The sequence below is a fragment of the Methylobacterium sp. J-030 genome (assembly GCF_022829545.1).
Taxonomy (GTDB): domain Bacteria; phylum Pseudomonadota; class Alphaproteobacteria; order Rhizobiales; family Beijerinckiaceae; genus Methylobacterium.
Genome location: NZ_JAKSYM010000163.1, coordinates 1 through 54,035 on the forward strand (window position 1 = coordinate 1; position 54,035 = coordinate 54,035).

The 54,035-nt window shown below is 71.2% G+C and carries 44 protein-coding genes; 24 read left to right on the forward strand and 20 right to left on the reverse strand.

Annotated features, from left to right (window positions below; translation table 11 throughout):
- Positions 1-673: 673 nt before the first annotated feature.
- From purQ to MKK75_RS09925, 5 genes are all read right to left on the reverse strand, one after another.
- Complete coding sequence (gene purQ, locus MKK75_RS09905; protein ID WP_244042417.1) at positions 674-1,354, reverse strand: phosphoribosylformylglycinamidine synthase subunit PurQ; 681 nt, start codon at positions 1,352-1,354, stop codon at positions 674-676.
- Positions 1,354-1,593 carry a phosphoribosylformylglycinamidine synthase subunit PurS gene (gene purS / locus MKK75_RS09910; RefSeq protein ID WP_244042418.1) on the reverse strand — a complete coding sequence of 80 codons (240 nt, stop codon included), beginning with the start codon at positions 1,591-1,593 and terminating at the stop codon, positions 1,354-1,356. Before purS ends, purQ begins: the two co-directional genes overlap by 1 nt.
- Before the next feature lie 114 nt (positions 1,594-1,707).
- Positions 1,708-1,947: a hypothetical protein gene (locus MKK75_RS09915; protein ID WP_244042419.1), complete on the reverse strand. Its 240-nt coding sequence runs from the start codon at positions 1,945-1,947 to the stop codon at positions 1,708-1,710.
- Positions 1,948-2,050: 103 nt separating this feature from the next.
- Complete coding sequence (locus MKK75_RS09920; protein WP_244042420.1) at positions 2,051-2,650, reverse strand: ActR/PrrA/RegA family redox response regulator transcription factor; 600 nt, start codon at positions 2,648-2,650, stop codon at positions 2,051-2,053.
- 46 nt (positions 2,651-2,696) lie between these two features.
- Positions 2,697-4,082 carry an ActS/PrrB/RegB family redox-sensitive histidine kinase gene (locus MKK75_RS09925; RefSeq protein WP_244042421.1) on the reverse strand — a complete coding sequence of 462 codons (1,386 nt, stop codon included), beginning with the start codon at positions 4,080-4,082 and terminating at the stop codon, positions 2,697-2,699.
- Positions 4,083-4,359: 277 nt separating this feature from the next.
- Between MKK75_RS09925 and MKK75_RS09930 the strand changes: the two genes are divergently transcribed.
- The 7 genes from MKK75_RS09930 (at position 4,360) to MKK75_RS09960 (ending at position 13,103) form a co-directional block, all read left to right on the forward strand.
- On the forward strand, positions 4,360-5,637 hold the full coding sequence (locus MKK75_RS09930) for a polyhydroxyalkanoate depolymerase (RefSeq protein ID WP_244042422.1): 1,278 nt from the start codon (positions 4,360-4,362) through the stop codon (positions 5,635-5,637).
- Between the two features lie 472 nt (positions 5,638-6,109).
- Positions 6,110-7,696, forward strand: a complete 1,587-nt coding sequence (locus MKK75_RS09935) for an ABC transporter substrate-binding protein (RefSeq protein ID WP_244042423.1) — start codon at positions 6,110-6,112, stop codon at positions 7,694-7,696.
- A 15-nt stretch (positions 7,697-7,711) separates the two neighbouring features.
- Positions 7,712-8,653: an ABC transporter permease gene (locus MKK75_RS09940; RefSeq protein ID WP_244042424.1), complete on the forward strand. Its 942-nt coding sequence runs from the start codon at positions 7,712-7,714 to the stop codon at positions 8,651-8,653.
- On the forward strand, positions 8,650-9,624 hold the full coding sequence (locus MKK75_RS09945; RefSeq protein ID WP_244042425.1) for an ABC transporter permease: 975 nt from the start codon (positions 8,650-8,652) through the stop codon (positions 9,622-9,624). Before MKK75_RS09940 ends, MKK75_RS09945 begins: the two co-directional genes overlap by 4 nt.
- Before the next feature lie 189 nt (positions 9,625-9,813).
- Positions 9,814-10,824 carry an ABC transporter ATP-binding protein gene (locus MKK75_RS09950; RefSeq protein ID WP_244042426.1) on the forward strand — a complete coding sequence of 337 codons (1,011 nt, stop codon included), beginning with the start codon at positions 9,814-9,816 and terminating at the stop codon, positions 10,822-10,824.
- Positions 10,821-11,831 carry an ABC transporter ATP-binding protein gene (locus tag MKK75_RS09955; protein WP_244042427.1) on the forward strand — a complete coding sequence of 337 codons (1,011 nt, stop codon included), beginning with the start codon at positions 10,821-10,823 and terminating at the stop codon, positions 11,829-11,831. Before MKK75_RS09950 ends, MKK75_RS09955 begins: the two co-directional genes overlap by 4 nt.
- 132 nt (positions 11,832-11,963) lie before the next feature.
- Positions 11,964-13,103, forward strand: a complete 1,140-nt coding sequence (locus tag MKK75_RS09960; protein WP_244042428.1) for an amidohydrolase/deacetylase family metallohydrolase — start codon at positions 11,964-11,966, stop codon at positions 13,101-13,103.
- A gap of 136 nt (positions 13,104-13,239) precedes the next feature.
- On the opposite strand, the gene MKK75_RS09965 is transcribed toward MKK75_RS09960, so the two are convergent.
- Positions 13,240-14,931, reverse strand: coding sequence for a methyl-accepting chemotaxis protein (locus tag MKK75_RS09965; RefSeq protein WP_244042429.1), 1,692 nt, complete (start codon positions 14,929-14,931; stop codon positions 13,240-13,242).
- A 410-nt stretch (positions 14,932-15,341) separates the two neighbouring features.
- Between MKK75_RS09965 and MKK75_RS09970 the strand changes: the two genes are divergently transcribed.
- The 3 genes from MKK75_RS09970 (at position 15,342) to MKK75_RS09980 (ending at position 17,977) form a co-directional block, all read left to right on the forward strand.
- Positions 15,342-16,112: an ABC transporter ATP-binding protein gene (locus MKK75_RS09970; RefSeq protein ID WP_244042430.1), complete on the forward strand. Its 771-nt coding sequence runs from the start codon at positions 15,342-15,344 to the stop codon at positions 16,110-16,112.
- Positions 16,105-17,043, forward strand: a complete 939-nt coding sequence (locus MKK75_RS09975) for an ABC transporter permease (RefSeq protein ID WP_244042431.1) — start codon at positions 16,105-16,107, stop codon at positions 17,041-17,043. Before MKK75_RS09970 ends, MKK75_RS09975 begins: the two co-directional genes overlap by 8 nt.
- 484 nt (positions 17,044-17,527) lie before the next feature.
- Positions 17,528-17,977 (forward strand): MucR family transcriptional regulator, encoded by a 450-nt coding sequence (locus MKK75_RS09980; protein ID WP_244042432.1) that lies wholly within the window; start codon positions 17,528-17,530, stop codon positions 17,975-17,977.
- Here the strand turns inward: MKK75_RS09980 and MKK75_RS09985 are convergent.
- From MKK75_RS09985 to MKK75_RS10010, 6 genes are all read right to left on the reverse strand, one after another.
- Positions 17,950-18,306 (reverse strand): hypothetical protein, encoded by a 357-nt coding sequence (locus tag MKK75_RS09985; RefSeq protein ID WP_244042433.1) that lies wholly within the window; start codon positions 18,304-18,306, stop codon positions 17,950-17,952. The two genes, MKK75_RS09980 and MKK75_RS09985, sit on opposite strands and share 28 nt — an antisense overlap.
- A gap of 191 nt (positions 18,307-18,497) precedes the next feature.
- Positions 18,498-20,114 (reverse strand): dipeptide ABC transporter ATP-binding protein, encoded by a 1,617-nt coding sequence (locus MKK75_RS09990; protein ID WP_244042434.1) that lies wholly within the window; start codon positions 20,112-20,114, stop codon positions 18,498-18,500.
- Positions 20,115-20,118: 4 nt separating this feature from the next.
- A complete protein-coding gene (locus tag MKK75_RS09995) occupies positions 20,119-21,540 on the reverse strand; it encodes a M20 family metallopeptidase (protein WP_244042435.1) in 1,422 nt (473 codons plus the stop codon).
- Between the two features lie 46 nt (positions 21,541-21,586).
- Entirely contained in the window at positions 21,587-22,522 is a 936-nt protein-coding gene (locus MKK75_RS10000; protein WP_244042436.1) for an ABC transporter permease, read from the reverse strand.
- A gap of 10 nt (positions 22,523-22,532) precedes the next feature.
- Positions 22,533-23,450: an ABC transporter permease gene (locus MKK75_RS10005; RefSeq protein ID WP_244042437.1), complete on the reverse strand. Its 918-nt coding sequence runs from the start codon at positions 23,448-23,450 to the stop codon at positions 22,533-22,535.
- A gap of 10 nt (positions 23,451-23,460) precedes the next feature.
- On the reverse strand, positions 23,461-24,993 hold the full coding sequence (locus MKK75_RS10010) for an ABC transporter substrate-binding protein (protein WP_244042438.1): 1,533 nt from the start codon (positions 24,991-24,993) through the stop codon (positions 23,461-23,463).
- A 170-nt stretch (positions 24,994-25,163) separates the two neighbouring features.
- Between MKK75_RS10010 and MKK75_RS10015 the strand changes: the two genes are divergently transcribed.
- Positions 25,164-26,069, forward strand: coding sequence for a LysR family transcriptional regulator (locus MKK75_RS10015; RefSeq protein ID WP_244042439.1), 906 nt, complete (start codon positions 25,164-25,166; stop codon positions 26,067-26,069).
- A 15-nt stretch (positions 26,070-26,084) separates the two neighbouring features.
- Here the strand turns inward: MKK75_RS10015 and MKK75_RS10020 are convergent, their stop codons facing one another.
- Entirely contained in the window at positions 26,085-26,849 is a 765-nt protein-coding gene (locus MKK75_RS10020; protein ID WP_244042440.1) for a CDP-diacylglycerol diphosphatase, read from the reverse strand.
- Positions 26,850-26,986: 137 nt separating this feature from the next.
- Here MKK75_RS10020 and MKK75_RS10025 point away from each other — a divergent pair, with 137 nt between their 5' ends.
- On the forward strand, positions 26,987-27,991 hold the full coding sequence (locus MKK75_RS10025) for a DUF2891 domain-containing protein (protein WP_244042441.1): 1,005 nt from the start codon (positions 26,987-26,989) through the stop codon (positions 27,989-27,991).
- Between the two features lie 453 nt (positions 27,992-28,444).
- Here the strand turns inward: MKK75_RS10025 and MKK75_RS10030 are convergent, their stop codons facing one another.
- Complete coding sequence (locus tag MKK75_RS10030; protein ID WP_244042442.1) at positions 28,445-31,270, reverse strand: PAS domain-containing protein; 2,826 nt, start codon at positions 31,268-31,270, stop codon at positions 28,445-28,447.
- Positions 31,271-31,711: 441 nt separating this feature from the next.
- Between MKK75_RS10030 and MKK75_RS10035 the strand changes: the two genes are divergently transcribed.
- Both MKK75_RS10035 and MKK75_RS10040 read left to right on the forward strand, forming a co-directional pair.
- Entirely contained in the window at positions 31,712-34,996 is a 3,285-nt protein-coding gene (locus tag MKK75_RS10035; RefSeq protein WP_244042443.1) for a DEAD/DEAH box helicase, read from the forward strand.
- Positions 34,997-35,060: 64 nt separating this feature from the next.
- Positions 35,061-35,495: a GlcG/HbpS family heme-binding protein gene (locus MKK75_RS10040; RefSeq protein ID WP_244042444.1), complete on the forward strand. Its 435-nt coding sequence runs from the start codon at positions 35,061-35,063 to the stop codon at positions 35,493-35,495.
- Between the two features lie 9 nt (positions 35,496-35,504).
- Here the strand turns inward: MKK75_RS10040 and MKK75_RS10045 are convergent, their stop codons facing one another.
- Positions 35,505-36,056, reverse strand: a complete 552-nt coding sequence (locus tag MKK75_RS10045) for a PAS domain-containing protein (protein WP_244042445.1) — start codon at positions 36,054-36,056, stop codon at positions 35,505-35,507.
- A gap of 596 nt (positions 36,057-36,652) precedes the next feature.
- Here MKK75_RS10045 and MKK75_RS10050 point away from each other — a divergent pair.
- Genes MKK75_RS10050 through MKK75_RS10060 form a run of 3 tightly spaced genes read left to right on the forward strand, consistent with a single transcriptional unit; the run spans position 36,653 to position 38,794 of the window.
- A complete protein-coding gene (locus MKK75_RS10050) occupies positions 36,653-37,927 on the forward strand; it encodes a Zn-dependent hydrolase (RefSeq protein ID WP_244042446.1) in 1,275 nt (424 codons plus the stop codon).
- A gap of 14 nt (positions 37,928-37,941) precedes the next feature.
- Positions 37,942-38,250 (forward strand): hypothetical protein, encoded by a 309-nt coding sequence (locus tag MKK75_RS10055; RefSeq protein ID WP_244042447.1) that lies wholly within the window; start codon positions 37,942-37,944, stop codon positions 38,248-38,250.
- A gap of 55 nt (positions 38,251-38,305) precedes the next feature.
- On the forward strand, positions 38,306-38,794 hold the full coding sequence (locus MKK75_RS10060; protein ID WP_244042448.1) for an SRPBCC domain-containing protein: 489 nt from the start codon (positions 38,306-38,308) through the stop codon (positions 38,792-38,794).
- 13 nt (positions 38,795-38,807) lie between these two features.
- Here MKK75_RS10060 and MKK75_RS10065 read toward each other — a convergent pair whose 3' ends face one another.
- Positions 38,808-39,059: a hypothetical protein gene (locus MKK75_RS10065; protein ID WP_244042449.1), complete on the reverse strand. Its 252-nt coding sequence runs from the start codon at positions 39,057-39,059 to the stop codon at positions 38,808-38,810.
- 120 nt (positions 39,060-39,179) lie between these two features.
- On the opposite strand from MKK75_RS10065, the gene MKK75_RS10070 reads away from it, so the two are divergent.
- From MKK75_RS10070 to MKK75_RS10090, 5 genes are all read left to right on the forward strand, one after another.
- Positions 39,180-39,923, forward strand: a complete 744-nt coding sequence (locus MKK75_RS10070; protein WP_244042450.1) for a spermidine synthase — start codon at positions 39,180-39,182, stop codon at positions 39,921-39,923.
- Between the two features lie 67 nt (positions 39,924-39,990).
- A complete protein-coding gene (locus tag MKK75_RS10075; protein ID WP_244042451.1) occupies positions 39,991-40,197 on the forward strand; it encodes a hypothetical protein in 207 nt (68 codons plus the stop codon).
- A 92-nt stretch (positions 40,198-40,289) separates the two neighbouring features.
- The gene (locus tag MKK75_RS10080) at positions 40,290-42,635 is read left to right on the forward strand and encodes an Orn/Lys/Arg decarboxylase N-terminal domain-containing protein (protein ID WP_244042452.1); all 2,346 of its coding nucleotides are present in this window, start codon (positions 40,290-40,292) and stop codon (positions 42,633-42,635) included.
- Complete coding sequence (locus MKK75_RS10085; protein WP_244042453.1) at positions 42,635-43,216, forward strand: GNAT family N-acetyltransferase; 582 nt, start codon at positions 42,635-42,637, stop codon at positions 43,214-43,216. The genes MKK75_RS10080 and MKK75_RS10085 overlap by 1 nt, the downstream gene beginning before the upstream one ends.
- 557 nt (positions 43,217-43,773) lie before the next feature.
- Complete coding sequence (locus MKK75_RS10090; RefSeq protein ID WP_244042454.1) at positions 43,774-49,002, forward strand: autotransporter serine protease; 5,229 nt, start codon at positions 43,774-43,776, stop codon at positions 49,000-49,002.
- An 80-nt stretch (positions 49,003-49,082) separates the two neighbouring features.
- Here MKK75_RS10090 and MKK75_RS10095 read toward each other — a convergent pair whose 3' ends face one another.
- Positions 49,083-49,691, reverse strand: coding sequence for a YceI family protein (locus MKK75_RS10095; RefSeq protein WP_244042455.1), 609 nt, complete (start codon positions 49,689-49,691; stop codon positions 49,083-49,085).
- A 101-nt stretch (positions 49,692-49,792) separates the two neighbouring features.
- Between MKK75_RS10095 and MKK75_RS10100 the strand changes: the two genes are divergently transcribed.
- Positions 49,793-50,749 (forward strand): LysR family transcriptional regulator, encoded by a 957-nt coding sequence (locus tag MKK75_RS10100; RefSeq protein WP_244042456.1) that lies wholly within the window; start codon positions 49,793-49,795, stop codon positions 50,747-50,749.
- 171 nt (positions 50,750-50,920) lie between these two features.
- Complete coding sequence (locus tag MKK75_RS10105) at positions 50,921-51,283, forward strand: hypothetical protein (protein WP_244042457.1); 363 nt, start codon at positions 50,921-50,923, stop codon at positions 51,281-51,283.
- A gap of 56 nt (positions 51,284-51,339) precedes the next feature.
- Here the strand turns inward: MKK75_RS10105 and MKK75_RS10110 are convergent, their stop codons facing one another.
- The 3 genes from MKK75_RS10110 to MKK75_RS10120 form a co-directional block, all read right to left on the reverse strand.
- Entirely contained in the window at positions 51,340-51,825 is a 486-nt protein-coding gene (locus MKK75_RS10110; protein WP_244042458.1) for a hypothetical protein, read from the reverse strand.
- Between the two features lie 300 nt (positions 51,826-52,125).
- On the reverse strand, positions 52,126-53,106 hold the full coding sequence (locus MKK75_RS10115) for a hydroxyacid dehydrogenase (protein WP_244042459.1): 981 nt from the start codon (positions 53,104-53,106) through the stop codon (positions 52,126-52,128).
- A gap of 428 nt (positions 53,107-53,534) precedes the next feature.
- A partial coding sequence (locus MKK75_RS10120; protein ID WP_244042460.1) for a phytanoyl-CoA dioxygenase family protein occupies positions 53,535-54,035 on the reverse strand: 501 nt, incomplete at its 5' end.

Sequence of the window (54,035 nt, forward strand, 5' to 3'; positions counted from 1 at the left end):
GAAGCCCTATGCGCCCTCCCTCCCCCCTCTGCGGGGGAGGGTGGCCCCGGCGTCAACAGGCTTCGGGCGAGGGAAACCCGAGCGCAGAAAGGGAGCCGACCTGCCTGAGGGACAGAGCTGGGATCTGCACCGTCGGTCGCCGCTCCGGACGCCCTTGCGGGGCCACCGTCGCCCGCGAAGAGGTGGGGAACGGGGCGCATGCTGCGCGGGTCCAACGCCAGACGCACCACCGCCCCAGTACAGCTCGCCCGCCGGCGCGCGCCGCTCGGGTGGGTGCTGCGCGTCAGCGCTCGGGCGCGCATGCGGGCGGGCTCCACTGCTGCGGTTGGGTGTCTCCCGCAGGAAGCGCGTAGGAGCCGCGCCCTCCCTCCCCCGCAGAGGGGGGAGGGAGGGCGCATAGGGCTTCTGGACCGCCTCATCGAGCGACCGGACCACAATCCCGAACCCGATGTGTGAATCCGCTAGCCCGCAGAGGGGGGAGGGTGCGCGCAGATCCCTGTCCCACCACCACTCCCACAGAAAAAAGCCGCCCCGGAGGGAGCGGCTTCGAGGAGTCTTCAGGGAGGCATCAAACAGAGCGGACGAGAAGATCCAACTCCACATCCAGATCTCTGGATGCCTCTTTATGCCTCAGGATCCTTAACAGTCGGTAAATACCAATCTTCGCGGAGGATCACGCCGCCAGGCTGTCGAACAGCCCGCGCCCGTCGGTCCCGCCGATCAGGTCCTCGACGAAGTTTTCCGGGTGCGGCATCATCCCGAGCACGGCACGGTTCTCCGAGAGAACGCCCGCGATGGCGTTGAGCGAGCCGTTGCGGTTGGCCTCTACGGTGATGGTGCCGTCCGCGTCGCAGTATCGGAAGGCCACCCGGCCCTCGCCCTCGATCCGCGCCAGGGTCTCGGAATCCGTGAAATAGTTGCCCTCGCCGTGGGCCACGCAGACGTCGATCACCTGACCCGGCCGGTAGGCGCTGGTGAAGCGGGTGTCGGTGCGCTCGACCCGGAGGGTCTGCCGGTGGCAGAGGAAGCGCCGGTTCACGTTGCGCATCAGAACGCCCGGCAGGAGCCCCGATTCGCACAGGATCTGGAAGCCGTTGCAGATGCCGAGCACGAGGCCGCCCCGGGCCGCGTGGGCGCGCACCGCGTCCATGGCGGCGGCGCGGCCCGCGATCGCGCCGCAGCGCAGGTAGTCGCCGTACGAGAAGCCGCCCGGCAGGACGGCGAGGTCGGTGCCGGCCGGCAGGTCGTGGTCCGCGTGCCAGACGAGGCTGACCTGCGCGCCCGACCGGCGCAGGGCCCGGACGACATCGCTCTCGCGGTTCGAACCCGGGAAGACGATGACGGCGGCGTGCATCAGAGGATCTCGATCGCGTAGTTCTCGACCACCGTGTTGGCCAGCAGCTTCTGGCACGCCGTGCGGAGCGTCGCCTCCGCGGCGGCGGCATCCGTGGCCGACACCTCGATGTCAAACACCTTGCCCTGCCGCACGCCCTCGACACCCTCGATGGCGAGCGACTTGAGCGCGGCCTCGATCGCCTTGCCCTGCGGGTCCAGCACGCCGGTTTTCAGCGTGACGATGATACGGGCTTTCATGGGTCTTCGGGTCTCGCGCGTCGCCGGGACGAGGGCATTGCCTGCGGCAACGTTTCACGGGCTGCCGCGATTCTCTGTAACAGGAAGGCTGCCAGCCTGTCGAACGTCGGCTGCCTACCGACGGGGCGCGGCGGGGCCCGCGTGCAGGGGCTCGATGCTGGTCGCCCGGCGCCAGAGCTGGAGCATGATCCAAGCGGCGAACAGGCTGAACACGCCCATCAGGACGTGGCCGACCCGGTCCCCCAGATCGAACAGGCCGGCCAGCGCCCAGCCGGCCGCGATGGCCACGGCGAACACCTCGGTGCCGACGAGGACCATCATGCTTACGATGGTGATGGCGTTGCGCCCGTTCACGCGATCGACCCCTGAAAACAACGACGGGTCCCGGACGAACACCGTCCGAGACCCGCGCAGCTAGCCCGGCAGGGCCGCCGATGCAACCGAGAGCCGACCGCGTTCAGCGCGGCGCGCGCTTGGCCAGGATCCGCTGCAGCGTCCGCCGGTGCATGTTCAGGCGCCGCGCCGTCTCACTGACGTTGCGGCCGCACAGCTCGTAGACGCGCTGGATGTGCTCCCAGCGGACCCGGTCCGCCGACATCGGGTTCTCCGGCGGGTCGGCCCGCTCGCCGGGCTGCGCCATCAGCGTGCCGTGGATCTCGTCGGCATCGGCGGGCTTGGCGAGGTAGTCGAAGGCGCCGAGCTTCACCGCGGTAACCGCGGTCGCGATGTTGCCGTAGCCGGTCAGGATCACGCCCCGGGCTTCGGGCCGGCGCTCCTTGAGGCGGGCGATCACGTCGAGGCCGTTGCCGTCGCCGAGGCGCATGTCGATCACCGCGAAGGCGGGGGCCCGCGCCTCGACGGCCGAGACGCCGTCCGCGACGCTGTCGGCCACCTGCACGTGGTAGCCGCGGCTCTCCATCGCGCGGGCGAGGCGCGTCGAGAACGGCTTGTCGTCATCGACGATCAGCAGGCTGCGGTCGGAGAAGGCCGCCAGCGGATCGGACTCATTGATCACGGCAGCATCGGTCGCCGCCACGGTCCCGGGCTGCGTCAGCATCCGGCACTCCTTTCGTGTTTTCGTCGTCTGGTTCTTGGTCTGTCCCTTATATAGGGACGACATCGCGCGGGGGCAGGGGGTGCCGGATATTGAGTTCCGGCGAATGACGCGGGACCGCCCCGCGCTCGAAGATGTGGCGCGCCCAGGAGACGCGCACCACCGCCCCGTGGGCTTCCGGGGTGGGCGCGTTCATCAGCACGAGCTGGGCGCCGGAGCGCTCGATCAGCGTCTTGGCGATGAACAGGCCGAGCCCCAGCCCGGCCCCCACGGTCCCGCCCGATTGCGGCCGGTCCTGGCTGCGGGTGGTTACGTAGGGCTCCCCCGCCCGCAGCAGGACCTCGCTGGAGAAGCCCGGGCCGTCGTCGCGGATCTCGATCCAGACCCGCTCCTGGGTCCAGCGCCCCTCCACGGACACCCGCGCCTCGGCGAAGTCCGCGGCGTTGTCGAGGATGTTGGCGAGCCCGAACATCACCCCGGCGTTGCGGCGGCAGGCCGGCTCCGGCCCGTCCCCCGTGCTGGTGATGTCGAGGGCGGTGCCGAGCGCCCGATGCGGTGCCACCAGCTCCTCGACGAGGTGGCTGAACGTGACCGTCTCGAGGAAGCCGGCGCCGTCGCCGTCGAGGGAGGTGAGCTTGCCCAGGATGCCGCGGCAGCGGTCGACCTGCTCGCGCAGCAGGTTCAGATCCTCCGCCACGGCGGGGGAGGCGGTGGGGCCGAGCTGTCGGATCAGCTCCTTGGTGACCACCATGATGGTGCCGAGCGGTGTGCCCAATTCGTGGGCGGCCGCCGCCGCCAGCCCGTCGAGCTGGGAGAGGTGCTGCTCCCGGGCGAGCACCAGCTCGGTCGCCGCCAGCGCCTGGGCGAGGAGCCGCGTCTCCTCCGCCACCCGCCACGCGTAGACGCCCGTGAAGGCGGTGCCGAGCAAGATCGCGGTCCAGACGCCGGAGACGTAGAGGAACGGCAATTCGATCCGCCCGTCGGCGAACCAGGGCAGCGGCCGGTGGACCAGGGCCAGCAGGGTCGCGAGCCCCACCGCGAGCAGGCCGAGCGCCAGCGTCCGCTCCGGCGGCAGGGCGGTGGCGGAGATCAGCACGGGGGCGAGGAACAGCAGGGAGAACGGGTTCTGCAGCCCGCCCGTGAGGAACAGCAGGGCGGCGAGCTGCACGATGTCGAAGGCCAGGAGCAGGGCGGCGGAATCGTCGCTGAGTCGGTAGCTCGCCGGGAAGCGGATCCGCAGCGCGAGGTTCAGCCACGACGAGGTGGCGATCACCAGGAAGCACCAGCCGAAGGGCAGCGGCAGGCCGAGGCCGAACTGCGCCCCGACCACGGCGGCGCTCTGCCCCGTGATGGCGAGCCAGCGCAGGCGGACGAAGGTGTCGAGCCGCAGGTGCCGCGCGTCGCGGACGAGGCCGTTGAGTTCGGTATCGGGCATACGCTGCTTCAGTCGTGCGTCGGACGAATTGGGCCGGGATGAGATCTTCGCTGAACCCGGCGCCGTTCAACTCCGCCGATGTCGCGGATGCGGGGAGCCGGCAAGCCGTCCGGGCCGAATCGTCACAGGCGTCGTCGTCACAGGCCAATCGCCCCCATATGGGTATGTTCCATTATCGTTCAGGGTGGAACATTATCCTGCCGATTCGGGTTACAGGAGGTTCCATCGCCGGCAGGCGCGGGGCGTCGCTGGCCGGATGATGATCCGCGAGGTTACGATGCTCCTGGCCTATTCGATGTACGAGGGCGCCCGCGCCCTGATGACGCCGGCCCGGGTCGCCGCGGATCTCACGCGCTACGGCCTTCAGATCCCCGGCAATCCCCTCGCGTACGGGCCCTACGCGCGGGCGGTCAGCGCCGGCTGCGAGATGTTCGAGCGGGTCACCCGCCAGTACGGCAAGCCGGCCTTCGGCTTCACCGAGACGGTCGTGGACGGTCAGGCGGTGCCGGTCAGCGAGCGGGTGGTGTGGGAGCGGCCGTTCTGCCGCCTGATCGCCTTCGACCGCGCCTTCGCGACGCCCCCCGCCGAGGCGCAGCCGAAACTCCTGGTCGTGGCGCCCATGTCCGGCCACTACGCGACGCTGCTGCGCGGCACCGTGGAGGCGATGCTGCCGAACCACCGGGTGTTCATCACCGACTGGACCGACGCCCGGATGGTGCCGCTGCTCGCCGGCCGCTTCGACCTCGACGACTACATCGACACGCTCCAGGAGATCTTCGCGTTCCTCGGGCCGGACCTGCACGTCATGGCGGTGTGCCAGCCGGCGGTGCCGGTGATCGCCGCGGTGGCGCTGATGGAGGCCGCCGACGAGCCGGCCGTGCCGAGCTCCATGACCCTGATGGGTGGCCCGATCGACACGCGCCGCTCGCCGACCGCGGTGAACTGCCTCGCGCAGGAGCGCGGCCAGCAATGGTTCGAGCAGAACACGATCAGCCTCGTGCCGCCGATCTATCCGGGGGCGTGGCGCCGGGTCTATCCGGGCTTCCTGCAGCTCTCGGGCTTCATGGCGATGAACCTCGACCGGCACGTCACCGCCCATTCGGACATGTTCGACCATCTGGTGCGGGGCGACGGCGAGCCAGCCGAGAAGCACCGGGAGTTCTACGACGAGTACCTCGCGGTGATGGACCTCACCGCCGAGTACTACCTCCAGACGGTGCAGACCGTATTCGTGAACCACAGCTTGCCGAAAGGTGAGATGCACCACCGGGGCGTTCCGGTCGATCTCGGAGCGATCCGCCGCTGCGCGATCCTGGCGGTCGAGGGCGAGAACGACGACATCTCCGGCGTCGGCCAGACCAAGGCGGCGCTCGACCTGACGCCGAACCTGCCGGAGTCGCGCAAGGCCTATCACCTCCAGGCGGGGGTGGGGCATTACGGCGTGTTCAACGGCTCGCGCTACCGCACGGTGATCGCGCCGCGCATCGCGGCCTTCATCCGCGCCATGCAGGCGGCGCCGGCCGCCCGCGGCGGGCATCTGCGCCAGGTGGGCTGAAGGCGGGCGAACCAGGGATCACCGTTGGATCGGTCCGACGGGTGGCCCCCGAGACTTCCTCCCCCGCAGAGGGGGGAGGAGATGCGCGTTCGCCGTCCGGGATCTTTTTGACCCGCTGCGCGCGAAAGCGATTCGGCATCTTTCTTCGATGCCGTCGTCGAACGACCGAACCGCAAATCGCGCCGTCCAGAGCCGCGCCCACGCTGACGACCCCTCGGTTATCCTGAATACATAACGCAGTTCCGGCGTGGCTGGCGCGGGCCTTGCGAGACGCCGCCCGTGACCGCGATGACCGCAACGCCTGCCTGCGCCCACACCCGGCTCGCCCCTGATCCGGCGGTTGCGCAAGCGCGCGTCCCGTCCGGGTTGTCACGCCGGGCCATTGCGCCCCTGCCTAAGAATTGTTCAAACTCGCCCACAAGGTGTGGGCCGGCGACGCGTGCCTGAGATCAGCACCGCCAGGGAGATCACGATGGACCGCAGGACCTTCCTCAAGGGCTCGGCCGCGCTCGGGCTCGCCGCGCCGCAGGTCGCGCGGCCCGCGCTGGCGCAGGGCGCCAAGGTCCTCCGCTTCGTCCCCCAGGCGAATCTCGCCAATTTCGATCCGATCTGGGGTACCCAGTACGTGGTGCGCAACGCCGGCACCCTCGTGTGGGACATGCTGTACGGCGTCGACGACCAGTTGAAGCCGCAGCGCCAGATGGTCGAGTCCGAGGAGGTCTCGGGCGACAAGCTGACCTGGACCTTCCGGCTGCGCCCCGGCCTGATGTGGCACGACGGCGAGCCGGTCCAGGCCAAGGACGTGGTGGCGAGCCTCACCCGCTGGATGGCCCGCGACCCGATCGGCATCATGATCCGCGGCGTCCAAGACGAGCTGGCGGCGACCGACGACCGGACCTTCCGCTGGCGCCTGAAGAAACCGTTCCCGAAGCTGCTCTACGCGCTGGGCAAGACCAACGCCCCGATGGCCCTGATCATGCCGGAGCGGATCGCCAAGACCGACCCGTTCACGCAGATCACCGAGTATGTCGGCTCCGGGCCGATGAAGTTCGTGCGCAACGAATGGGTGCCGGGCGCCCGGGCGGTGTTCGAGAAATTCGCCGGCTACAAGCCCCGTGAGGAGCCGAATTCCTGGCTGGCGGGGGGCAAGCGCATCCTAGTCGACCGGGTCGAGTGGGTCATCATGCCGGATGCCGCCACCGCCTCGGCGGCGCTGCAGAACGGCGAGGTCGACTGGTGGGAGAACCCGATCTCCGACCTCGTGCCGCTCCTGCGGCAGAACAGCAGCATCGCCGTCGACATCGCCGATCCGCTGGGCAACATCGGGTCGTTCCGGATGAACCACCTGTATCCGCCCTTCGACAACCCGAAGATCCGCCAGGCCGTGCTCACCGCGATGAGCCAGGAGGATTACATGCGCTCGATCGTCGGCGACGACGACAGCCTCTGGAAGAAGCTGCCGGGCTTCTTCACCCCGGGTACGGCGCTCTACAGCGAGGCGGGCGGGGGCAATGTCGGCAAGGGCGACATCAAGCTCGGCCAGAAGCTGCTGAAGGAAGCCGGCTACAAGGGCGAGCCCGTCACCTGCATCGTGGCGCAGGACCAGCCGATCACCAAGGCGCAGGGCGACATCACCGCCGACCTGTTGAAGCAGATGGGCTTCAACGTCGATTTCGTCGCCACCGACTGGGGCACCACCGGCACCCGCCGGGCCTCCAAGGCGCCGCCCGCCCAAGGCGGCTGGAACATGTTCCACACGTGGCATGCGGGGGCCGATTGCATCAATCCGGCGGGCTATCCGGCGGTGCGCGCCAACGGCGACAAGGCGTGGTTCGGCTGGCCGGACATCCCGCCCGTGGAGGCGGCGATCACCGAATGGTTCGACGCCGCCGACCCGGCCGCCGAGAAGGCCGCCATCGACAAGGTCAACGCCGGCGCCTGCGAGGGGGTGGTCTACGTACCGACCGGGTTCTTCCTCGGCTACCAAGCGTGGCGGAAGACCGTCTCGGGCATCGTGAAGGGGCCGATCCCGTTCACCTGGGGCGTGTCGAAGGCTTAGGACCGGAGACGCCCCATGCTCGGCTATATCGGCAGGCGCATCCTCGCCACCATCCCGGTCATGGCGGTGGTCGGGCTGTTCGTCTTCAGCCTCCTGTACTTCGCCCCCGGCGATCCGGCCGCGATCATCGCGGGCGATCAGGCGAGCCCCGAGGATATCATCCGCATCCGCGCCACGCTCGGCCTCGACCGGCCGTTCCTGGTGCGGTTCGGCGAATGGTCCTGGCAGATCATCCATGGGGACCTCGGCACCTCGATCTTCACCAACCTGCCGGTCACCACCATGATCGGCCAGCGGATCCAGCCCACCCTCTCGCTGATGCTCGTCACCCTGGTCTTCGCCATCGTGGTGGCGGTGCCGCTCGGCGTCGTCGCCGCCTGGAAGGCCGGGACCCTGATCGACCGCCTCGTCATGGGCATCGCCGTGACGGGCTTCTCGGTGCCGGTCTTCGTGGTTGGCTACGTTCTGGCCTACGTCTTCGCCCTGCAGCTCGGCTGGCTGCCCGTGCAGGGCTACACGCCGATCGAGCAGGGGCTCTGGCCCTGGCTGTCCAACCTGATCCTGCCGGCGGTGACGCTCGGCCTCGTCTACATCGCGCTGATCGCCCGGGTGACCCGGGCCACCATGCTCGACGTGCTGAGCCAGGATTACGTGCGCACCGCCCGGGCCAAGGGCCTGTCGCAGGGGCCGGTCCTGTTCGTCCACGCCCTCAAGAACGCCGCGGTGCCGATCGTCACCGTGATCGGTATCGGTATCGCCCTGCTGATCGGCGGCGCGGTGGTGACCGAGACGGTGTTCGCGATCCCCGGCCTCGGGCGCCTCACGGTCGATGCGATCCTGCGGCGCGATTATCCGGTCATCCAGGGCGTCGTGCTGCTGTTCAGCTTCGTCTACGTGCTCGTGAACCTCGCCATCGACCTCTTCTACACCGTGCTCGACCCGAGGATCCGCTATTGACCGCGACCGTCGCGCCCTTCCCCGATCATGCCCCGCCGGCCGGCCTCCCGCCCGAGGGCCCAACCCCCAAGGCGCCGCCGCCGCCCGGCCTCGCCGTCGCGGCGCCGCTGCCGGACGTGATCCCGGTGCGCAAGCGCCGGGGCCGGGTCTGGACCTATATCCGCCGCAACCCGACCATCGTGGTCGGCGGCGTGCTGCTCCTGATCGTGTTCCTGATGGCGGTGCTGGCGCCCTGGCTCGGCACCGTCGATCCCACCGCCCTGGCGCCGGCCAAGCGCACCCGGGTGCCCTCCGCCCTCCACTGGTTCGGCACCGACATGCTCGGCCGCGACGTCTACTCGCGGGTGGTCTACGGCGCCCGGGTCTCGCTGCTGGTCGGCTTCGCGGTGGCGTTCCTCGCCTCGATCGCCGGCCTCGCGGTCGGGCTCGTCTCCGGCATGGTGCGCTGGCTCGACGGGATCGTGATGCGGGTCGTCGACGGCATGATGTCGATCCCGCCGATCCTGCTCGCCATCGCGCTGATGGCGCTGACCCGCGGCTCGATCCAGAACGTGATCATCGCCATCACCATCGCGGAGATCCCGCGGGTCGCCCGCCTCGTGCGCGGCGTGGTGCTGTCCCTGCGCGAGCAGCCCTATGTCGAGGCCGCCGTGACCACGGGCACGCGGATGCCGGCGATCATCTGGCGCCACATCCTGCCCAACACGCTGGCGCCCATGACCGTGCAGGCGACCTACATCTGCGCCTCCGCGATGATCACCGAGGCGATCCTGTCGTTCATCGGCGCGGGCGTGCCGCCGGCCACCCCCTCCTGGGGCAACATCATGGCCGAGGGAAGGGCACTCTGGCAGGTGAAGTTCTACATCATCCTGTTCCCGGCGATCTTCCTCTCGATGACGGTGCTCGCGGTGAACCTCGTCGGCGACGGCCTGCGCGACGCCCTCGACCCCCGCATGGCCAAAGATGTCTGAGCGCCCGCCCGAGCCGCGGCCCCGGGTTTCCAAAGGGCGAGCCCTTTGGCGGGGTTCGGGGGCGGAGCCCCTGAGATCGCGACCAGGGCTCTGCCCTGGACCCGCGAAAGGTCTCGACCTTTCGAAACCAGGACTCCGGCCGTCCACGCGACGTGCAGCACCTGACGGCCCGGTCAAACGGACTCTGGGATGGGATATCGGATGAGCGGCACCCCCCTCCTGTCGATCGAGAACCTGCAGGTCCATTTCCGTACCCCCGACGGGGTGAACCGGGCGGTGGACGGGGTCTCGTTCGCGATCCGGTCGGGCGAGACCCTGGCGATCGTGGGCGAATCCGGCTGCGGCAAGTCGGTGACCTCGATGTCGATCCTGCGGCTCCTGCCCGAGCCGCCGGCCCGCATCGCCGGCGCGATCAGGTTCGAGGGCAGGAACCTGCTCGACCTGCCGAACAGCGCCATGCGCAAGATCCGCGGCAACGACATCAGCGTGATCTTCCAGGAGCCGATGACCTCGCTGAACCCGGTGCTGACGGTCGGCCGCCAGATCGGCGAGACCCTGCGCCTGCACCAGGGTCTCGGCCGGCGCGCCGCCGAGGAGCGGGCCGTGGAGATGCTGACGCTGGTCGGCATCCCCGAGCCCCGGCGCCGGGTGCGGGAATATCCGCACCAGCTCTCGGGCGGCATGCGCCAGCGGGTGATGATCGCCATCGCGCTGGCCTGCTCGCCCAAGCTCCTGATCGCCGACGAGCCGACCACGGCGCTCGACGTGACCATCCAGGCCCAGATCCTCGACCTGATGCGCGACCTGAAGGCCCGGGTCGGCGCCGCCATCATGCTGATCACCCACGATCTCGGCGTGGTGGCCGAGGTCGCCGACCGGGTGGTGGTTATGTATGCCGGCCGCAAGGTCGAGGAGGCGTCGGTCCGCGACCTGTTCCGGGCGCCGCGCCATCCCTACACCCGCGGCCTGATGGGAGCGGTACCCAAACTCGGCGCGGTGGAGCACGGCGGCGACGCGCGGCTCGCCGAGATCCCCGGCATGGTGCCGAGCCTGAAGGGCCGGATCGAGGGCTGCGTCTTCGCCGGGCGCTGCCCGGACGTCACCGACCTGTGCCGCGCCTACGCCCCGGCCCTGGAGCCGAAGGCCCCGGGCCACCTCGCGGCCTGCCACTACGCGCCGAAGGACGCCCTCGCGGCATGAGCGCCACGCCCGCACCCGCCGGCCGCACCCTGCTGGAGGTGAACGACCTCAAGAAACACTTTGCCCTCAGCGGCGGCCTGTTCGGCCGGTCGAACCGCGTGCTGAAGGCGGTGGACGGCCTGTCGTTCACGGTCGCCCGGGGCGAGACCCTCTCGCTCGTCGGCGAATCCGGTTGCGGCAAGTCCACGGTCGCCAAGGCGCTGATGCGCCTCTACGCGCCCACCGCGGGCCAGGTGGTGCTCGACGGGAAACGCATCGACGACCTCTCGGCCGGCACGCTCAGACCCCTGCGGCGCCACATCCAGATGGTGTTCCAGGACCCCTTCTCCTCCCTCAACCCGCGGATGCGGGTGCGGGCGATCCTGGCCGAGCCGATCCGCAATTTCCGATTGGCCCAGGGCTCCGCCGATCTCGAGGCGAAGCTCGCCTCGCTGATGGAGCGGGTCGGCCTGCCCCGGGAGGCGCTGGGGCGCTTTCCCCACGAGTTCTCGGGCGGCCAGCGTCAGCGCATCGGCATCGCCCGGGCGCTTGCGGCCGAGCCGGACCTGATCATCTGCGACGAGGCGGTCTCGGCCCTCGACGTCTCGGTGAAGGCGCAGATCGTCAACCTGCTGCGCGACCTGCAGCGCGAGCTCGACCTCGCGATGCTGTTCATCTCGCACGACCTCGCCATCGTCGAGCACATGACCCACCGGGTGGCGGTGATGTATCTCGGCAAGATCGTCGAGATCGGCCCGCGCCGAGATATCTTCCTGGCGCCCAAGCACCCCTACACCCAGGCCCTGCTCTCGGCGGTGCCGATCCCGGAACCCGGGGCCGGGCGCACCCGGATCGTGCTCAAGGGCGACGTGCCGAGCCCGATCGACCCGCCCGCGGGCTGCCGCTTCCACACCCGCTGCCCACACGCCTTCGACCGCTGCCGGACCGAGGTGCCGGGCCTCGACCCCGTGGGCTCCGGCCACTTCGCCGCCTGTCACCTCAACGACGTGGCCGCTCAGGCGGCCTGACGATGCCGTCCTTGCGGGCGCAGCGATGCAATCCCGTGTCGCGGGCGATTCCCAAGCGTGGCACCCATCTCGGGTCGCTCCGCTGTCCGCGATGACGGTTGCGTTTCACGTGAAACACATTGGGAGCCTCCCGTGCAGCACGACCTCATCCTCAAGGGCGCGCGGATCATCGATCCGTCGCAGAACCATGACGGGATCTGCGACGTCGCCTTCGCGGAGGGCCGGGTCTCGGGCTTCGGCCACGACCTCCAGGCCGGACCGGGCACGCAGGTGCGCGACATGGCCGGCGCGATCGTCACGCCGGGCCTGATCGACCTGCACACCCACGTCTACTGGGGCGGCACCTCGATCGGCATCGACGCCGACGAGTTCTGCCGCACCTCCGGGGTGACCACCGCGGTCGATACCGGCAGCGCCGGGCCCGGCAATTTTGCCGGCTTCCGCAAGCACGTGATCGACCGCTCCGAGGCGCGGATCCTCGCCTATCTCCACGTGTCCTTCGCGGGGATCTACGCCTTCTCGAAGACGATCATGGTCGGTGAGAGCCAGGATCCGCGGCTGATGGCGCCGCGCGAGGCCGTCGAGGTCGCGGAGGCCAACCGGGACGTGATCATCGGCATCAAGGTCCGGGTCGGCCGCAATTCCTCGGGGGACCAGGGCACCGCGCCGCTCGGCATCGCCCTGCAGGTGGCGGAGGAAACCGGCCTGCCGCTGATGGCCCATATCGACGAGCCGCCGCCGAGCTACGAGGAGGTGCTGGCGATGCTCCGCCCCGGCGACGTGCTGACCCACGCGTTCCGGCCGTTCCCGAATTCCCCCGTGACCGCGCAGGGCGCGGTGAAGCCGGCTTTGCGCGAGGCCCGGGCCCGGGGCGTGCTGTTCGACATCGGCCACGGCAAGGGCTCGTTCGCGTTCAAGACGGCGCGGGCCATGATGGCGGGCGGCTTCCTGCCCGACACGATCTCGTCGGACGTGCACCAGCTCTGCATCGACGGGCCGGCCTTCGATCAGGTCACCACCATGTCGAAGATGCTCTGCCTCGGCATGAGCCTCACCGACGTCATCGCCGCCTCCACGGTGAACGCCGCCGTGGCGGTGAAGCGGATGGAGTACGGCACCCTGAAGGTCGGGGCGCTCGGCGACGCCACCGTGCTGGCGGTCCGGGACGGGGCCTTCGATTACGTCGACACCCGCGGCGAGCACATGACCGGCGCGCAGCGCATCACCGCGGAGGGCGTGGTGCTGCGCGGCCGGTGGTGGCACCCGGCCTGAGCCGGGGCCGCCTCCGGCGACCCGCAGGCCCGCCTCAAGCAGATGTGCATGGGCAGGCCAAGGCGTCATCCCCTCAGGTCCTGGCTGGACCGCAGGTTTTCGTTGCCGACCCGGCGGTCGCTCTTGCGAAACCCGCTCAGGCGGCCCGGACGGTCGCCAGGAAGCGCCCGATCTCGGCGGTAAGGTGCTCGGACTGGCGCGACAGCTCGCTCGCGGCGCCCAGCACCTGGCCCGCCGCCGCCCCGGTCTCCTCGGCCGCCCCCGCCACGCCGGTGATGTTGCTGGTCACCTCGGCGGTTCCCTGCGCGGCCTGGCCGACGTTGCGCACGATCTCCTGGGTGGCCGCACCCTGCTGCTCCACGGCGGCCGCGATCGAGGTCGCCACCCCGTCGATCTCGCGGATGCGCGCCGTGATGGCGCCGATCGCGTTCACAGCCTGGCCGGTCACGCCCTGAACCCGCCCGATCTGCTGGCTGATCTCCTCGGTGGCCTTGGCGGTCTGCTCGGCCAGTGCCTTGACCTCGGAGGCCACCACCGCGAAGCCCCGGCCGGCCGCGCCGGCTCGGGCCGCCTCGATGGTCGCGTTGAGTGCCAGCAGGTTGGTCTGGCCGGCGATGGTCGAGATCATTCCGACGACGTCGCCGATGCGCGCGACGGCGCCGTTCAGCTCCTGCACCAGCGCGCCCGTCTGGTCGGCCTCGCTGACGGCCAATTGGGCGAGTTCGGCCGAGCCGCTCACCTGCCGGCCGATCTCCTGCACCGATGAGCCGAGTTCCTCGGCGGCCGCCGCGACGGTGTTGACGTTGGAGCCCGCCTCCTCGGCGGCGGCGGCGACCGCGGTCGACTGGGCCGAGGTCTGGCCGGCCATCGCCGACATCGAGCCCGCGGTGGCCTGCAACTCGGTGGCGGAGGCCGAGACCTGCCCGACGATGCTGCCGACCGCCCGCTCGAAGCTGTCGGCCATCTGGCGCATGCCGGCCCTGCGCTGCTCCTCGGCCGAGGCCCGGGCGGCGGCCGTCTCGGCCTCCAGGGCCCGGCTGCGGATCAGGTTGTCCTTGAACACCTGGACGGCGGCGGCCATCGCGCCGATCTCGTCACGGCGCTGGCGGAACGGCACGTCCGCTCCGGTATCGCCGCCCGCCAGGACCGTCATCGCGGTGGTCATGTTCTGGATCGGACGCGAGATCCGCAGGAGCCCGAAGACCGAGGCCGCCAACGCCGCCACGACGGCGAGGGCCACCGTCACGGAGCTGGCCACCACGGCGGCGTTCGTCAGCGCCTGCGTGGTCTCGGCCTCCTTCTGCGCGGACCGGTTGTTCAGATCCACGTCGCGGGCCAGGGCCTCGCGGAGGTGGTTGTAGAGCATCAGCGCGTCGGGGTTCCCGATCGTCGTGAGGGCGTCCCCCATCCGGCCAGCCGCGACCAGGGCGGCGGCCGCGCGGCTGGCCGTCTCGTAGGTGATCCAGAGCTTGCCGAAGGCGTCGTAGAGCGCCTGCTCCTCCGGCGAGGCGATCATCGGCTCGTAGACCTTTCGGTGCTCGGCGAGCTTGGCGATGGCCTCGGCATGAAGCCGCTCGTTCTCGGCGCGCAGCTCCGGCGTGGTCGAGAGCGTGACCAGACGGTACTGCTTGAGGCGGATCTCGGCCAGATCGCCCTGGATCGTGTCCAGGATCACCACCGAGGGCAGCCAGTTGGTGGCCACCTGATCTACCGAGTAGCGGATGCCCGACAGCTTTGCGATGGACAGGCCGCCCTGCCCGGCGGCCAGGAGAGCGAGGAATCCGAAGGCACCGATCAAGGCCGCCTTGATGGTGAGTCGCAACCGCATGTCGATAGCTCCCGACGACCGAAACAATGCCGGCGGAAGGCTTCCCGCGCCGATTTCCGCTCTGGATTAGCGTTGTCACCCAACGTTTAAGAAACGTTCGACCGGCTTCGGCCGTGAGATACAATTTTCCGTGAGAAGAAAGCGCTTAAACGGGGTGTCGGCCATTGTCTCGACTAGGTTCTATTCATAGGCAGAGAGTGTCGATATTTACGACACTATAGTACGTAAACAAATATCTCACCAAAACATGGCCGGACTATATCAATCGAGATCTAGGATTAATCGCCTAAAACCGCGTGCGCAACCTCCTTTACAGCGGGCAGCCCGCCGACCTACACTTTAACGTGAGCCTCGGGTTTGAACCCGTTGCGGGCGAAACGCGGTCGAAGTCGCGGCGCCGTGGAGGATCGATGGACAACGGTCAGCCTCTCCTCGAGGTGGACGGCGTCACGCTTCGGTACAAGACGCGGGACCATCTCGTGACCGCCACCTACCGGGTGAGCTTCCGGGTCTTTCCCGGGGACCGGTTCGTGCTGCTGGGGCCCTCCGGCTGCGGGAAGTCGACGCTGCTCAAGGCGGTGGGCGGCTACATGGCGCCGACCGAGGGCGAGATCCGCCTCAAGGGCCGGCCCGTCACCCAGCCCGGGCCCGACCGGATGATGGTGTTCCAGGAGTTCGACCAGCTCCTGCCCTGGAAGACGGTCCGCCAGAACGTCGTGTTCGCCCTCGAAGCCTCCGGCCGGCTGAAGGGCCGGGCCGCGCGCGAGCGGGCCGACCTGTACATCGACAAGGTCCACCTCACCCGCTTCGCCGACAGCTACCCGCACACGCTCTCGGGCGGCATGAAGCAGCGCGTGGCCATCGCCCGCGGCATGGCCATGGAGCCCGACATCCTGCTCATGGACGAGCCGTTCGCGGCGCTGGACGCGCTCACGCGCCGGCGCATGCAGGACGAGCTGCTCGCCCTGTGGGAGGGCACGCGCTTCACGGTTCTGTTCGTCACCCACTCGATCCCCGAGGCGATCAAGGTCGGCGCGCGCATCCTGCTGCTCTCGCCCCATCCCGGCGAGGTCAAGGCCGAACTCAACAGCGCCGCCACGCCCGAGGCGGCGCTTGGCCTGGAGAGCCGCATCCAGCAGATGCTGTTCTCGGAAGAGATCCCGGAGGCCGAGAATGTCTAGCGCCCCTGTCCTCGACGCTGCGCCCGCCCGCACCGCGGCGGCGCTCGCCCCGTCCCGCCCGGCGCCGGCGACGCGGCCCGAGATCGAGCGCGCGCTGGGCCCGGCCCGGGGCGGGGCGGCCGCGCCGGTGGTGGAGAAGCCGCTGTCGGTGCCCGAGCGGCTGTTCAACCAGGGCTGGCTGCGCAAGCTGGTGATCCTGGCGGTGCTGGCCGGGATCTGGGAGGCCTACGGGCGCTATCTCGACAACGACCTGCTGTTCCCGACCTTCTCGGCGACGGTGGAAGCCTTGGGCCGGGGCATCATGGACGGGACGCTGCCGGCCCGGGCGTGGTCCTCGCTCAAGGTGCTGCTGATGGGCTACGCGGCCGGGGTCGGGCTGGCGAGCCTGCTGACCGGCATCGCCATCGCCTCGCGGGTCGGTACGGACGTGCTGGAGACGCTGACCGCCATGTTCAACCCGCTGCCGGCGATCGCGCTGCTGCCGCTGGCGCTGATCTGGTTCGGCCTGGGCAACGGCAGCCTGATCTTCGTGCTGGTCCACTCGGTGACCTGGGCGATCGCGCTCAACACGCATTCCGGCTTCCTGTCGGTGAGCCGGACGCTGACCATGGTGGGGCGCAATTACGGGCTGTCGGGCCCGCGGCTGATCGGGAAGATCCTGATCCCGGCCGCCTTCCCGGCGATCCTGACGGGGCTGAAGGTGGGCTGGGCCTTCGCGTGGCGGACCCTGATCGCGGCCGAACTCGTGTTCGGGGTGTCGTCGGGCTCGGGTGGGCTGGGCTGGTTCATCTTCGAGAACAAGAACATGCTCGACATCCCCAACGTGTTCGCCGGGCTTCTGACCGTCATCCTGATCGGCCTGGTGGTCGAGAACCTGATCTTCCAGACCATCGAGCGCCGCACCATCCGGCGCTGGGGCATGCAGGCCTGAGACGCAGGCCCGAGATGATCGCGCGCACGCTCCGCCGGCGTGGCTTCCGGTCCGACGGGGAGGCGCGCCGGGACAATCCCGGAGCCGTGCGCGGTCGCGAGGCCGGTATCCGGGGCTCTTGAGCGGGGTCCCGATCCGGCAGCCGCGCGGGATCCGATCGGCGCGGGCCGTGCGGACGCCCCTGATTCGCCGATCCACACGTTCGCGATTCACCGACGCCGCGAACGGTCTCGTATCGTACGGAACGATCGCGGGATCGCGTGATGCGGTATTGACCGCCGGTCACAGGCCGTAACGCTGTAAATATCGGCGGGTTGGCAACAAAGTGCAGTGAAAGGCTCTTTTCGAAGCCGATACCCGGTCAACCTGCATCGCGATGCGCTTTCTGCCGGGCGGGATCGGTCGAGAGCATCTTGACACATGCGCGGTTTTTGCTTTTGGAACCTGTGACCTCACCCTCGAAAGCTTTGATCGGACTCGCCGCGTGCCCGAAGAAAAATCTGAGACCGCCCTGGAGCGCATCAAGCTCGCCGCAGAAATCGTCTCGGCCTATGTCGCGAACAATTCCGTCCCGCCCACCGCGCTGCCGGACCTGATGGCGAGTGTGCATGCGGCGCTGAGCAATCTGGGCGGGCAGCCCCGCGTCGAGGCGGCGCCGCCGGTCGAGCAGCCGACGCCCGCACAGATCCGCAAGTCGGTCCAGCAGGACGGCATCACCAGCTTCATCGACGGGCGGTCCTACAAGACCCTGAAGCGCCATCTCACCGCGCACGGCCTGACGCCCGAGCAGTACCGGGAGCGCTACGGCCTGCCGGAGGATTACCCGACGACGGCGCCCAGCTATGCCGCCCAGCGCTCAGCGCTCGCGAGGGCGATCGGCCTCGGCGTCCCCGGCGGCCGGGTCGATCAGCGCAGGACCGGCACGAACGGCTGATCGCCGCCGCGCCGCGCCGCACTCTGTCGATCCATCCGGCTCTGGAACGGCAGCACCTGTGCCGTCATCGGAACGGACCGGAACAGCAGGCCGAGATCGGTTCGGGCGGGACGGCCGAAGGTGTCGGCCCAGCTCAGCTTGATCACCTGACCCAGCCTCGGCTGGGCCACGGGGTCCGCGCCCATGGGCTCAGCACCGGCCAGCGCCGCCTTGCGTTGACCCGCGCCGATCCAGCGCGTCACCCGTTTGTCGGCCCCGCGGCGCAACGGGGGCGGCACGGCCGGCACGGCGGGGCGCCGGAGATCGTCGGGCTGGTCTGAGATCGACACGCTGAAAGAATCCCGTCCGCGTTCGAGGAGCGAGCGGGGACGGATAGCGGTTTCGGCCGTGCCTCCGCCGGGGGCGCTCGACCCTCGACACGGCGTATCCTAACGAAAGGCCCGATTCCGGACAGGGCGAGTCTGTCCAAAAAACTTGTCTCAGCGTCCCAGATGAGCCCGATCCCTCGTCCGGGCGGCTTTCAGGACACCTGCGCCCGCGCGTGGATGCCCGGGACCGCCGCCAGCAGGCTGCGCGTGTAGGCGTGCTCCGGCGCCGCGAACAGGTCTGCGGTGCCCCGCATCTCCACGACGGCCCCCCGGTGCATCACGGCGATGCGGTCGCAGATCGTGGCGGCCACCCGGAGGTCGTGGGTGATGAACAGCATCGCCAGGGACAATCTCCGCTTCAGGTCCTCCAGCAGGTCCAGCACCTGCCGCTGGACCGAGACGTCGAGCGCCGAGACCGCCTCGTCGGCCACCAGCACGTCCGGCTCCATGGCGAGCGCCCGGGCGATGCCGATGCGCTGGCGCTGCCCGCCCGAGAAGGCGTTCGGGTAGCGGGCGGCGGCCTTGGGATCGAGGCCGACGAGGTCGAGGAGGGATCGCGCCCGCGCCCGCGCCTCGGCGGCCGGGACCCCGTGGGCGATCGGGCCCGCCGTGATGATCTGCTCCACGGTGCGCCGGGGGTTCAGCGACGCGAACGGGTCCTGAAAGATCATCTGGATGCGGCTGCGCTTGTCACGCAGGTCGCCGCCCTTCAGCGCCGTGTAGTCGAGATCCCCCAGCCGGACCGTGCCGCCATCGGGCTCGATCAGGCGGATCGCCAGCCGGGCGGTGGTCGACTTGCCGGAGCCGGACTCGCCCACGATCCCCAGGGTCTCGCCGCGCCGCACGTCGAAGGAGACGTCCTGGACGGCCGCCACCACCCGCGGCTTGCCGAACAGGCCGGAGCGTCCCGCGTAGGTCTTGGACAGCCGGCTGACCGACAGGGCGACCGGGGCCGCCTCCACCGGGAGCCGCGGCGGCGGGGTCAGTCTCGGGACGGCGGCGAGCAGGGCCTTGGTGTAGGGCGCCTCGGGGTCGCGCAGCACGGCCTCGGCGGTGCCGGATTCCACCAGCCGCCCGCGCTGGAGCACCGCCACGTGATCGGCGATCTCCGCCACCACGCCGAAATCGTGGGTGATGAACAGGACGCTCATCCCGCGCTTCCGCTGCAGGTCGCGGACCAGCCGGAGGATCTGGGCCTGGGTGGTGACGTCCAGCGCCGTGGTCGGCTCGTCGGCGACCAGCACCGAGGGCTCCAGCGCCAGCGCCATGGCGATCATCGCCCGCTGCCGCTGGCCGCCGGAGAGCTGGTGCGGATAGGCCCGCACCGCCTCCCCGGGGTTCGGCAGCCCGACTTCGGTCGCCAGCGCCACCGCCCGGGCCCGGCGCTCGGCCCGGGTGAGCAGGTTGTGCGCCTCGAACATCTCGGCGATCTGGTCGCCGATCCGCATCACCGGGTTCAGCGCCGTCATCGGCTCCTGGAACACCATGGCGACGCGCCGGCCGCGCAGGCGCCGCCACGCGGGCTCGTCGAGGGTCAGGAGATCCCGCCCCTCGAACAGGATCGAGCCGGCCGTCGGCTTCAGCGCCCGGGGCAGGAGGCCGGTGAGCGCGTAGGCGCTCATCGACTTGCCCGAGCCCGATTCTCCGACCACGCAGAGGATCTTCCCGGGTTCCAGATCGAGGTTCAGGCCCTCGACCGCGTGGGGGCGGTCGGCCCCCTTGGGGAGCGCGATCGTCAGATCGCGGATGCGGACGACCGGCTCGCTCATGGTGTCAGGCCCTCGCGGTGCGGCGGCGCAGGATGTCGGGTCCGTCCCGGCCCAGATCCCAGAACAGGCCGGCCATGATCGCCATCCCCTCGCGGGTGCCGGAGGCGAGCATGTGCTCGTCGGGCCCGTGCTGGCGGCAGGCCGGGTAGGAATGCGGCACCCAGAGGGTCGGCAGGCCCAGGATCTCCGAGAAGGCGTCGTTCGGCAGCGAGCCGCCGAGATTGGGCAGCAGCGCCGGTTTTTTCCCGGAGCTCGCCTCGATCGACTCCAGGGCCCACTCGACCCAGGGATCCTCCACGGGCAGCCGTGTCGCCTGGAAAACCTCCGCGGCGCGGGCCGGCCGGACCTCGATCATCGGGAAGCCGTGCGCGTCGAGATGGGCGCGCACGTTCCGGATGAGGTTCTGCCAGTCGGTGCCGACCACGAAGCGCAGCTGCAGGGTCGCCTTGGCGTGGGGCGGGACGGCGTTGAGCGGCCCGTCCGGATCCCCGGTCTTGAAGGCCAGCACCTCCAGCGTGTTCCAGGCGAAGACCCGCTCGGCCGGACTCAGGCCCAGCTCGCCCCAGTCGGTGTCGATGGTGGGCGCGGTCGGATCCGCGCCGACGCGGATGTCGGCGAGCGCCGCGCGCACGCCCTCGGGGATCGGCGGTGGCCGCAGGGCCTCGACCAGGATGCTGCCGCGGGCATCGACCATCGCGGCGATCGCCGAGGCCAGCACCGTGCCGGGGTTGCGCAGCAGCCCACCCCAGTTGCCGGAATGATGCGGACCCTCGCGCAGATTCAGGCTCAGCTCGAAATTGTAGGCGCCGCGGGATCCCAGAAAAAGAGTCGGGCGCTCGCCGTTGAGGCGGGGGCCGTCCGAGGCGATCAGCACGTCGGACCGCAGGGCCTCGGCCTGCTCCCGGCAGAACGGCCGCAGGCCCGGGGAGCCGGATTCCTCGCCCATCTCGATCAGGAGCTTCACGTTGAAGCCGAGATGGCCCTCGCGGGCCGCGATCACCTGCTCCAGGGCGGCGAGGTTGAGGACGTGCTGGCCCTTGTTGTCGGCGGTGCCGCGCCCGTACCAGCGGTCGCCCTCGACCACGATCTCCCAGGGGCCGAGCCCCTCGCGCCACTGCTCGGGATAGCCCCGCACCGTGTCGCCGTGGCCGTAGATCAGCACGGTGGGCAGGTCCGCGCCCTCGCGCCGCTCGGCGATCAGGAACGGGCCGTGCACCCCGTCCGGGTTGGGGAAGATCTGTGGGGTGTCGAAGCCGAGCCGGGTCACCAGCGGCGCGATGAACGCGTCGAGGTAGGCGCGGAGCGCGGCCTCCTGGCCGGGGGCCTGGCTCTCGGTCGGCATCGCCACGGCCTCCCGCAGGAGCGCGAGGAACGCGCCCGAATCGAAGGCCTCTGTGGCGCGCGCGATGGCGGCGTCTCGCGTCATGGTGTGTTTCCCGTGAAACATTTTGGTGCCGTGCCGGCCGGCCGCGTCAGTGGCGCGCCTCGGGGGCGGTGATGTCCCGCAGGCCATCACCCAGAAGATTGATCGCCAGCACGAGCAGGAGGAGCGCCACGCCCGGGATGGTGATCACCCAGGGCTGGAAGAACATGTACTGCTTGCCCTCGGCGATCATCAGGCCCCAGGAGGGCAGGGGCGGCTGGACGCCGAGCCCCAGGAACGAGAGGGCCGCCTCCAGCAGGATCGCGTGGGCCATCTCCAGGGTCGCCACCACGATCAGCGCGTTCATGATGTTGGGCAGGATCTCTTGAAGGACGATGCGCAGGTCGGTCAGGCCGGCCGCTCGGGCTGCGCTGACGAAGTCCTGGTTGCGGATCTGCTGGGTCGCGGCCCGGGTCACCACGGCGAACCTGTCCCAGAGCAGGAAGCCCAGCACCAGCACCACCACCTTCAGCGAGCCGCCGACCAGCGCCGCCATGGCCAAAGCCACCAGAACCACCGGCATGGCCAGCCGCGTGGTCACGATGTAGCTCACCACCGAATCGACCCAGCCGCCGAAATAGCCGGCGCACAGGCCGAGCGTGGTGCCGATCAGCCCGGAGATCAAAGCCGCCGCGATCCCGATCAACAGGGAGATCTGGCCGCCGTAGAGCAGGCGGCTGAGGTAGTCGCGCCCGAGCTTGTCGGTGCCGAGCACGTGGTCCCAGGTGCCCTTGGCCTGCCAGACCGGCGGGATCAGCCGGCGGGACACGTCCTGCGCGTAGGGGTCGTGCGGGGCGATGAGCGGGGCGGCGAGCGCCGCCGCCACGATCAGCCCGAGGATCCCGGCCCCGATCAGGAAGCCGGTGTGGCGCAGGCCCCGCCGCAGGATCAGGCGGGTGGGGGAGGGGACCGGCGCCAGGGTGATGGCCGCTTCCGGGGGCAGGGCGGGGGCGGCCAGAGCCACCGTGTCGGGGGGGAGGCTCATGGGCGGATCCTCACGATTGCCGCAGGCGCGGATCGAGGAAGGCGTTCAGCAAGTCGGCCGCCAGCGTCAGGCCGATATAGATCATGGCCAGAACCAGCACGATCGCCTGGACCACGGGGAAGTCGTTGCGGGCGATCGATTCCCAGGCGAGCTGCCCGAGCCCCTGCAGCGAGAACACCGCCTCGATCACGATCGAGCCGCCGAGCATGAAGCCGAACTGCACCGCCGAGAGGGCGATCACCGGGATCACGGCGTTGCGCAGCGCGTGCCGCACCAGCACCTTCCGGGGCGGCAGCCCCTTGGCGCGGGCGGTGCGGACGTAGTCGGAGGCCAGCACCTCCAGCATCCCGTTGCGGGTGAGCCGCATCACCGCCGGCATCGCGTAGTAGCCGAGCGCGATCGCCGGCAGGACGAAGTTCTTCCAAGTGGCGTTGCCCGAGACCGGCAGCCAGCGGAGGTTGACGGAAAAAATCAGGATCAGCGTCAGGCCGAACCAGAAGCTCGGCATCGCCTGGCCCAACACCGAGACGGCGAGCGCCGTCCGGTCGATCCAGGTGTCCCGCTTCACGGCGGCGATCACGCCCAGCGGGATCGCCACGAACAGGGCTACGGCCAGCGCGATGAACCCCAGATAGAGCGTGATCGGCAGGCGCGCGGCGAGCAGATCGATCACCCGCTCCCGGAAGTAGAAGGAATTGCCGAAGTCGAGGTGCAGCGCCCGCCAGCTCCAGGAGAGGAACTGGGTCAGCAGCGGCTGGTCCAGGCCGTAATCCCGGCGGATCTGCGCGATCTGCGGGCCGGTGGCCTCGGGCCCGGCGATCGCGGTGGCGAGGTCGCCCGAAAGGTGGAGGAGCAGAAAGCTCGCCACCGAGACCGTGACGGCCACCGCCAGGGCGACGAGGATGCGCCGGAGCGTGAAGGTCAGCATGGGGCGCCCGCTACTTCCACGACGCCGCGTAGAAGCGCGCCACCTCGTCGGGCTGGGCGGTGAAGTTCAGGTCCGACGTGAAGGCGTAGTTGGTCGAGTAGGAGAACATCGGCAGCGCGTAGGCCTCCGCGGCGATCCGCTGCAGCGCCTGGGCGTAGGCCGCCTTGCGCGTCTCCGGATCGGTCGAGCTGTCGCCCTTGCGGAGGTCGGCGATCACCTGCGGATCCTTGGTCAGGTCCTCCTCGCCGCCGCGGAAATACACCCCGTCGAAGGCCGAGACGTCGAGCACCGAGAACGACCCCCAGGTCTGGTAGCCGATCGAGACCTTGCCGGCCCGCAGCGAATCGCGGAACGCCGCGTAGCGCAGGTAGTTGAGCCGCGCCCTGATGCCGACGGCGCCGAGATAGCCGATCACCGCCTCGGCGTAGTCCCGCTCGCGATAGGCGCCGAGATCGATCTCGAACCCGTTCGGATAGCCGGCTTCCTTGAGCAGCGCCTTGGCCTTGGCGGGGTCGTAGGGGTAGCGCATCACCCCCTGGTCGGTGCAGCCGAACTGGTCGACGAAGCACAGCGCGTTCATCACCCGCGAGGCGCCCCGCACGAGGTTGTCGACCATCGCCTTGCGGTCGATGGCGTAGGAGATCGCCTGGCGGACGCGGACATCCTTGAGCGGGGAGTTCTCCTTGGCCCGGCCCAGCGTGTCGAACTGCAGGAAGCCGACCCGCATGGTCTCGGAGTTCAGCACGGTGATGTTGGGCGCGGCGCGCAGCTGGTCGGCCTGATCGCTCGGCACCCGCCAGATCCAGTCGACGCCGCCGGTCATCAATTCGGCCATCCGGCTCTCGCCGTCCGGGATGACGCGGAACTGCAGCCTGCCGATCTTCGGCCGTCCGAGCGGGCTGTCCGCCCAGTACCTGTCGAACCGCTCCATGCTGACGCCGCGGCCGCTGTCGACCTTGGTGATCCGGTACGGGCCGCTGCCGACCGGCGCCTTGGCGAAGCCGTCGAGGCCGACCTTCTTGAAGTAGGCCGCCGGGAAGATTGGGGTCGGGCCGGCGAGGTATTCCAGCGCCGCCGGGAACGGCGCCTTGAGGTGGATGCGCACGCTGTGCGGGCCGGTCACCTCCACCGACTTCATCCAGTCGACGTTCTGGCGGGTGACGGTGCGGGCCTCCGGCGTCAGCACGTAGTTGAACGTGAAGGCCACGTCCTCCGGCCCGAGCGAATCACCGTTGTGGAAGATCACGCCCTGGCGAATCGTCAGGTCCAGGGTCGTGTCGTCCGCCCAGGTCCAGGCGGTCGCCAGCATCGGCTTGTAGGCGCCGTCCTTGGGATCACGGTACAGCAGCGTGTCCCAGCAGTTCCGGGCCAGGATCACGCCCTCGCGGGCGCTGTTGTGATAGGGGCTGACGTTCTCCGGCTCGCTGTCCGAGGCGTACACCAGGGTGTCGTCCGCCTTGCCGGCCAGCGCCGGATGCGCGGCGATCAGGGTCGCGAGCGAGGCGGCCAGGGTGGCGGCTCGGGTGAGAGTCCGTAGCGGCATGCAGGCTCCGACGGCGCGGCGGACAGGCCCGGCGGATGGTTCCGCGGCTGCCGCCTTTTTCACCCTGCGATGATGTTGTGCATCTGGGATCGCAACAAGTAGAATTTGGCGAGCGCTGCCTTGCCGTATCGGCAATGTTCATAGCAACATACAGCGTGTAGGGCACGATAATGCAGACGACCGGGCTGCGCTACTTCCTGGCGGTGGCCCGCACCGGCTCGATCGCGGCGGCCTCGGCCCAGCTCAACGTGGCGGCTTCGGCGATCAGCCGACAGATCGGCAACTTGGAGGCCGAGCTCGACTGCGTGCTGTTCGAGCGGCGCCCGCGCGGCATGGTGCCGAGCCCGGCGGGGGAGCTGCTGGCGCAGCACGCTCATCAGGTGCTGATTCGCTCCGAGCAGGTGGTCACGGAGATCCGGGAGCTGGAGGGGCTGGCCCGCGGCCTGATCCGGGTCGCCTGTTCCGAGGGGTTTTCCCTCGACATCGTGCCGAACGCCATCGCGGCCTTCCACGCGGCCCATCCCGGCATCCGCTTCGAGGTGACGGTCCTTCCCCCGGCCCAGGTGACCCAGACGGTGGCGGTGGGGGAGGCCGATCTCGGCATCACCTTCGCGCTGACGCCCACCCCGCAGGTCGAGGTGCTCTACGACGGGCGGGTCGACATGCTGGCGCTCGCCGCCCCCGACCATCCCCTCGCGCGGGCGGCCGCCCTGCGCCTCGCGGACCTGCTGGACTATCCCATCGCCCTGCCGACCCGGGACACGACCCTGCGGCGGGTGTTCGACGCCGCCTGCGCGCACGAGGGCATTGCGGTCGAGCCGGTGCTGACCTCCAACACCCTCTCGGCGCTGCTGCCCTTCGTCCGGCGCTCCCGCGGCTTCGCGCTGATGTCGGCGCTGTCGGTGCAGACGCCGCTCCGCCTCAACGAGCTGGTCAGCCTGCCGATCCTGTCCCGGACGAGCCTCGCCCGGGGCGTGAAGATCCAGGCGATGCGCGACCGGCGGCTGCCGAAGGCGGTGCGGGCGTTCCTGCGCCAGCTCACCGACGCGCTGCCGCCGCCGCGGGACGGGCCCTGAGAGGGTCCGGCCCGCTCAGGCGCCCCGGTCCGCGGCGGCGCAGGCATGGTCCATCACGTCCTCGGCGCTCGCGCTCGGCGCCCGGTAGGCCAGCAGGATGAAGCCTGGCTCGGGATCGCCCGGTTGCGTCGGCACCGCCGCGAAGCTCGTCCGGTGCAGGTCGGGCCGGGCGCCCGGCAGGTCGTGCAGGGCCGCGAACGGGTTGAACTGCGCGGCCTCCGCCTCCGGCACCCGCAGGGCGAAGTAGCGGTCGCCGGCGAGCGGCACCGGGAAGCGGCTCCAGCGCCGCTGGATCTGGCGGCCATGCGCCTTCAGGGAAGCCAGCACGCTGGGGCGCAGGCAGTCGAGATGGATGTGGAGCTGGTCCTGGCTGCGGCCCTGGGCCGAGTTGACCGCGAGCCCCACCGCGGCGGGCGGCAGCTTCCCCTTGAACACGTCCGACACGAAGGGCCGCGCCGCCAGCGCCGCCCGCCAGTAGGCGGTCCCGCGGGGGCCCCGCAGCACCGGCGCCTCCAGGCCCGCCACCGTATCGGTGGGCATGAGGACGCTGTGGGTCGGCTCACCCGGCGCGCGCAGGACCGCCGTGCCCGGGCGCGCCCCGTCGCCCAGATCGACCGAGAGGCACGGGAAGGTCCGGTTGGCGAGCCGCTTGGCGAGCACGCAGGTCTTCAGGGCCGCCCACAGGACGTCGCGGCTCGGATCGGGCGCGGCCGCGAGGGGCGCGGGACTCAGGAGGGCGGCCGGGAGGGCAGCGAGGAGGGCGAGCGGCGCGCGGCGCATGGGGGCTTCCGGTGCGGCCGGCGGGCGGCCCGGGTCACCGATAGCCGATCTGCCGGTACGCCGGCAAAGCGTCGCGATGTCCTGACGGCGGGCTTCGGAACGGCTATGCCGGCCCGTCCCGAACTCGGAGGCCCGCGATGGCGCCCGCCCTCACCCCGGAACGCGCCGGCCGCTTCGCGGCCCTCGCCCTCGGTCACGTCACCCGCGAATACCCGAACAAGCCCGGGCACGTCCTGGCGGGTCCGGAGGATGCCCGCACCCCCGCCGCGCTGCACCCGGTCTTCTATGGCAGCTACGATTGGCATTCCTGCGTCCATGCCTTCTGGCTGCTCGCCCGCGTCCTGCGCCTGTTCCCGGACGGCGCCGAGGCCGGGGCGATCCGCGCCCGGTTCGACGCGCAGCTCACGCCCGGGAAGGTCGCCGGCGAATGCGCCTCCTTCGGCCGGCCCGACGCCCGGGGCTTCGAGCGGCCCTACGGCTGGGCCTGGCTCCTGAAGCTCGCCGACGAACTCGCCCGCCTGCCCGAGCCCCGCTGGGCCGGGGCGCTGGCCCCGCTCGCCGGGATCGTGGTCCGGCGCTTCCGGGACTTCCTGCCGCTCGCCGCCTACCCGGTGCGGGTCGGGACCCACTTCAACACCGCCTTCGCACTGCGCCTGGCCGCCGACTACGCCGAGGGGGCGGGGGATGCGGCGCTCCGGGCCCTGCTGCTCCAGAAGGCCGAGCGCTGGTACGGGGCGGACGAGGCCTGCCCCGCCTGGGGCGAGCCGGGCGGCGACGACTTCCTGTCCTCCGCGCTGATCGAGGCCGAGTGCATGCGCCGCCTCCTGCCGCCGGAGCGGTTCGGGCCCTGGTTCGACCGGTTCCTGCCCGATCTCGCGGCGGGCCGGCCCGCCACGCTGTTCCGCCCGGCCGCGGTGACCGACCGCAGCGACGGCAAGATCGCCCATCTCGACGGGCTGAACCTCAGCCGGGCGTGGTGCTTCCGGGCGCTCGCCGGGGCGCTGCCGCCGGCCGATCCCCGCCGGCCGCTGCTGATCGCGGCGGCCGAGGTGCATCTGGCGGCGGGGCTTCCGCATGTGGCGGGCGACTACATGGGCGAGCACTGGCTCGCGACCTTCGCGCTGCTCGCCCTCGCGGCGTGAGCGCCGGACAATTTCTGAGTGGTTCCTAAGAACTTTGCGGCGCGGACCGCGTTGATCCCTGCCGGCCAAAAAAAAGACCGTCCCCAGGGGACGGTCCGAAGTCTAGGGAGGAAACGCCCACGAGGGGCAGCAGCGCGGCGACGCCATCGCCGTGCTGCACTGCATCAACCCGAGAGGGGCGGGGTTGTTCCAGGCGGGCGTGGCAGGCTTCGGAGCTTGGTAGGCGCCAGCTTCCGCATTCGTGCTCCGGGAGAGCCTGACGGACTCGTTTGGACGCCATCCCGGGCGCGGGCAGCGCAAGCGGAACGCGACCCGGGATCCCGCGCCCGACGGCGCAAGGCATCCATCTGAGAGCGTGTGCCGCTGGCGCGGCTTGGTCTCGTGCCGGGTCCCGGATCAGGCTCCGCTCTCGCTCCGCCTGTCCGGGAAAAGGGGCGCCCCCATCAAAGACCGTCAGTCCCGCGCCGCGCCGTCCGCCACGCTGTGCAGCGGCTTCGGCGCGCTCCGCCGCTTCGCCGCCTCGTACAGCACCTGGGCGAGCTGCTCGGCCGAGTACGGCTTGCGCACCAGGGCGAAGCCGTGGGCGTCGTCCTTGGCCAGCACGTGGCTGTAGCCCGAGGTCAGCACCACCGGCAGGTCCGGGCGGGTGGTCTGCAACTGCCGCGCGAGCGCGAAGCCGCCCATGCCGGGCATCACCACGTCCGAGAACACCACGTCGAAGCGGTCCGGCGTGCTGTCGAGTTCGGCGAGCGCCTCCTCGGCGGACTTGGTCCAGACCGGGGCGTGGCCCAGATCCTCCAGAATCTGGGTGCAGAACCGGCCGACCCCGAGATTGTCCTCGACCACGAGTATGCACAGGCCCCGCTGCGGCTCGATCTCCGGTTGCACGTCGCGGCCGGCCTCGACCATCGCGGGGGCCGCGACCTGCGGCAGGTAGAGGGTGAAGGTGGTCCCGCCGCCCACCGCGCTCGCCACGTCGATGTCGCCGCCGGACTGCTTGGCGAAGCCGATCACCTGGGAGAGGCCGAGCCCGGTCCCCTTGCCGACCTCCTTGGTGGTGAAGAACGGCTCGAAGATCCGCCCGAGATCCGGGGCCGGGATGCCGGCGCCCGTGTCGGAGACCCGTACGGCCGCGAACGGGCCGCGCGCGCCGGCATGCCCGCGGATCGGCGGCATCGGGCGGTCGGCGTCGAGGCGCAGGGTCAGGCCGCCTTCCCCGTCCATGGCGTCCCGGGCGTTGACCGCCATGTTGATCAGCGCCGTCTCGAACTGGCTCTCGTCGGCGCGCACGTAGCGGGGCGTGTCCGGCAGGTCGATGGTGACCCGGATGCGCGCACCGGTCACCGAGTCGAGCATGTCGGCGATGCTGCGCAGCCGGGCGCAGATGTCGAAGACCTGGGGCTTGAGCGCCTGGCGCCGGGCGAAGGCGAGGAGCTGGCCGGTGAGCTTGGCGGCCCGGTCGACCGTGTCGGACACCGCGTCGAGGTAGCGCCGCCGCCGCTCCTCCGCCAGGTCGGGCCGGCGCAGGAACTCCATGGAGGAGCGGATGATCGTCAGCAGGTTGTTGAAGTCGTGCGCCACCCCGCCGGTGAGCTGGCCGATCGCCTCCAGCTTCTGCGACTGGCGCAGGGCCTCCTCGGCCTGGCGCTGCTCGGTGATGTCGCGGCCGAAGCCGTAGAACAGCCCGTCCTCCGGCACGACGGTCCAGAGCACGCGCCGCCGGTCCCCGGAATGGGTCACGCAGGCGAGTTCCACGTCTTCGACCCGCCGGTCCTCGCAGAGCGGCCGCAGGGCGGCCCGCGCGGCCTCGCGCTCCGGATCCGCCACGAAGTCGAGGGCCGCCCGGCCCAGGGTCTCGGCCTCGGACCAGCCGAGCGCCCGGCTCCAGGACGGGTTCACCGACTGCACCCGCCCGTCCCGGTCCGAGACGAGCTTCAGCACCGGCGAGAGCGTCCAGACCCGGTCGCGGTCCCGGGTCTGCGCGGCGACCTGCGCCTCCAGGCGATCCGCCCGCGACCGGAGCAGCCCCTCGGCCCGCTTCCGCTCGGAGATGTCGTGGGCGAAGACGTAGAACCCATCGACCTGCCCGTCCGGCCCGCGGCGGGGCAGGTAGCGCGTGTCGGCGGTGCGGCTCTCGCCGTCCGGGAAGGTCCAGGTCCATTCATGCCGGACCTCCTCCCCGGCGAGCGCCCGTTCGATGGCCGAGCGCCGGGCCTCGAAGGCCTCGGGCCCGAGGAGATCGGCCACGGTCCGCCCGATCACGTCGGCGGCGGCCTGGCCCGTCCAGGTCTCGTAGGCGGCGTTGGCGAACTGGTAGACGCGGTTGCGGTCGATGAAGGCGATCAGCACCGGCATCGCGTCCGCCACGAGGCGCAGCTCGGCCTCCCGGGCCTGCAGCGCCATCTCGCTCCGGCGGCGTTCGGTGATGTCGTTGAACAGGATCGCGACGCGGTTCCGCATCGGCCCGTCGACCCGGTAGGCGTGCACGTCGTACCAGCGCCCGAGCTCCGCGGCCGCCTGCTCGAATCGGACCGGCTCTCCGGTGCGCGCGACCTGGCCGTAGAGATCGAACCAGTGCTGCTCGTGGCCCGGCACGAGCTCCCGCATCGTCCGGCCGACCACGTCGTGCAGCCCGGTCTGCGTCTCGAAGGCGGGATTGACCTCCAGGAAGCGGTAATCGACCGGGCGGCCATCCGCCGCGAAGATCAGCTCCACGAAGCAGAAACCGGCATCGATGATGGCGAACAGCGAGCGGTGCCGCTCCGCGTTGCTGCGCAGGGCGGCCTCGGTGCGGCGGGACTCCAGCTGGGTCATCACGGCCCGGGCGAGCGCCTTCAGGACGAAGACCTGCTGGTCGCTCAAGGTGCGCGGCTCCCGGTCGAGCACGCAGAGGGTGCCAATGACCCAACCGTCGGGCGTCACGAGGGCGACGCCGGCATAGAAGCGCAGGTGCGGCTCCCCGGTGACGCGGGCGTTGCCGGCGCGATCCGGCTCCGCCGTCAGGTCCGGCAGGATCAGGATGCCGTCCGTGCGCATCGCCTCGGTGCAGAAGCCGGATGCGAGCGGCATCGCCCGCGGGGCGTGGCCCGCCGCGGCCTTGATCCACTGCCGGTCGGCGTCGATGAAGGTGATGTGCGCCATCGGCGTGCCGCAGGCCTGGGCGGCCATCTCGGCGATCTCGTCGAACGCCCGCTCGGGAGGCGTATCCAGGATGGCGTAGGCCCGCAGGGCGGCAAGCCGCTGGGGATGCTGAGGCTCGAAACCCGACGGGCGGGGCATTGTCTGGGTCCGCGACACGCAGGCGTCATAGCCTACCCCTTCGACCCTCCCAAGTGAGTCCGTGCAACGCAGTTCCGGCGACACGGCCAACGAATGGTTTGCTCGGGGGCAAGCTCTTGAACGAACGGAGCCGACCCCGCCCGGTGATCAGCACCGTGGGGCCAGGCACATCGGCGCGGCTGCCTGCCGCACCCAGATTGCAACCTATAGTTTTGGAAACGTGTCCCACGTCGCAGGCGCGGCCACGCTGGGCATCGATCTGGAGGCGCGTCGGGCGCCTGTTCACGAATTCGTGCGCCGCGTCGATGTCCCCCGGCGCCCCCGGGGCCGGCGGCGATTCGATCCACAGCGGCGCGCACCGCTGTGGATGGAATCGCCGCGTCCGGGAGCCCCGGCGGCCCATGCCGCGTTGGCGGGGCGGGGATAGGGATGCGGACCGGAATGGCCAATCGCAGGTTGAAGACGGGTGCGCAGCCGAGCGTCGAGGACGCCCCGCTGATGCCCACCGGGGCCCTGGCGGTGGCGCTCCTGCGCTTCGACGCGGGGAGCGCGCCCCTCGTCCACGTCGCCCGGGACGGCCGCCGCCTGGAGGAACTGGCCGCGACCCTCCGGGCGCTGGACCCCGAGGCCCGGGTCGCGATCTTTCCGGAATGGGACTGCCTGCCCTTCGACCATGCCTCGCCGTCCCGGGCCACCATGGGCGCCCGGGCCGCCGTGATGCGCTGGCTGACCGACCGGGACGCGCTGCCCCATTTCGTGCTGACCACCGCCCCGGCCCTGATCCAGCGGGTGCCCCCGCCGGAGACCTGGGCCTCGGCCCGCGTGACGCTCCGGGTCGGCGACCGCCTCGACGTCGCGGCCGCGACCACAGACCTCAAGCGCCTCGGCTACATCCTCGACGAGCGGGTCGACGAGCCCGGCGAGATCGCCGTGCGCGGACGGACCGTGGAGGTCTTCCCCGCAGCGGCCCCGCGTCCCTGCCGGATCGAGCATGCGGACGGCCGCGTCACCGCGATCCGCTCCTACGATCCGATCTCGCAGCGCTCGGTCGCCGAGGCGGACGATCTGGTGATCGACCCCGCCACCGAGATCATCCTGGAGCCCGGCTCCGGCCAGAGCTTCGAGCCCTTCACCGGCCAGGAGCACCGCCTCGCGCGCTACTACCCGCGCCTCGTCACCCTGCTCGACTACGTGCCCGCGGCGCGCCTCGTCGTGGAGGACGGCACCCAGGCCCGGGTCGACGCCGTGTTCGAGCAGATGGCGGAGGCTCAAGGCAGGCTCGGCGGGCGGGGGCAGGCCGGGGCGGGTCTCTACCTGGCGCCGCAGGCGTGGCGCGCCCTCGTGGCGTCCCACGACCGGATCGCCGCCACCGAGGCGGCCGGCGAGCCGCTGGCGCTGCCGTCCTTCGCCCGGGAGCGCCGGCCGGGCACCGCCTTCGCCAAGCTGCTGCGCGCGCGGCTGAAGGCCGGCGACGTGATCGTCCTGGCCGGTGGCCGCCAGCCCTTGCGGCGCCTCGTGCGCCAGGCCGGCACGATCGCCGAGCGCCCGATCCGCCTGATCGACGCCTGGGCCGACGTCGCGCAGGCGAGCCCGGGCGATGTCCTCGCCCTGGAGGCGCCCCTCGGGGCGGGTTTCCGGGTGCCCGACCGGGGTGCGACCGTCATCGCCGCCGCGGATTTGTTCGGGCCGGACGCCGCGGTGGCGGGGGGCGCCCGGGCGATCCTGCCGATGGGCGAGGTCGATCTGCGCCCCGGCGACGTCGCGGTCGACCGCGACCGCGGCCTGTGCGTGTTCGAGGGGCTCGAACGGGTCACCACGCAGGGCGAGGAGACGTCCGAGGCCCTGCGCCTGCGCTTTTCCGGCGACGCGATCCTGATGGTGCCGGTCTCACAGGCCGACCGGATCTGGCGCTACGGCCCGGAGCCCGACGCCGTCACCCTGGACAAGCTCGACGGCGGCACCTGGCCCCGCCGCCGGCTGGAGGCCGAGGCCACCATGGCGCGCACCGCCCGGCTCATGCTGGAGGCCGCCCGCGCCCGCCGGGAGACCGCCGCGCCGGTCCTCGCACCGCCCGCCAACGACATGGAGCGCTTCGCCGCCGGCTTCGGCTTCGCGCCGACCCCGGATCAGGCCGCCGCGATCGACGCCGTGATGGCCGATCTCGCCTCCGGCCGGCCGATGGACCGGCTGGTCTGCGGCGATGTCGGCTTCGGCAAGACCGAGGTGGCGCTGCGGGCGCTCGCGGCCGCGATCTTTGCCGGCAAGCAGGCGGCGCTCATCGCCCCCACCACCGTCCTGGCCCGCCAGCACGCCGAGACCCTGCGCCGCCGCTTCGGCCGGTTCGGGATCGCGGTCGCGCAGCTCTCCCGCCTCGTGGCGCCGGCCGAGGCCAGGCGCGTCAAGGCGGGGCTCGCCGACGGGTCGATCCGCCTGGTGGTCGGCACCCATGCGCTGGCCGGCAAGGGCGTGTCCTTCGCCGATCTCGGCCTGACGGTGATCGACGAGGAGCAGCGCTTCGGCGCCCGGATGAAGGCGGACCTGCGCCGCCTCGCCGAAGGCGGGCACGTCCTGACGCTGACCGCGACGCCGATCCCGCGCACGCTCCAGGCAGCCCTCGTCGGCCTCCAGAGCCTGAGCGTCCTGGCGACGCCCCCCGCGCTCCGCCAGCCGGTCCGCACCGTGGTGGCGTCCTATGACGCGGAAGCGGTGCGCGAGGCGCTGATCCGCGAGCACCGGCGCGGTGGCCAGAGCTTCGTGGTCTGCCCGCGGATCGAGGACATCGCCCCGATGGCCGAGCGCCTGCGCGCCCTCGTGCCGGACCTCTCGATCCTGGTGGCCCACGGGGCGCTGAAACCCTCCGCCATGGACGAGGTGATGGTCCGGTTCGCGGAGGGCGACGGCGACGTGCTGCTCGCCACCGCCATCGTGGAGAGCGGCCTCGACGTGCCCCGGGCCAACACCATGCTGGTCTGGGAGGCGGCCCGGTTCGGGCTGGCGCAGCTCCACCAGCTCCGGGGCCGTGTCGGCCGCGGCCAGCGGCGCGGCACCGTCCACCTGCTGAGCGACCCGGCCGCGCCCCCGCCGCCGGCGGCGCTCCAGCGCCTGCGCGCCCTGGAGGCCCTGGACCGTCTCGGCGCCGGCTTCGCGGTGAGCGCCCGGGACCTCGACCTGCGCGGCGCGGGCGACCTCGTCGGCGAGGATCAGGCCGGCCACGCCAAGCTCGTCGGGCTCGGGCTCTACCAGCACCTGCTGCAGCTGGCGCTGACCGCCGCCAAGGGCGGGCGCGCCGAGGATTGGAGCCCGGAGATCGCGCTCGGGCTGCCGAGCCGGATCCCCGAGGATTACGTGCCGGAACCGGAGATCCGCCTCAGCCTCTACACGCGCCTCCTGCGCCTGCGCGAGGCCGAGGCGATCGACGCCCTGGCCGGGGAGGTGGAGGACCGGTTCGGCGCGGCCCCCGCCCCGATGCGCGCCCTGTTCGACCTCGCGCGGCTGCGCGCGGCCTGCTGCGAGCTGGGCGTGGCCCGGCTCCGGGCCGGCCCGCAGGGCGTCGCGGCCGATCTCAGGCCGGACCGGCCGCTGCCTGCCCTGTCGGTGACGGACGGCGTCATCCTGCGCGAGGGCCGCGTGGTCTGGAAGCGGCCCTGTCCCGACGCGGAGTCATGCGCGGCGCTGGCGGGCGATCTCCTCGACCGCATCCGCACCGCCCGGGAGCGGGCCGGCTGAGCTTGCGCCGGCCGCTTCAAACGGTCACAGCCAGTCGCGCAGAAACCGCGAACGGAAGTGTCCCATGCACGTCACGATTGAGCAGGCCGACAAGGCGATCGCCGCCGCCCGGGCGAAGGCGATCACGCTCGGCACCCAGATGTGCATCGCGGTGGTGGATTCCGGCGGCAACCTGAAGGCGTTCCACCGGATGGATGACGCCTGGGTCGGCTCCATCGACATCGCCCACAAGAAGGCCAAGACCTCGGTGTTCTTCGGGATGATGACCGGCCAGATCGGCCAGCTGTCGCAGCCCGGCGGCCCGCTTTACGGGATCGAGCATTCGAACGACGGGCTGATCACCTTCCCGGGCGGTATTCCGATCGTCGACGCCGACGGCGTGATGTCGGGGGCCATCGGCGTCAGCGGCTCCACGGTGGAGAACGACCACACGGTCGCGGAGGCCGGCGCCAAGGCGATCGGCCGCACCGAGCTGCCGGCCCATCCCTGGCGGACGTAGCGCCGACCTTCAGGACGTGCGCTGCGCGAGTGCGCGGCCGATCCCGAGCAGCAGCATCCCCGAGAGCAGGCGCAGGGTGGCGTCGCCGTGGCGCTCCAGGGCGGTATGGGCCTCGATGCAATGGTCGGCCGCGGCGTCCAGATGCTCCGCCGGCGTGGTGCCGTCCGCCCGCGGTGACGCCCAGCGCCCGTGCAGCTCGGTGATGTCGATATAGGCGCCGCAGCCGTACAGGCGCCCGGCCTCGTCGGGGGCCACGAGGCCCTGGTTGAGGATCCAGCGGGTCTCCCCCGTCCCGGTCAGGATGCGGAACTCGATCGCGACCGGCCCGCCCGTCTGCCAGAGGTCCTGGATCGTGTCGAGGACCCGGTCGCGGTCGCCCGGGTGGATCCGCCCGAGGGCGACATCGAGGGGTACGGGCTTGCCGACCAGGCCGGGATTGCCCGCGAGCACGGATGCGGCGCCCAGGTCGAGCACGGAGCGGCCGGCGGCAACGTCGGTATTCCAGGTGCCGACGAATCCCGCGGCCTGTAACGTCGCGGCCGCCGTGGAAGTCAAGAGCATGAGAACCCCCATCCGGCTCGGGCCGGTGATCGTTCTGTGGCCAGATGAACCATCCGGACGGTGCAAGATCCCGAAAGGCGATCCCCGGCTTTCGGGGTGATGCAAAACAAAGGTCCGGAGCATCGTCCCGGTTCTGGTGTCCGGGTTGATGGTCCGGTCCCTGCGACGCCCCTGTCCGGGCGAAGCAGATACATCGGGGCTTTCGTGGTGCAAATCAGGCTGTCACAAAACATTGCACAGGTCAAATCGCCGGCGAAAGCTGATTTATTTTCCAGATTTACGATCGCAAACCGATGGCAATTGCTTGTTTTTGTCGGGCGTCGCGACGGAGCCGGTCGATACTGCCGAGCGCGCGGCGAGATCGTCTGGCCGGCGGCGCGGGGCCGTCGGCTCCGGCTCCGGCGCGTCCCGGGTGCCGGGTCGGATCGCGGGCTCATACCGAGTTGCGCTGATCCCGACCCAGGGTCGGGAACAGCGCGCCCGGCGGACGACCCCCGCCCCGCCGTCGCGCCGACGAACCGCGATGAGGCAGGCTCATCAAGGTTCGGTATAACCTCCCGCTTCCGGCACGTCTTCGGCAGAGGGGCATCGCACCCATGGACCGCATCAACCTCCCGCTCTCGCAGGACCGGCTCTGGGACAGCCTGATGGAACTCGCCCGGATCGGGGGGCTGCCGAACGGCGGCAACGACCGCCAGACCCTGACCGACCGCGACGCCGAGGGGCGCGCCCTGTTCCGGCGCTGGGGCGAGGCCGCGGGGCTCACCCTCACGGTCGACCGGGTCGGCACCATGATCTTCCGCCGCCCGGGGCGGAATCCGGCCCTGAAGCCGGTGGCGATCGGCAGTCACCTCGACACGCAGCCGACCGGGGGCAAGTTCGACGGGCCGCTCGGCGTGCTGGCCGGGCTCGAGATCATGCGCGCCCTGGACGAGGCCGGCCTCGAGACGGAGGCGCCCCTCATGCTCATCAACTGGTGCAACGAGGAGGGTTCGCGCTTCCCGCCGCCGATGAGCGGCAGCGGCGTCGCCATGGGGATCGTCCCGGAGGCCGACATCCTGGCGACCCGGGACCTGTCGGGCCTCGTCTTCGGCGACGAATTGCGGCGCATCGGCTGGCAGGGCGACGCGGACCCGGCGGCCTTGCGGGGGATCGGCGCCTATTTCGAGCTGCATATCGAGCAGGGCAAGCGCTTGGAGGATGCGGGCCTGACCATCGGGGTGGTCGACCGGGCGCTGGCCCAGATCTGGTACGAGATCACCGTGCAGGGCGAGGAAGCCCATGCCGGCAGCCCCATGGACGGGCGGCGCGATGCCCTGATGGCCGCGGCAGCGCTGATCGCCACCCTCGAAGGCATCGCCCGGGAGGCGGTGGGGGCCGGCGGTGAGCGCGGGCGGGCGACGGTGGGCGTGCTGAAGGCCGAGCCGGAAAGCCGCAACATCACGCCGGGCCGGGTCTGGTTCAGCCTCGACACGCGCCACGGCGACACCGATCAGCTGGAGGCGATGCGGGCGCGGATCCTGGCCCGGGCCGACGCCCTGGCGGCGGAGCGCGGCGTCACGATCCGCGTCGAGGAGTTCTGGCGCGCGCCGCCGACCCCGTTCGACCCGGTGCTGGTCGACCGGATCCAGGCCGCCGCCGAGGCGCGGGGCCACGCCTGGACGCGGATGCCGACGGCGATCTACCACGATGCCGTCTACTGCGCCCGCGCGGTCCCCGCGGCGCTGGTGTTCTGCCCCTGCCACGGCGGCATCAGCCACAACGAGGCGGAGAGCATCACGCCGGACTGGGCCGGGGCCGGAATGGAGGTCCTGGCCGACGCCGTCCTCGCGACGGCGGGCTTGGCCGCCGCCGGGAGCGCGGGCGCCTGAGGGAGGTTTTCGCCATGCCCGACGACGACAACGTCATCCGCCCGGCCTTCGGCGCGCCCCGCCGGCCCGCTCCCGCCGGGCCGGAGGCGGCCGGTCAGCCGGTCCTGCGCATCCTCGGCACGGGGGCGGGCCATCGGGTCGGCTTGATCCGGGACCCGGCGGCGCAGGAGGGCGCGGTCTTCCGGGTCGTGGTCGGGCCGGAGGACGAACCGGAGGTCGAGACCGTGGCGCTGCTGCCGGCCACCGCCGACGCGGAGGCCGAGGCCGAGCGGATCGGCTTCGCGGTCCTGCGCGCCCTGGAGGTCATCGAGGGCGCGCTCTGAGCCGCACCGTTCTTCGTCCACGGGCGTTCTTCACGGCAGGCGGGGAGAGGGACGCATGACGCTCGGCAAGGGAGCAGTCGACACGGGCCGGACGGGCGGCAGGATCAGCAGCACGGCGATCGCGATCCCGGCCCGGGCCGGGATGGTCTGGTCGGTGCTGACGGACCTCGAAGCCTATCCGGACTGGAACCCGTTCATCCGGAAGGCCGAGGGTCAGCGGCGCGTCGGCGCGCGCTGGCGCCTGGAGCTGACCCTGAACGGCCGCTCCTACCGGACGGTGCGCGTCGCGGTGACCCGCTGGGAGCCCGGACGGCGCCTGACCTGGCGCGGCGGCATCGAGATGCCGCACCTGATCACCGGCACGCACGACTTCCGCATCGCCGAGACCCGGCAGGGCGTCGATCTCGTCCAGGCGGAGACCTTCGCGGGCTGGCTCGCCCCCGTCCTGTTCCCCTGGCTGCGGGCGCGCACGCAGGCCCGGTTCGCCGAGATGAACGCGGCCCTGCGGGACGAGGTCGCCCGCCGGACGGCCGAGACGGCCTGACCGGCGGCGCGGGTCAGTCGACCGGCTTCGGCTTGACGATCGGCGAGCGGGTCAGGCTCTGGATCTCGCGGCCAGGCCGCCCCGCCTTGAGGGCGATCTCCGCCTCCTGCTCGAGGATGAGCTCGCGGGCCGGCTCGTCGCCGTCGAGGCCGCCCAGGATCTCCATCGGCACCCGCCGGTTCGAGGCCCGGGAGCCGTCCGTGTAGACGACATCGAACATCACGAAGCCCCGCTCCTGCGGTCTCGACTTGATACGCTTGGCCATAGGTGCTGATACGCCGCCAAGATTGGTCGCGGCAAGCCGCCGTGACGCGTGGGGGGCGTGCGGCGCGCAAAGGCCGCGCCCGCGCTCGGAATTTCCCCGCACCAGACGAGGACGCTGCCCGTGATACCCTGGGTTCATCTCGATACCGGATCCGTGCCCGGCGGCGGCACCCCCTTGCGCCTGATGCGGCGCGGCGAGGAGTTCGCGATCCTGGCCGACACGATCGAGCTGATGAACAACCGCCGCAGCGGCTCCGAGGTGGCGCTCGCGGCGCTGACCTGCACGCGGCTCGCCGACCGGCCCCGGGCCCGGATCCTGATCGGCGGCCTCGGCATGGGCTTCACCCTGCGGGCCGCCCTCGACAACCTCGGGCCGGAGGCGCGGGTGGTGGTGGCCGAGCTGGTGCCGGCGGTGATCGCCTGGGCCCGGGGGCCGCTGGCGCACGTCTTCGCCGGCTGCCTGGACGATCCGCGGGTCGACCTGCACGAGGCCGACGTGAACCGCCTGATCCAGGCCGGGCCGGAGCATTACGACGCGATCCTGCTCGACGTCGACAACGGCCCGGAGGGGCTGATGCGCCGGTCGAACGACCGGCTCTACGACGGCTGGGGCCTCAAGCGGGCCCGCTGGGCGCTGCGGCCGGGCGGGATCCTGGGCGTCTGGTCGGGGGCGCCGGACCGGAAGTTCAAGAGCCGGATGCAGCGCTCCGGCTTCGCCGTGGACGAGCAGCGCGTCCATGCCAGCGGCCGGGGCAGCGGGCCCAAGCACGTGGTCTGGCTGGGCACGCGGACCGCCGGATTCGCTGAGCCGGCGCACGATGCCCCCGCGCGGGCCGCCCCCGGCCGGACGCGGCGGATCCGATAGCCCGTTCTGCTGCCGCTCACGGTCGCACCCCCTGTGCCGGCGGCGCGATCTCCCGCACATTCACGCCATGGGTGCAAATTGCGGGCATCTCTACACGGTCGAGGTGAAGCCGAGCCGGCATGACCCGGGTCGCTTCACCTGGGCGATCCGGGACCGCGGCAAGCTGGTCCGCGGGTCGTACCGCCCGCACGCCTCCGAGCACGCCGCCCGCGCCGTCGCCCTGGCCGAGGTCGAGCGGCTGATCGGGCATGACGGCCGCTCCGGCGGGGCCTGATCCGACGATTCCGCGCGCCGGCCCCGCGCTGTCATCCAATCGTCATGGGCCGGCCAGAAAGCCTCGCCCTGCATCCCGGCAGAGAGGGCTCCATGGACTTCCACCGTCGCTTCACGGTCCTGATGTGCACGCCGGCCTTCGATCCGGACGACCTGGAAGGCGCGCGCGTCAATCAGATCGTGGCGGCCGTGGAGAGCCGCGGCTTCGAGGTGGTGCGCGCCCGGCGGGTGGAGGACGCGGCCATCGCGGTGCAGACCGACGCGGCGGTGGGCTGCCTCGTGGTCGACTGGGGCAAGCGCGGCCTTGACGGCAAGGCCGCCGCGCTCATCGACATGATGCGCAAGCGCGGCCTGGAGATGCCGATCGTCATCATGGTCCGCCGCAAGCGGCTGGAGGACATCCCGGTCGAGCTCCTGGACTTCATCGACGGCTACATCTTCCTGGCGGAGGAAACGCCGGAATTCATCGCCCGCGGCCTGGTCAGCCGGGTCACGCAGTACGCCGAGACGCTGAAGACCCCGTTCTTCGGCGCGCTGGTGGACTATGCCGAGAAGGGCAACCAGCTCTGGACCTGCCCGGGCCACAACGGCGGCATCTTTTATAACCGCTCGCCCATCGGCCGGATCTTCGTGGAGCACTTAGGGGAAGCCATCTTCCGCGATGACCTCGACAATTCGGTCCTCGACCTCGGCGATCTGCTGACCCACGAGGGCCCGGCGCTCAAAGCGCAGAAAGAAGCCGCCCGGATCTTCGGGGCGGAAAAGACCTACTTCGTCCTCAACGGCACCTCGGCCTCCAACAAGATCGTGCTGTCCTCCCTGGTCGCCGAGGACGACCTCGTCCTGTTCGACCGCAACAACCACAAGGCGGCCCATCACGGCGCCCTGTTCCTGGGCGGTGGCATCCCGATCTTCTTGGAAACCGACCGCAACGCCTACGGGCTGATCGGGCCGATCTTCCACGAAGCCTTGGACGAGACCCGGATCCGGGAAAAAATCCGCCGCAACCCGCTGGTGACCGATCCGGAGGCGTGGCGCCGGGAGCGGCCGTTCCGCGTCGCGGTGATCGAGCAATGCACCTATGACGGCACGATCTACGACGCGCAGACGATCCTGGAGAAGATCGGCCACCTCTGCGACTACATCCTGTTCGACGAGGCCTGGGCGGGCTTCATGAAGTTCCACCCGCTCTACGCCCGCCGCTTCGCCATGGGGTTGACCGGGCTCGACGAGACCTCCCCCGGCATCGTCGCCACGCAATCGACCCACAAGCAGCTCGCGAGCTTCTCCCAGGCCTCCCAGATCCACACCCGCGACGGCCATATCCGCGGCCAGACCCGGCGGGTCGAGCACAAGCGACTGAACGAGAGTTTTCTGGTCCACGCCTCCACGTCACCCTTCTACCCGCTCTTCGCCTCCCTCGATGTCGGCGCCCAGATGATGAAGGGGCGCTCCGGCATGATCCTGTGGGACGACACGATCCGGCTCGGGATCGAGTGGCGCAAGAAGGTCCGGGCGATCCGGCGGGAGTTCGAGGAGAACGAACGCGACCCCGCGAGGCGCTGGTTCTTCGACCCCTTCGTGCCGGACGTGACCAGAAGCGCCGACGGCGCCGAGGTACCCTGGGAGAGCGTGCCGACCGACGAACTCGCCTCGACGCCCCGCCACTGGGAGCTGAGGCCCGGCGCCCGCTGGCACGGCTTCACCCACGTGGCGCCGGGCTACGCCATCACCGATCCGAACAAGCTCACCGTGCTGACCCCGGGCTTCGACCGGAAGACCGGCGCCTATGCCGATCACGGCGTGCCGGCGCCGATCGTGGCCCAGTACCTGCGTGAGAACCGGATCGTCGCCGAGAAGAACGACCTGAACTCGCTGCTCTTCCTGCTGACCCCGGGGGTGGAATCCTCCAAGGCCGGCACGCTGATCTCGGGCCTCGTCGCCTTCAAGCGGCTCCACGACGACAACGTCCCGCTGGAGGAGGCCATGCCGGAATTCGTGAACCGCCGGCCGAACCGCTACCGGGGCTTGCGCCTGCGCGACCTCTGCGGCGCGTTCCACGCCTTCCACCGGGAGGCCGGCACCTCCACGCTGCAGCGGCGCCAGTTCGCCCCGGAGCACCTGCCCGAGATGGTGATGCCGCCCAAGCGCGCCGCCCAGATGCTGACCCGCAACAAGGTCGATTACGTGCCGATCGCCGAGGCCGAGGGGCGGATCGCCACCACGCTGATGCTGGTCTATCCCCCGGGGATCGGCACGGTGCTGCCGGGCGAGCGGCTCGACGAGCGGACGAAGCCCATGCTCGACTACTTCAAGATGTTCGAGGCCTCGGCCAACCTGTTCCCGGGCTTCGAGGCCGAGATCCAGGGCGTCTACCGCGAGGTCGATCCGGACGGGCGGATCCGCTTCCACACCTACGTGGTGCGCGAGGGGGCCTGATGGAGATCGAGGTCGAGACCCCCGGCCCGCTCGCCGCGCGGCCCTGCCCGGACATCGTCATCCGCCCGTCCTCGGACGCGGATCTCGAGGCGATGGTGGCGATCTACGAGCACCATATCGGCAAGGGCGTGGGCGATGTCGGCGCCTTCGAGGAGGCCCGGATGCTCCCCGACGACCTGAAGCGGCGGCGCAAGTCGATGCGCAAGAAGCGCCTGCCGCACCTCGTGGCCGACCGTTCGGGCACGGTGGCGGGCTACGCCTACGCGGTGCCGTTCCGGAAGCGCCCGGCCTACCGCTACACGCTCAAGCACTCGATCTACGTGCATCCCGACCACCTGCACGCGGGGATCGGCCGCCGGCTGCTGCCGGCGCTGATCGAGGCCTGCGCGGCGGGCGGCTACCGGCAGATCATCGGCTACATCGACGCCGAGAACGAGGCGTCGTTGCGCCTCCACGAGACCTGCGGCTTCGAGCGGGTCGGGTTCCTGCGGGCCGTGGCGTTCAAGTACGGCCACTGGGCCGACAGCGTGATGGTGCAGCGGGCGCTGAGCACGGGGTCGGAGGACCGGCCGGGGGCGTAGCCCACCGGGAGCCGACCTGCCCGGAAACCGGGCAGATGCGCCCGCGGGCGGCATCGGCCCGGTCCATCCCCAGCCGTCGCGACAGGCGCGGGCCGGATATCGGACCCGACCCGCGCCGCCCTGGTTCCTGAACCGCGCTGCCTCCGGCGATCGGACGGCGCCTGAAAACATCTCCCTCCCAACGGTTCGCGGCCCGACCCGGCGCGTTGCATTCATGCAACGGCGTGGGCGGAATCGCGCGTGCCGATGGAGATGGGGTCTGCCAGCGCATGGCGGAGAGCGCGGGAAAACAAGCAAGAAACGTTCCAGTAAAATGAATTGCCGGCTGCAAGTTGCGGCCCGACACGGTTTCGGCGTGGCATTATTTTATTTCGATCGACAATGACTCCAGAATATAATGGACAGTAAGTCGTGTTCGATCTGCGTTGAATTCTGGAAAACGTCTGTGCAGGTTTGAGTCAGCAACGTTCCGTCCGACTCGCTGAGGCGGGTATTGCCTCGATCGTGTCGAGAAATACGGACGTATGGCCGCTTGAGCCGAACCAGGACGAAGCCTCGTGCGCAGAACAGCCAGTTCCGACAATGCGGCCCGGACCAGCGCGAGCAAGCGCCCGATAACCGTCGCGCGATGGTCGACCCTCGGGCTGGCGGCGTTGGGCGCGAGCCTGTCGCATGCCGCAATCGCCCAAAGCCTGGCGACGACCGATCCCGACTCTTGGCGCAGCCGGGAATACCGGGCGGACTGGGGACTCGAGGCCATTCGCGCCGCCGACGCCTACGCGGCCGGCTACACGGGCCTGGGCGTCACCGTGGGGGTCGTCGATTCGGGCGTCGACGCGGCCCATCCCGAATTCGCCGGCGGCCGCATCAAGCCGCTCACCCTGTCCGGGACCTTCGGGTCTGACGGGTTCTACCTCATGGACGCGTCCGGAAACCGGGACACCAGCTACCCGGCCTGGAGCTACTTCAGCAAAGGCCAAGCTTACACGATCCTGGGCACCTACAATCCCGTCTACAACGACCCGCACGGCACGCATGTCACCGGCACGATCGCGGCCGCGCGCGACGGCGTCGGAATGCACGGCGTCGCCTTCGACGCCAAGGCCTTTGTCGTCGACACCGGAACCATCGACTATTCGAGCCACGGCGCCAACATCGACTACAGTTACTTCAAGAACGCCTACGAGACCCTGGCGCTGGCCGGCGTGCGCGCGATCAATACGTCCTGGGGGGATCCGCCCCCGCCGGACAGTTACGACAGCGTCGCCGGGATGGTGAAGGCTTACGCGACGTTCGCCGGGAAGAAGTCGCTCCTTGATGCGATGGACGAGGTGACACGGACGTATGGCGTCATCCAGGTGGTGATCGCCGGCAACACGGCTTTCAATAACGCCGACATCCGGGCGTCCCTCCCGTATTTCCGGCCTGATCTGGAGAAACGCTGGCTCGCCGTCGGCGCGGCGGCGCAGTCCGATCCTAACGATTACAGTCCGGGAAGCCTGATACTGGGCGACTATTCCGATCGTGCGGGTGTCGATAAATATTGGTACGTCGTTGCACCCGGAAGCAATGTCGTCAGCTCGGTGGCGCTCTATACACCGGGCGCCGCCTGGAATCCGCGTGACTGGGGCGTCGACCCCAATCATCAGACGGGGTACGCGTCGATCACGGGGACCTCGATGGCGGCGCCGCACGCCACGGGCGCGCTGGCCGTCATCATGCAGCGCTTCCCCTACATGACCAACGAGCAGGCCCGCGATGTCCTGCTCACCACCGCCTATCACCGCAACGCCGTCCCGGGGACGCCGGACGCCAACCCCAACGCCCCCAACGCGGTGTGGGGCTGGGGCGTGATCGACCTGGCCAAGGCCATGAACGGGCCGGGTCAGTTCCTCGGGCCGGTGGCGGCCAATCTCCGCGCCGGCATCCACGATACGTGGTCCAACGCCATCTCCGAGGACGCGCTGATCCAGCGCAAGCAGGAGAACGACGCCGAAGCGGCCGCGTGGCCAGCCCGCAAGGCAGCGCAGATCCGCCAGCTCGCATCCGATGGAAGCGCCGTGGCGGAGCCCCTTGTCCGGACAGTGCTCAACGACCTCCTGGCCGGCCTGAGCACCGCCGACTACCGCGCGGCGATCAGCGCCGCTTGGCGCGCGGCGGACAACAACATGATCGTCAGCGGCATCCTCACCGCGCTCATCAAGCAGAATCCCGACTGGGGCTACCTGGACGACGCGGGCTACAGATCGAGCGCGGTCCAAACCCTGCGTGATCAGATCAATAATCTCGACACCGCGGCGATCGAGGACGCGCGGCTGGCGGCGGTCGGCCTGTGGCCGACCTACCTCGCCGTCAAGGAGGCCCGGCTGGCCGCCTTCGCCGGCATCCCGACCCGGGGCAGCCTGATCAAGCTCGGCGCGGGCACGCTGACGCTGACCGGGACCAACACCTATTCCGGCGGCACCACCTTCGCGGGCGGCACCCTCTCGGTGGCGCGCGAGGCCAATCTCGGCGCCGCCGGGGCACCCCTGACCTTCGACGGCGGCATCCTCCAGGTCACCGGCACTGGCTTCACCGCCACGACCCGCCCGATCACCTGGGGCCGGTCCGGCGGCGGCTTCGACATCGCCGACCCGGCCAACACCTTCACCCTCGCCCAGTCGCTCGCCGGACCCGGCGGCCTGGCCAAGCTCGGCGCCGGCACGCTCACGCTCGCCGGCACCAACACCTATGCCGGGCCCACCACGATCGCGGCCGGCACAATCCTGGCCCAGGGCGGACAGGCCATCGGCGACCTCAGCGCCGTCACGGTGGCGGCCGGCGCGACCCTGGCCCTCGCCGACAGCGAGACGATCGGATCCCTCGCCGGCCAGGGCCGCGTCGCGCTCGGCCGCGCCCGCCTCACCGTCGGCGGCGACGGCACCGCCGCCACCTTCGCGGGCACGCTCGACGGGACCGGCGGCCTCACCAAGGCCGGCGCCGGCACGCTGACGCTCACCGGCGCCAATACCTACACGGGCGGCACCACCATCGCGGCCGGCACCCTCCAAGTCGGCGCCGGCGGCACCACCGGCAGCCTTGCGGGCGATGTCGCCGATGCCGGCATCCTCGCCTTCAACCGCGCCGACGACCTCACCTATGCCGGCACCGTCTCGGGTCCCGGCAGCCTGACCAAGCTCGGGGCCGGCACCCTGACGCTCACCGCCGTCCACAGCTTCACCGGCCCGGCCGTCCTGGCCGCCGGCGGCCTCAGCCTCACCGCCGCCGCCAGCCTCGCCGCACCGGTCGTCACCCTGGCCGGTACCACGCTCGCCAATTCCGGGACGCTCGCCGGCGGCCTGACCAACGCCGGCACCGCCACCACCGGCGGCACGATCGCCGGGGGGATCGCCAACGTCGGAAACCTCACCGCCACCGCGGGCACGCTGAACGGGCCGATCCGCAACGCCGGGCGGATCAGCATCGCCGGGCCTGTGGCCAGCGACGGGACCTTCGCCAACGCCGCCGGCGCCAGCCTCGCCATCACCGGCCGCTACAGCCTCGCGGGCGGCCTCAGCAACGCCGGCACGGTCGCGGTCGCCGACGGCGGCCGGCTGCGCGCCGGCAGCGTCGCCAATGCCGGCCTGCTCACGGTGGCGCAAACCGCCAGCGTCGTCGACGACCTGCTCAACACCGGCCGCCTGACCAATGCCGGCACCTATACCGCCGACGCCGTCAACGCCGCCGGGGCCACGCTGATCAACACCGGCACCTTCGCCACCGTCTCGGTCCCGTTCGCCAATGCCGGCACGCTGCTGACCTCGGGCACCCTGACGGGCGGGCTGACCAATACCGGCACCGTCCAGGCCTCGGGCGTGCTCGCCGGCGCGGCCACCAACGCGGCCGGGGCCGTGATCGCGCTGGCCGGGCCGACCACCGGGATCGCCCGGCTGACCAATGACGGCCGCGTCGACCTCGGCGCCACCGCGCTCACGGTCGGCTCGCTGGCCGGCTCGAACCCCGAGGCGGTGCTGGGCAACGGCCAGCTCATTGCGGGCGGCGACGGCAGCTCGACCGGCTATGCCGGGCGGCTCGTCGACGGCGCTGCGCCGAGCAGCCTGACCAAGCTCGGCGCCGGCACGCTGACGCTCACCGGCCTCAGCACCCTGTCCGGACCGGTGCGCGTGCTCGGCGGCGAACTCGCCGTCACGGGATCCCTGCCCTTCGCCGCCCTGGAGTTCGGGCCTGGCAGCCGGCTGACCGGCCAGGGCCGGCTCGGCAGCCTGGTCCTCGGCTCGGGCGCGGTGGTGGCGCCCGGCGCTGCGCCCGGCGGCCTCGGCCGGATCGCCGTGGCCGGCGCCCTCACCCTGGCGCCCGGCTCGGTCTACCGGGTCGATGCCACCGCGGACGGCCGCTCGGACCGGATCGATGCCGGCGGCACCGCCGCCGTGGCGGGGGCGCGCGTGGAGGCTCGGGCCGGCACCGGGCTCTACGCCCCGCGCACCCGCTACACGATCCTGACCGCCGCGGGCGGGGTTCAGGGTCGGTTCGCCGGGGTGACCAGCACCTTCGCGTTCCTGACGCCGTTCCTGGGCTACGCGCCGAACGCGGTGACGCTGACGCTGGCGCGCAACGACCTGGACTTCGCCGCGGTGGCGCGGACGCGCAACCAGCGCGCCGCCGCGGGGGCCGTGCAGGCCGGGGCGGTGGGCTCGCCGCTCTACGACGCGGTGGCGGTTCTGTCGGCGCCGCAGGCGCGGGCGGCGTTCGCGGGCCTGGCCGGGGACGGGCATGCCAGCCTGGCCGCGACCGCCGTCGCGCAGGCCACGCTGGCGCGCGCGGCGGTGCTCGACCGGCTGCGCTGGGGCGCCGGACCCGCGGCGCGGGATTACGGCAGCCTTCCGGCTTCCTACGCGGCCGACCGGCCCGGGCAGCCGGCGCCGGGCGTGGTCCCGGAGCGGATCGGGCGGCCGGAGCCGGTGAGCCTGTGGGGCCAGGGGCTCGGCAGCGTCGGGCACGTGCGGGCCGACCGGGACGCGGCGGGCCTGTCGCGCCAGAGCGCGGGCTTCGCGATGGGCGGGGACGCGCGCCTGGACACCGGGCTGGGGGCCCTGCGGCTGGGCGTGGTCGGCGGCCATGTCGAGACGACGCTGGCGAGCCCCGGGCAGGTCCAGACCGGCACGCTGGCGAGCACGTTCGGGGGCGCCTACGGCAGCCTGGCGGCGGGTCCGGCGGCGCTGCGGTTCGGCGCCCTGGCGGCGGACGAGCCGGGGCGGCTGCGGCGGGTGGTGGCGTTCCCGGGGCTGTCGGACAGCGCCACGGCGCGGCTGGGCGGCCGCAGCGTCCAGGGCTTTGGCGAGGCCGGCTACCGGATCGACCTTCCGGGCGGGGCGATCCTGGAGCCGTTCGCGGGCGGCGGCGCGGTGGCGATCCTGCGCGACCGGTTGATCGAGCAGGGCGGCGCGGCGGCGCTGGTCGGTCAGGCGCGGGCGCGGCGGGTGCCGACGGCCACGGCGGGCGTGCGGGCGGAGGCACAGGTGGCGTCGAGCTCGGTCTTCGTGACCGGGCTGGTGGGCTACCGGCGGGCGTTCGGGGACGTGGCCCTGCCGAGCCTGCTGGCGTTCCGGGGCACGGGCGCGCGGTTCGTGAGTGCGGGCCTGCCGATCGACCGGGACGCGCTGGTGGCCGAGGCCGGGCTGGCGGCGTCGCTCGCACCGGGCCTGAGCGTCGGCCTGACCTATACCGGACAGATCGGCGCCCGCGCCCAGGACCATGCCGCCAAGGGATCCATCGCCTACAGGTTCTGAGCCAGGGGACCGCGCCGGTCTCCGGCGCAGTCTTAGGCGCGGCCATGGGCCCTGTCTTGGACGGGGTCCGACCGCAATGCTCACTCCTGCTTTTCGAACGCCCCCGCGATGGTCAGGTGCAGGTCGTCGCCGATCAGCGGCACGTAGGTCTTCACGCCGAACTCCGAGCGCTTGAGCGTGCCGGTGGCCTCGAAGCCGACCGTGACCTTCTTGCTCAGCGGGTTCACGCCCGCGCCCACCAGCGCGACGTCGAGCGTCACCGGCTTGGTGACGCCGTGGAGCGTCAGGTCACCGGTCACCTTCGCGTGGTCCTTGCCCGCGGGCACGACCTTGGTGGACACGAAGGTCATGTCGGGGAACTTGGCGGCGTCGAGCCACTGGTCGCCCTTCAGCTCGTCGGTGAGCTTGGCGCTGGTGGTCGCCACCGAGGCGACCGGGATCTTCACCGCCAGCTTGGCCGCCGCCGGGTTCGTCGGCTGCAGCGCCAGCGTGCCCGACACGTCCGAGAAGCCGCCCGCGTAGTTGGAGAAGCCCATATGGGAGACCCGCCAGCCGACCTGGGTGTGGGCGGGATCGACCGCGTAGGTGCCGGCCTGGATCTGCGCCGGGTCGCGGGTCGGGGGTGTCTGGGCCAGGGCCGGGGCAGCGATCAGCAGGGCCAGGGGGCCGGAGGCGAGAATCGACTTCACGGGTGTCTCCTACAGGGCAGACGATCGAGCGCGATTCGGTGCGCCGCAGCCGCCCCTTAACCCCGTTCACCGCCGGGGTTGAGCCTGCTATCCGGAACCCCATGGTTGCCAGAACGGAAACGTTTCGCGGTGGGCTCGACGACGTGCGGGCCTTCTGCACGGTCGTCGATCTGGGCACCGTCACGGCCGCCGCCGCGAGCCTGCGGGAGACCAAGGGCAGCGTCAGCCGGCGGATCTCCCGGCTGGAGCGGGCGCTCGGCGCCCGGCTGATGGCGCGGACCTCCCGGGCGGTCTCGCCCACCGCCGAGGGGCTCGCCTTCTACGCCCGGGCGCAGGAGAGCCTGACGCTCCTCGACGGGGCCGCCGAGATCGTCCGCGACGCCCGCACGGTGCCGGCCGGGCACCTGCGGATCACGACCGCGATCGATTTCGGCATCGAGGTGATGCCCGAGATCATCGCGAGCTTTCGGGAAGCCTATCCGCAGATCACCGTCGAGATGCTGAACACCGACGCGCGCCTCGATCTGGCGGCCAACCGGATCGACCTCGCGCTGCGGCTCGGCCGCGTCGAGGAGACCGGCTATCGCGCCGTGGTTCTGGCGACGCTCGCGGTGGGCCTCTACGCCGCTCCCGCCTACCTGCTGCGCCGGCCGGCCCCGGCGGATCTGGCCGCCCTGCACGACCACGACCTGATCCTGGCGCGCGAGCGCTTCGGCGCGGCGGCCCTGGCGCTGAGCGACGGGCGGGGCCGGATCGAGCCGCTCGCCGTGAGCCCGGCGATCCGGGTCAGCGACTTCGCCACCGCGCACCGGCTGACGCTGGCGGGGGCCGGGATCGGCCATCTCCCCACCCTGGTCGCCGCCCGGGCCGTCGCGGCGGGCCAGCTCCGGCGCGTGCTGGCCCCCTGGGCGAGCCGCGGCGCGGCCCTGCGCGCCATCACCCTGGCCGGACGCGAACTGCCCGCCCGGGTCCGGGTGTTCCGCGCGCATGTCAGCGACGCCCTGGCGGCCCGCGATGGCGCCCACGAAGTCGGGGAACTAGGCATGAATACTGATTAATTTCAGATAACGAAACTAATAAGCCCCTGAATCTCGAAATATCGATAAAACTCTCACGATCGGTGTATCGATTCGTTGGTGGGCATCCGTCATCATGCGGTGCAACAGAACCCGAGCACCGGTGAGCGATCCGGGTCATTCGGGACTCCTCGAACCCGCGCGGACGCCATCATGTCTCCTCGCCGCAGGTGCCTGCGCTCCCTTCTCATCGTCGGCACGCTCGCCCTGGCGGTTTCCGGCATGGCGCTGGAAACCGCCCGGGCGACCCTGTCGAGCGCGGCCCGGATCGTGCTCCAGAAGGGCCGTCAATACGCGCCGACCGATCTGTATCTGCACCGCGGCGATACCGTCGCCCTGCGCAATGGCGACGAGAGCCTGACCCATCACGCCTTCATCGAGGCGGACCGGTTCTCGTTCGATGCGGGGGATCAGGAACCCGGCGCCGAGACGCTGCTGACGCTCGCCGAGCCGGGCGATTTCGTGATCCAGTGCGGCATCCATCCGAAGATGAAGCTCACCATCCACGTCGAGTAGCGCCGCGTTCCGGACGGTGAAGCCGGCTTTCGCGATGAGGCTCCGGACGCCGCGGATCAGCCGTCGCGGCCGAATCCGAGGCCGCGCAGGATATCGCCGATCGGGTCGATCCGCCCGCCCGCATCCGGTGCGGGCCGCGGCGCGGGCCGGGGTATCGCGGCGGGATCGACCGCGGCGGTGTGGGCATGGACGGGGCGGCGCAGATGGGCCGTCCGGACCCGGCTCCGCTCCGCACCCCGGTGGATAGCGGCACGCCTGCGCGGCGGTTCGGCGGGCAGGGCCGTCGTGGCCGGCGGGATCGCTGCGGCGGTCGAAGGTCCCGGATGCGCCGAGGCGAGTGCCTCGGTCGTCTCGGGGGTGCCCCGGGCTGGCGGATCGACCCAGGCCACCGGCGTGACGGCGGCGACCGCGGCGGGGCGTGCCTGCGTGTCGCGATCATGCGAATGCAGGTTCTGAACAGCCACGCCCAGCCCGAATACGGCAAGGACCGTGGTTGCGAGGGTGGAGCGGACGTATTTCATGATGGGAAAACGTACGGCCAAGCTCCCGGTTCCGCTTGACTGCTTGACCGCGTTCTGAAAACGCGCCGCCGCCCGACCGCCGTCCGGAAACAAAAAAGGCCACTCCCGAAGGAGCGGCCCGAAGTCTAGGGAGGAAACGCCCAAGAAGGGCGGCGGGAGGGCGACGCCATCGCCATCCCGCAATGCACACATAGGATATCGCAGTGCGGCGGGCAACGGCGTCACGCGCGCAGAGTTATGCATACTGATCCGTATCGAGACCTGACGCCATGATCTCAAGTCATGGCGGACCGCGGGGCCGACTGGGGCCGCCGGGCTCTCTCACCGCCCGCGCCGCAGATCCCAGACCTCGGGGTTGACCAGGCCGCCGGGATGCCGCCCGGCCAGCACGTCGACCACCCGGGTCGCGGCGGTCTCGGCGGTGCGGATCAGCGCGGCCTCGGTCGAGCCGCCGACATGGGGCGTCAGGATCACCCGCTCCTGGCGGGCCAGGGGATGGCCGGGGGGCAGCGGCTCCTGCGCGGTGACGTCGAGTCCGGCGCCGGCGATCGTGCCGGCTTCCAGCGCCTCCACGAGGGCGGCCTCGTCGACGAGGCCGCCGCGGCTGGTGTTGATCAGGAACGCACCCCGCTTCATCCGGGCGAGTTGCGCGCGGCCGATCAGCCCGCGCGTGCCGGCGGTGAGCGGCAGGTGCAGCGAGACGATGTCGGCCTCCGCCAGCACGGCCTCCACCGAGGTGGCGCGCAGGGCGCCGGCCGTGGCGAAGTCCGTTTCCGGGCGGCTCGGCCCGTAGGCCAGGATCCGCAGACCCAGGGCGCTGCCGAGCCGGGCCGTGGCCTGCCCGATCGCCCCGAAGCCGACGAGGCCGAGGGTGAGACCGGCGAGTTCGACCAGGCGGGTGGTGAACTTGAAGCTGTCGTCGCCCTGCCGAACCGACCGGTCGGCCCCGGGCAGGGCCTTCGCCAGGGCGAAGATCAGCGCCAAGGTCTGCTCGGCCACCGAGACGGCATTGGCGCCCGGCGTGTTGACCACCACGATGCCGGCTTCGGTCGCCGCCGCCTTGGCGACGTGGTCGGTGCCGGTGCCGTGCACGCCGATCACCCGCAGGTCCGGGGCCGCCGCGATGGCCCCGGCCGGGAAGCCGGTGTTGCGGGTGATGACCGCGACGCAGCCGGCGACGTCGCGGATGAGGGTTTCGGGATCGGTGCCGCGGGCCGGCCGCGGTTCCAGCCCGGCCGCACGCAGCCGGTCGAGGCCCGCCGCGTGGATCGGCTGGACGATGAGGCACGGACCGGTGATCACGGAACGGAGCATCCCTGGGCGGCCGGCGGGGCCGGGTTCGGTGACTGAGAGCCCGATCGTCCTAGGACCGGCCCCGCGTCGTGGCAACGGGACGTTCCGGAGGCTGTGTCGCTTCACGGGCGCGCAGGCCGGATAGGAGAGCACGGTCTCACCCGGCGTGCGTTCCGATGCACGCATGACGCGCGCCAAGATGCGCGCCAAGCCGCGCGGCGCTACGGGCGAGACAGGTTCGAGGCACGCGGCCGATCACGGTGCGTGACCGGCTCCCCTTCTTCCGTGGGGGCGAGGAGAGCGGCACCCCCTCAAGCGGCCGGGCGTGGCGGCTGAGACCGCACACCCGTGAAGTCCGTCATCCTGCGCGGTCCGGACCAGCGCTCGGCCGTCAGGATGGCGGTGTCAAACAGGGCGTGCGAAGCCGGTCGGCCCGTTCACACGATTCGCGGCGGCGCATCGGCCGTGAGGGCCCCCACCGGGCGCCAGACGTTGCGGCGCAGGCCGAGTTGCTCCAGCCGGTCGAGGAGCCACCACTCGATCCGCGTGCGCCAGCGGGCGAGGCCCAGGAACGACCAGAGGTCGAACCCGGCGAGCGGCAGGAACGGGTTGTGCCGATCGTAGGCCCAGACCTCGATGCGCACCGCCGGCCGCAGGGACGGGCCCCGGGCGTGGAAGCCCACCGTGTCGCCCACCACCAGCGTATTGCCCGGGACCGCGAAGGCCACCGGATCGGCATAGCCCATCCGCTTCAGCTCCGCGGGGCTCGCCCGGAACGAGCCGCGGCCGCTGAGGCAATCGACGCCGCACGCCGCGTTGATGGCGGTGCGCCGCTCCCAGGCGAGCCGCCGCTTGGTCAGGCGGTGCGAGCCCGGAACGTAGGTGAACGGCCCCTCGTCGGCGGCGACGTCGGTGAGGAACAGCCACGCCTTCATGGT

Excerpts from the sequence above, each read along its gene's own strand:
- MKK75_RS10105 (WP_244042457.1), top strand. The coding sequence starts at position 50,921 with ATGTCTCCTCGCCGCAGGTGCCTGCGCTCCCTTCTCATCGTCGGCACG.
- MKK75_RS10040 (WP_244042444.1), top strand. The coding sequence starts at position 35,061 with ATGCACGTCACGATTGAGCAGGCCGACAAGGCGATCGCCGCCGCCCGG.
- MKK75_RS10065 (WP_244042449.1), bottom strand. The coding sequence starts at position 39,059 with ATGGCCAAGCGTATCAAGTCGAGACCGCAGGAGCGGGGCTTCGTGATG.
- MKK75_RS10060 (WP_244042448.1), top strand. The coding sequence starts at position 38,306 with ATGACGCTCGGCAAGGGAGCAGTCGACACGGGCCGGACGGGCGGCAGG.
- MKK75_RS09965 (WP_244042429.1), bottom strand. The coding sequence starts at position 14,931 with ATGCGGTTGCGACTCACCATCAAGGCGGCCTTGATCGGTGCCTTCGGA.
- MKK75_RS10050 (WP_244042446.1), top strand. The coding sequence starts at position 36,653 with ATGGACCGCATCAACCTCCCGCTCTCGCAGGACCGGCTCTGGGACAGC.
- MKK75_RS10055 (WP_244042447.1), top strand. The coding sequence starts at position 37,942 with ATGCCCGACGACGACAACGTCATCCGCCCGGCCTTCGGCGCGCCCCGC.
- MKK75_RS10020 (WP_244042440.1), bottom strand. The coding sequence starts at position 26,849 with ATGCGCCGCGCGCCGCTCGCCCTCCTCGCTGCCCTCCCGGCCGCCCTC.
- MKK75_RS10005 (WP_244042437.1), bottom strand. The coding sequence starts at position 23,450 with ATGCTGACCTTCACGCTCCGGCGCATCCTCGTCGCCCTGGCGGTGGCC.
- MKK75_RS10075 (WP_244042451.1), top strand. The coding sequence starts at position 39,991 with ATGGGTGCAAATTGCGGGCATCTCTACACGGTCGAGGTGAAGCCGAGC.
- MKK75_RS10025 (WP_244042441.1), top strand. The coding sequence starts at position 26,987 with ATGGCGCCCGCCCTCACCCCGGAACGCGCCGGCCGCTTCGCGGCCCTC.
- MKK75_RS10045 (WP_244042445.1), bottom strand. The coding sequence starts at position 36,056 with ATGCTCTTGACTTCCACGGCGGCCGCGACGTTACAGGCCGCGGGATTC.
- MKK75_RS10010 (WP_244042438.1), bottom strand. The coding sequence starts at position 24,993 with ATGCCGCTACGGACTCTCACCCGAGCCGCCACCCTGGCCGCCTCGCTC.
- MKK75_RS09935 (WP_244042423.1), top strand. The coding sequence starts at position 6,110 with ATGGACCGCAGGACCTTCCTCAAGGGCTCGGCCGCGCTCGGGCTCGCC.
- MKK75_RS09930 (WP_244042422.1), top strand. The coding sequence starts at position 4,360 with ATGCTCCTGGCCTATTCGATGTACGAGGGCGCCCGCGCCCTGATGACG.
- MKK75_RS10085 (WP_244042453.1), top strand. The coding sequence starts at position 42,635 with ATGGAGATCGAGGTCGAGACCCCCGGCCCGCTCGCCGCGCGGCCCTGC.
- MKK75_RS09970 (WP_244042430.1), top strand. The coding sequence starts at position 15,342 with ATGGACAACGGTCAGCCTCTCCTCGAGGTGGACGGCGTCACGCTTCGG.
- MKK75_RS10000 (WP_244042436.1), bottom strand. The coding sequence starts at position 22,522 with ATGAGCCTCCCCCCCGACACGGTGGCTCTGGCCGCCCCCGCCCTGCCC.
- MKK75_RS09940 (WP_244042424.1), top strand. The coding sequence starts at position 7,712 with ATGCTCGGCTATATCGGCAGGCGCATCCTCGCCACCATCCCGGTCATG.
- MKK75_RS10080 (WP_244042452.1), top strand. The coding sequence starts at position 40,290 with ATGGACTTCCACCGTCGCTTCACGGTCCTGATGTGCACGCCGGCCTTC.
- MKK75_RS09920 (WP_244042420.1), bottom strand. The coding sequence starts at position 2,650 with ATGCTGACGCAGCCCGGGACCGTGGCGGCGACCGATGCTGCCGTGATC.
- MKK75_RS09995 (WP_244042435.1), bottom strand. The coding sequence starts at position 21,540 with ATGACGCGAGACGCCGCCATCGCGCGCGCCACAGAGGCCTTCGATTCG.
- MKK75_RS09925 (WP_244042421.1), bottom strand. The coding sequence starts at position 4,082 with ATGCCCGATACCGAACTCAACGGCCTCGTCCGCGACGCGCGGCACCTG.
- MKK75_RS09975 (WP_244042431.1), top strand. The coding sequence starts at position 16,105 with ATGTCTAGCGCCCCTGTCCTCGACGCTGCGCCCGCCCGCACCGCGGCG.
- MKK75_RS10015 (WP_244042439.1), top strand. The coding sequence starts at position 25,164 with ATGCAGACGACCGGGCTGCGCTACTTCCTGGCGGTGGCCCGCACCGGC.
- purQ (WP_244042417.1), bottom strand. The coding sequence starts at position 1,354 with ATGCACGCCGCCGTCATCGTCTTCCCGGGTTCGAACCGCGAGAGCGAT.
- purS (WP_244042418.1), bottom strand. The coding sequence starts at position 1,593 with ATGAAAGCCCGTATCATCGTCACGCTGAAAACCGGCGTGCTGGACCCG.
- MKK75_RS09950 (WP_244042426.1), top strand. The coding sequence starts at position 9,814 with ATGGGATATCGGATGAGCGGCACCCCCCTCCTGTCGATCGAGAACCTG.
- MKK75_RS10100 (WP_244042456.1), top strand. The coding sequence starts at position 49,793 with ATGGTTGCCAGAACGGAAACGTTTCGCGGTGGGCTCGACGACGTGCGG.
- MKK75_RS09955 (WP_244042427.1), top strand. The coding sequence starts at position 10,821 with ATGAGCGCCACGCCCGCACCCGCCGGCCGCACCCTGCTGGAGGTGAAC.
- MKK75_RS10030 (WP_244042442.1), bottom strand. The coding sequence starts at position 31,270 with ATGCCCCGCCCGTCGGGTTTCGAGCCTCAGCATCCCCAGCGGCTTGCC.
- MKK75_RS10035 (WP_244042443.1), top strand. The coding sequence starts at position 31,712 with ATGGCCAATCGCAGGTTGAAGACGGGTGCGCAGCCGAGCGTCGAGGAC.
- MKK75_RS09990 (WP_244042434.1), bottom strand. The coding sequence starts at position 20,114 with ATGAGCGAGCCGGTCGTCCGCATCCGCGATCTGACGATCGCGCTCCCC.